This is a genomic window from Acidimicrobiales bacterium, assembly GCA_035546775.1.
GTDB lineage: Bacteria > Actinomycetota > Acidimicrobiia > Acidimicrobiales > JACCXE01 > JACCXE01.
In genome coordinates this window covers 1-47,577 of the sequence record DASZWD010000038.1, presented here as the reverse complement: position 1 = coordinate 47,577, position 47,577 = coordinate 1, and the positions used below count along the sequence as shown (strand labels likewise).

Genomic DNA, 47,577 nt, shown 5'->3' with positions numbered 1-47,577 from the left:
GGCGGCGGCGGCTCCTTGTTCCAACCCGTCGCCGCGAGCAGGTCGCGCACGGGCTGCTTGTCAAAGCTCGGCGGCGTCACGCCCGGCTTCCACTCGTCGACGGGCCAGAAGCGCGAGGAGTCGGGCGTGAGCACCTCGTCGCAGAACGACAGCTTGCCGTCGATCCAGCCAAGCTCGAACTTCGTATCGGCGAGGATGATGCCGCGCTGCGCCGCCTGCTCCGACGCCCGGACGTAGGCCGTCACGGAGAGGTCACGCGCCAGCTCGGCGTTCTCCTTGCCGATGATGTTGACCGCCTGCTCGAAGGAAATGTTCTCGTCGTGGTCACCGATCTCGGCCTTGGTCGAGGGGGTGAACACCGGCTCGGGCAGCTTCTCCGACTCCTGAATGCCCGCGGGCAGCTTCGTGCCGTTCATCGTTCCCGACTTCTTGTACTCGGACCACGCCGAGCCGGTGATGTAGCCCCGGACGATGCACTCGATGCTGAGCATGTCGGCCTTGCGCACCAGCATCGCCTTGCCGGCGTCGCCCTCTTCGATGGGCGCGCCCGCCGCCGCGATCTCGGCGGGGTCACAGGTGATCATGTGGCTCGGCGCCAGGTCGGCCAGCTCGTTGAGCCAGTAGTGCGTCATGCCGGTGAGCACGCGGCCCTTGTCAGGCACGCGCTCGTTAAGCACGACGTCGAACACCGACAACCGATCGGAGGCGATGAAGAGGTACTTGTCGTCGCCCACGGCGTAGATGTCGCGGACCTTGCCGGAGTAGACGGGCGTGCGGGCCACTAAGAGATCTCCTTCAGTGCGTCGAATGTGCGATCGATGTTGCGCAACGAGCGTTCGAGGTCGAACGCCTCGTCGAGGACGTCCGCGGCTATGCCTTGGGCTTCGAGCAGCGCGCGGAACGACGTGCGGGTTTCCCATGCTTCCATGGCGCAGGACTGGACGATGCGGTATGCCTCGTCGCGCAGCATGCCACTGGCGACGAGCGACAGCAGCACGGGCTGGCTGAACACCAAGCCGTAGGACAGGTCGAGGTTCTCGCGCATGCGCTCGACGTTGACCACGAGGTTGGCGACGAGGTCGGTGGCGCGGGCGATGGCGTAGTCACAGACGATGGCGGCGTCGGCGAGCACGATGCGCTCGACCGAGCTGTGGCTGATGTCGCGCTCGTGCCACAGCGCCACGTCTTCGAGGCCGGGGCCGATGTAGCTGCGCATCACGCGGGCGAGCCCGGTGAGGTTCTCGGACTTGATCGGGTTGCGCTTGTGGGGCATGGCGCTCGAACCCTTCTGCCCGGCCCGGAACGCTTCGCGCGCCTCGCCGAGTTCGGTGCGCTGCAGGTGGCGCACTTCGGTGGCGATGAGTTCGAGTGTGGCGCCGATGGTGCCGACCACGTAGAGGAACTCGGCGTGGCGGTCGCGGGCGATCACCTGCGTGGCCGGCACCGGCGTGAGGCCGAGCTTGCCGCACACGTACTCCTCGACCGCCGGGTCGATGTTGCTGTACGTGCCCACCGCGCCCGACAGCTTGCCCACGGCCATCGACGCGCGGGCGGCGCGCAGCCGGGTGCGGTCGCGGTCGGCTTGCAGGGCCCACAGCGCCACCTTGGCGCCGAACGTCATCGGCTCGGCGTGAATGCCGTGCGTGCGCCCGACCATCACCGTGTGCCGGTGCTCGTTCGCCAGTTCGATCAGCGCGGCGACCAAGCCGTCCATGCCGATGAGCAGCGCGTCGATGGCGCCGGTGACCATGGCGCACTGCGCGGTGTCGACGACGTCGGATGACGTGAGGCCGTAGTGCACCCACGGCGCCGCGGTACCGCCGACGCGTTCCTGGACGACGTCGACGAAGGCGGCCACGTCGTGGTCGGTGGTGCGCTCGCGTTCGGCGACGGCGGCGACGAACTCCTCGTCGACCTTGGGCGCCCGCTCGCGCAGGGCGACGGCGTCGGCGTCGGGGATGACGCCGAGGCGCGCCCAGGCTTCGACGGCGAGGATCTCGACTTCGAGCCAGGTCGCAAAGCGCGCCACGTCGTCGAAGCGCGCCGCCATCTGCGGACGGGTGTAACGACCGATCACTTAGCGGGCACCGTTCGCCTTGAACTCATCGATCTTCTTGGCCACGTCGGGATCGCTGACGCCGATGATCTGCGCCGCCAGGATGCCGGCGTTCTTCGACCCGTCGACGGCGACAGTCGCCACCGGAATGCCCGAGGGCATCTGCACGGTGGCGAGCAGGGCGTCGAGGCCGTTGGCGATGCCGCCACTGAGCGGCACGCCGATGACGGGCAGCGAGCTGTGCGCGGCGAGCACGCCCGCGAGGTGGGCGGCGAGGCCGGCGCCGCCGATGAGCACCGAATAGCCGGCGTCGCGGGCGCCGGTGGCGAACTTGCCGACGTCGTGCGGGTTGCGGTGCGCCGACATCACGTGCATGTCGACTTCGACGCCGAAGCGCTCGAGCATTTCCTTCGCGCCCGCCATCTTGCCTTCGTCGTTGGCCGACCCCATCAGGATCGCGACCTTTGCCATGGTTCTACTTCTCGCTTTCTGCGACGGCTTTCGCCGCAATGTCGGTGCGGTGATAACCGCCGGGTAGGGAGATCTCGGCCACGCCGGCGTAGGCGCGCTCGCGCGCGGCGCGCAGCGTCGGGCCGCGGCCGCAGACGCCGAGGATGCGACCGCTGCCGGCGGTCACGAGTTCGCCCGCCGCGTTGCGGGTGGTGCGGGCGTGGAAGACGGTGACGCCGTCGATCGCGTCGGCGGCGGCGACGCCGGTGATGACGCCGCCCGCCGGTTCGTCGCTGGCGATCATCACGATCACCGCCGCGTCGCGCGCCCGGCCGGCGCCGAAGGGGTCGAGGGCGCCGTCGGCGGCCGACGCCAGCAGCGCGGCCACGTCGCCCTGGAGACCCGGCACGATGACCTCGCACTCCGGATCGCCGAAGCGCACGTTGTACTCGACGAGCTTCGGGCCCTCCGGTGTGAGCATGAGCCCGACATACAGCACGCCGCGATAGTCGACGTCGTGGGCGCGGAGGTAGTCGAGCGTCGGCTGCACGAACTTGGGGCCGATCTCCAACGCGTCCACGTCGACGCCGGGCACCGGCGTGTACGCGCCCATGCCGCCGGTGTTGGGACCCTGGTCGTCGTCGAACATGCGCTTGAAGTCCTGCGCCGCGGGCAGCAGCACGTACTTGGAGCCGTCGCACACCGCCAGCACAGAAAGCTCAGGTCCCGTCATGCACTCTTCGATCACGACGGTCGCGCCGGCGCCGCCGAAGGTGGCACCCGAGAGCTTGTCGCGCGCATCGGCGATGGCGACTTCGAGGTCGTCGGTCACGAGGACGCCCTTGCCCGCGGCCAGGCCGTCGGTCTTGATCACGTAGGGGCCCGCCGAATCACGCAGGTACGCCACCGCGGCGTCGGCGTCGTCGAAGGGCGCGTAGCGCGCCGACGGCACACCGGCGGCCTGCACGACCTGCTTCATGTAGGCCTTCGAGCCTTCGAGCAAGGCGCCGTCGGCGCCGGGGCCGAACACGCGCTTGCCCTGCGCCCGCAGGCGATCGGCCAACCCGTCGACCAGTGGTGCTTCCGGACCGACGACGAACAAGTCGGCTTCGAGCTTCTCGGCGTCGTCGTCGACGCAGGTGGCCACCGCTTCGATGCCGGGCGAACCGGGGGTGCAGACCACCTCGGCCGTCCGGGAGAGAGCCACGCACAGCGCGTGCTCACGGGCTCCGGATCCGACGACGACGACTCGCATCACGCTCGACTGTAGCCGCCGGTTGGAAGGGTTGCAACGGCGTTGCAATCCTGGCACGATGTTTGCAATGTCATTGCAGCTGCCCGTCGACCGGCTCGGCGCCGAGGCACTCGAGTTGCCGCCGGCGGAACGCCGCGCCGCCGATGTCCTCCTGGCGCGCTTCGACCAGCTCGACGACGAGACGACCGCGTCAATCGCACGCGAGGCCGGCGTCGACCCTGCCACGGTCGTGCGGACGTCCCGCCGCCTGGGCTTCGAGGGCTTCGAGGCGCTCAAGCTCGCGGCGGCGCGCGCCAGCGGCGCCAAGACGACGCTGGCGGCGGCGAACGACGCTCCTCAACTCACCGGGGAGGCCGCGCTGGTCCGCCGTTCCATGCTGGGCGACGCGCAGCAGATCGCTGCCGCCGCCGAATCCGTCGAAGCAGAGGCGCTGGTCGCGATCGCCCGCGCGTTGGTCAACGCCGAGGTCGCGCTCTTCGCTGCGGTTGGCGGCTCGGGGTCACTGCTCGGCAACGCCGCCCTCCGGTTCTTGGCGCTCGGCGTTCGAGTCGGCTGGTATCCCGACTCCCAAGCGCAACTCGTCGCCGCGACGCTGCTCGATCGCTCGGGTGCCGTCCTCGCTTTGTCGCGCTCGGGTCGCACGCCCGAGGTTCTCGCCGTCGCCCGCGCCGCGAAGGAACGCGGCGCCGACCTCTCGGTCATCACGTCAGCGCGCCGGTCGCCGCTGGCGTCGCTCGCCGATCGCGTGGTCGTGATCACGCCCGATGCGGTGAGCGACAGCGAGCGCTACGTGTCGCGCTCCGTCGACGGCGCCGTCCTCAACGCGCTCGGAGCCCTCGCGTACCGCGAGCTGCGGTCACGCAGCCCGAAACCCGCGCGCCCCCGCCGCTGACCTGTCTCACCGCGCAAACCTGTGTTGTGTGGCACCCGTTTCGGGTGCGACAGAACACAAGTTGGCGAGGAGAGGCGGGGGCTCAGGCCGTGTGGACGAACTGGTCGCGGCCGGGGCCGGTGCCGACGTAGCTGATCGGGATGCCGATCTGGTCGGCGAGGAACTTCAGGTACTCGGCGGTGGCGGCAGGCAACTGATCGGGTTCAGTCACGTTCGTCAGCGACGTGTTCCACCCCTTCAACTCTTCGTAGACGGGCACGGCGTTGTGGAAGTCGCTCTGGTGGTACGGCGCGTACTCGTAGCGCTTGCCGTCGACCTCGTAGGCCACGCACACCTTCACCGTGTCAAGCGGATCGAGCAGGTCGAGCTTCGTCAGCGCGATTTCGGTGAGTGAGTTGAGCCGCACCGCCTGGCGCATCATCACGGCGTCGAACCAGCCGACGCGGCGGCGCCGCCCGGTGTTCGTGCCGTACTCGTGGCCGCGCTCGATCAGGTCGTCCGCGAGTTCGTCGTGGATCTCGGTCGGGAACGGGCCGGCGCCGACGCGGGTGATGTAGGGCTTGGCGATGCCGACGATGCGCGTGATATCCCGCGGGCCAATACCGGCGCCGGTGCAGGCGCCGCCGGCGACGGGGTTCGACGACGTGACGAAGGGATAGGTGCCGTGGTCGAGGTCGAGGAACGTCGCCTGGGCGCCCTCGAGCAGAATGTGCTCGTTGCGCTCGAGCGCTTCGTGGACCAATGACACCGAGTCGCAGATCATCGGCGCGATGCGCGGGGCGTAGTCCTCGATGTAGCGCTTGTACAGCGCGTCCATCGACAGCGGCAACCGGTTGAAGATCTTGGCGAGCACGAGGTTCTTCTCTTTGAGGACGACCTCGAGCTTCTCGCGGAAGATCTTGGGATCGAGGAGGTCCTGCACCCGGAGGCCGATGCGCGACGCCTTATCCGCGTAGGCGGGGCCGATGCCCGACTTGGTCGTGCCGAGCTTGTTCTTGCCGAGGCGACGCTCGGTCAGGGCGTCGATCTCCTGGTGGTACGGCATGATCAGATGGGCGTTGCCCGAGATCCGCAGCCGTGAGCAGTCGATGCCGCGGGCGGTCAGCCGGTCGATCTCGTCGAGCAGCACGGCGGGGTCGACGACCACGCCGTTGCCGATCACCGGTGTCGTGTGCGGGTACAGCACGCCGCTCGGCACGAGCTGGAGGGCGTACTTCTCACCGTCCACCACGATGGTGTGCCCGGCGTTGTGACCGCCCTGGTAGCGCACCACCATCGACATTTCCTTGGCGAGGAGGTCGGTCAGCTTGGCCTTCCCCTCGTCGCCCCATTGCGTCCCCACTACGACAGTCGCTGGCACGTAGGAAAAGCTTAGATGGCGGCGGCCACCGCCCGGAAAGTAAGCGACGTCTGGTGGACTTCGTCGACCGAGATTTCGATGCTGTAGCCGCCCGGCGCCGGCACCACGACATTGTGGAGGTTGATGACGAGCGGAAGGATGACCGATTCGCCCGGCTCGAGCAGCGGGTTGGGTTGGCCGGCTTCGAGATGCCCGTTGGCTTGGACCACGACGTCGCCGTCTTCGGTCTGGATCACCGCGGTGACGTCGTGGGCGAACTGGATCTCGGTGGGCGTGAGCACCACCTGGGCCACGAGCGTCACCTGCATCGGCGCCGGGAACTCGGCGCGGTGTAGCCGCGTGATGCCGCCCCCGAGGATGTGGAGCAGGCCTTCGCGCACGGTGGCGGCGTCGCACAACAACGCCGAGGCAACCCGGGCCATCAGAGGGCGGCGACCGCGTACACCGCGTCGACGAGCGACTGGCCGCGCTCGTTGAGCAGGATGCCGGGGCCCATCCGGTTCATCGTGTAGCCCATCGCCAAGCCGAGCGACGGGTCGCAGAAGCCGATCGAGCCACCCATGCCGACGTGGCCGAAGGCGTGCTCCCCCATCACGACGGAGTCCTTGTCGTACTTGTCGCGGTTGTCCATGGACAGCATGAAGCCGAGGCCGAAGCGGGTGGCGATCTGCAGCGTGGCGTCGACGTTGGTGGCCACCGAGCAGTGGCGTGCCCGCTCGAGGGTTGTGTGGTCGATCACGTTGCCGCCACCGAGCGCCAGCGGCGTGTACATCCCGCACAGACCACGGGCGTTGGTGATGCCGCCACCGCCGCCGATCTCCGCTGCATGCCACGCACGGCCCTGCGTGGTTTGGCTCATCAGATTCGCCATGGCGTGACGCGTCGCCGACTCCGGTTCGGTCATCACGACCTTCATGAAGCGGCTGACGTGGCCGCCGGTCTCGGGCGGCGGCGACTGGATGAGGTTCGAGACGCGCGGCTCGTGCTCTTCGGGCAGACCGATCCAGAAGTCCAACCCGAGCGGCCGGGCGATGGCGTCCTGGAAGAAGGTGCCGAGCGACTTCCCCGACACGCGCCGGATCAGCTCGCCCACCGTCCAGCCGAAGTTGATGAGGTGGTAGCCGTTGCGCGTGCCCGGCTCCCAGAACGGTGCTTCGGCGGCGATGCGCTCGACCACCTGATCCCAGTGGATCATGAAGTCGCCCGGCAGCTCACCGCGAATCGCCGGAACGCCGACCGAGTGGTCGAGCATCATGCGCACCGTCGCGTCTTCCTTGCCGTTGGTGGCGAACTCCGGCCAGTACTCGCGCACCGGCGCCTCGATGTCGAGCAGGCCCTGGCTCGCCAGCACGTGGGCGCACAACGCCACCGCGCCCTTGGTGCAGCTCATCACGATCGAGATGGTGTCGGCGTCCCACGGGGCGCTGAGCTCGCGGTCGACCGCGCCGCCCCAGACATCGATGACCGTCTCGCCTTCGAACGACACGCACAAGGACGCTCCGACCTCGTCACGCGTGTGGAAATTGTCGACGAACTGGTCGACCACCGGCGCGAAACGCCCGTCGTATTCCCCCACCACCATGCCGGTCGGAACCTCGACCTTCACGCTTTCCATGTTCTGACTTTTGCAGACCTACGCTTTTCGTGTGGAGGCGCGCCGCGAGAGCATCTACGACGCGTTCGCCGACCCGGCACAACGGCACGCGACGTTCGACCCCGCGACCAGTCCGCTGTACCAACGCGTGGCGTTCGTGGTCGGCGCCCCCCGCAGTGGTACGACGTGGCTACAGCAACTGCTCTACGTGCATCCGGACCTGGCGACCGGGGGCGAGAGTCACCTCTTCTGCGAGGGGCTGCCGGCCGTGTTCGCGAACTTCGAGCACCCGAATGGCATGTCGCACCTGTCGACGTGGGTGGCGCGCCCCGAGCTGCTGACCGGTGCCCGAGCGTTGTGCGACCACGTGTTCGAGACCCAACGCGCCGCCACGCGTCCGGAGGCTCGCATGGTGTTGGAGAAGACGCCGAACCATCGTTTGCAGGCGGCGCTCCAGGCGGCGCTGTATCCCGACGCCCGCTACGTCCACATCATTCGCGACGGCCGCGACGCCACCGCTTCGCAGCGTGAGCTGTGGGGCGCCACCGACGCCGAGTTCGCCGACGCCGATCGGGCCGCGGCGGCGTGGGCGGCGTCGGTGCGCGACGTCCGCGCCCATTTCGGCTCGCTGGCCTATCTGGAACTGCGTTACGAGGACGTCGTCGCCGATACCGCAGGGATGCTGGCGCGCATCTTCGACCACTTGGGCCTGGCGGCGGATGACGCCCTGTGCACGGCGGCCGCGGAGTTCGGGCGCGCCCCGGTCCACACGTCGCCACAATCGCCCGGCGTCGGCGTGCGCAAGCACGCCGGCGACGCGCTGGCCGAACGCGCGGTGGCCGTCGCCGCCGGCGATCTGCTCGTCGAACTCGGCTACGCGACCGCGGAGGAAGTGCGCGCGGCGGCCGCCCAGCCCCGGCCAAGACCCGGCCGGCGACGCTTAATGCGTCGTCGGGGCGACGACGAACGCGCCGTGCGACGCGTTGCCGATGACGTGGCGGCCGGTCTGGTGGCCGGAACCGATGCCTCCTTCGCCCACTTGGCCGACGCCCGGCTCACGCAGCGGCGGGTGGTAGGCGACGCCGCAACGCTGACGTTCGTGACGACGCAATCCGAGCGGGTGGTCGTGCGCGTCGTCGTCCGCCGCGGCGCGGCGGTGTTAGTCGAAGCGCTCTAGACGAGCGCGTCTTCGCGCCGCGAGCGGCGCACCGCCAGCGACAGCACGAGACCGACGGCGAGCAAGGCGAGACCGACCCCGGCGATGTCGAGGGCGTGGTCGAGACCCGTCTTGCCGAACACGCCGCCCGTCCCCGTCGACGTGCCGCCCGAGCTACCGAGCGCCGACGAGCTGCCCGAGCTGTCGAGTGTCGAACCGAGGACCTGCGACGCCGGCACCACGAGGATCGGGTAGTCGACGGTGCGGGGCTTGCCGTCGGCTCCGATGCCCGTGAGCCGCAGGGTGTGCTGACCCGGCTCGACGTTGGGCACCGGGAACGTGGCGTCGACCGCGCCGCTCGCATCGGCGTTGACGTCACCGAGGTGGATGACCGTCGAGAAGAAGTCGAAGGCGACGGAGCTGCCGGGTTTCCAGCCCGTCGAGTGGATGTGCATCGGATCGCCGACGTGGAGGCCGTGGGTGCCGTCGACGATGTTGCCGTTGACGTCGCGCACGACGATCGCGGAATTGGCCGGGTACGTGCCCGTCTGGGCCAGGGCCGCGCTCGCGGAGGCGAGCATGAGCGCCGTGACCAGAAACAGGAGAGTTTTCTTGAACACAGGTTTGACTTTTCCTCAGCTTTGGGCGCGTGCGCCGAAATTCCGCCCGCACAAGTGTGACACAGGTGAGCAAAAATTGTGGGAACTAGCTGCCCGAATAGGGGATTTCCAGATGAATATCGTGCGACAGCGGACCACTTTCGCGTAGATCGCGGGGAGTGACGCCGCTGAGATGCAGCGAGAATGCGTCGTCGTAGACGAGCGGCTGGCGCACGATGTCGAGCCGGTAACCGTCGCCGTCGCGGATGACGCCACCGAGCCGGAACACGAGGGTGCGGGTCGTTCCGGGCGGCACGTCGACGAACGCCGACTGGGCGAAGCGGCCGAACTCGGGCGCACCCTGCACCTCGAGGGGATTGCCGTCGATCGTCGCGGCCGACGCCACCAGCGGCGAATACACCGTTACGAATAGCCGGTTCTGCCCCGCCTTGAAGCGGCTGTCGAACGGTCCGATCACGTACTTCGGTTCGCCCCCGGCGGGGGCGTCGTTTCGCAGTGCCACCGTCAGCGTGCCGTCGACGCGGCGGCGACCGTCGACAGTGCTCACGTTGACGTCGTAGGTGATCGACCGATGGAGGTAGTAGTCGAGTTTGTTGCCCGCGGCGTTCTGCGTCGTCACCATCAACGCGTCACCCCGCAGCGAACCGATGGCGCCGGCGGCCCCCGTCGCCACGAAGAAGCGCTGCGCGGCCGGGTCGGCCGACCACACCTGCAGGTGACGCGTCGCGGTTGCGTCGTGGATGACGTTGCCGGCGCGCACGAGGTCGACCAGGCCCCCGTTGGTCAGGCGGTCGAACACAGTCTTGGCGACCGTTCCGAGGAAGTCGATGCGATTGTCCAGCTGGTTGTCAAAGGCGATGTACTCGTCGTGCAGCGTGATCTTGACGACGTTGTCCGCCGTGATCGGCACGGGCCAGTCGGCGACGCGCACCGGCCCGGTCAAGCGCAGCAACCCGGCCAGCGCCAGGGGATCGACGGTGACGACGCCGTCGACCTTCGTGCCGCTGAACTGGCGGTACTGGTCGGCGATGATCTTGCCGATCGTCGGGAGGTCGGGCGACATGTTGACGTTCGTCCACTCGCGATCGACGTCGAAACGCGAGTAGCGACGCAGGTAGTCCTTCGGCGCGTTGAGCGTCCGCCGGGGCGCGCCCTTGGCGTCGAACTCCGAGGTACGGCGGAACTGCGGCAGCGTGATACGGCCGTGGTCGGCCACGAGGATGCCGTAGTTGGCGATGTAGCCACCGGTGGCGCGGCTCTCGGCGTTGTTCTGCACGGCGATGAAGTACCGGCGCGGGCGATCAAAGCCGAGGAGGGTGTCGGCGAGGCGGGCGCCCGCGAGTGACGTCGTGACGCGGCGGTCGACGGAGTGCACCTGCGTGCGCAGGTCGGCGACGCCGGTGCGCAGTTCGGGCACGAGCAGTTCGGCGTTCTGGCCCGATCCGAGCTGGCTATCCGCGCGGTGCACGTCCTTCTGCACCGCCGTGAGTCCGTCGATCAGCTGCGCCAGCGCGGCGCGCTCGACCGTTGCTTGGTGCACGCCCGCCGCGTTCACGTTGACGGCGTCGATGAGCCGACGCGCTGAGCCGGCGAGGTTGGCCGCCACCTGTGCGCTCGTCTTGGCTGCGTCGAGATTGGCGCTGAGGAACGGAACGACACGCCCAACGGTGACCGTTGGTTTGTCGAGGCGGGCGGCGCTTGAGGCGAATGTGTGCTGCAAGCCTCCGAGCTGCGCGCTCGTCGTCGTGAGCTGCCCGGCGTCGGCCTTCACCAGACCGCGGCTGACGGCGACCGCGCGGTGAATCGGCCGGTACACGTCGAGCAGCGCAACCGCCGCCGGGACGGCGGCGGCCACGGCGACACCGCCGGCGAGGAGGACCCCGATGAAGGCGCGGCCGCGGTCGGGCGACTCCAGCGTGACGAGGTAGGCGAGGGCGCACACGATGCCGCCGGCGACGACGGCCACCATGCCCACCGGCGAGCCGACCGCGGCGCGAATGGCAAGGCCACCGATCACGAGGCCCGCGAGGCGAGACCCCATACGGCCCAACATCCCCGAGCCGAACGGTGACACCGCGGCGACGGCGAATACCGCGCCGGCCACGAGGACGGCGACGCGTTCGTCCTTCGTGCTGTGCGCCGTGTACGCGACGACCGCGGTGCCGACGGCGGCGGCGACCGCAGCGAACCAGCCAGCGGACCCGAGGATGTCGAGTTCGCGGATCAGGCTGGCGAAGCACGCCAGCAGCAGCCCGGTGAACACGACGTCGACGGCGCGGATCCCGTAGGCCGGCATCTGGGCGTCGAGGCAGAACACCACCACGGCGGCCATCGCCCACAGCAGGACGAACGAGAGGAGCCGCCCGCCGCGGCGCAACAACAAGGTGCCCGACAACGCCGCGAAGGCGGCGGCCGGCAGGACGAACCAGCTCTGGCCGAGCTTGCCGGTCACGAGCGCGGCCAGGCTGAAGCCGACGATGAGGGCGGTAGCGCCCGGTCGTTCGAAACGGCGGAAGCGCAGGCCGCGCCGGGTGGCCTGGTTTTCGTAGAGAGAAAGGGCGCCGGCGGTAATCAGCGTCAGGAAGATCGCGACGCCGAGAAGCCAGGCGTCACCCACCATCTTTGGCAGGAGCGCCCGGGGTCGCCGATGGGTTGGCGGCTCCGTTGCCGGCACCGTTGGCCGAAGCCTCGGGCACCGATGCCGGCTTGGCCGCCGGCTGCCTTTCGCCGCGACGATGCTGCGGCCGGTTGGAGTAGTGGCGGTAGTAGTTGTTCGAGCGCCCGCCGCCTTCGGCGTTCAGCACGACCCCGATGACGTCGGCGCCGACGTTGTCGAGCATCGAGCGCGTCGAACCGGCGGCGTGGAGCGACGTGCGATGCCAGCGACACACGATCACGGTGCCGTCGACGAGCGCGGCGAGCACGGCCGGGTCGGCGACGGGCAGGATCGGCGGGGCGTCGACGATCACGATGTCGGCGAGGCGCTTGGCCTCTTCGAGCACCTTCACCATCACTTGCGAACCGAGCGCTTCGGACGGGTTGAGCGTGTAGTTGCCGACCTGGAGGATCGACAGGCCGCGGCTGAACGGGACAAGCGCGTCTTCGAGCGGCATCTTGCCGAGGAGCACCTCGGTCAACCCGGGGCCCGGCTCGATGTCGAAGATGGAGTTCAGGCGAGTGCGGCGGAGGTCCGCGTCGATGAGAATGGTGCGGGCACCGTCGAGCGACATCGCGATGGCGAGATTCGAGGCGATCGTCGACTTGCCGTCGCCGGCGGCGGCGGACGTGACCAGCACCGTCTTGAGCGCTTGGGCCGACTCGCGGAACCGGATGGCGGTACGCAGGGCGCGGTAGGCCTCACCGGTAGGCGAGCCGCCGGGCTTGAGCGCCACGAGCGGGTCGGCGGCGAGGTTGCGTTGTTTGGGGATCGAACACAGCACCGGCGCACCGAAGATCTCCGACGCGACCTCTTCCTCCCGGATCGTGCGGTCGAGGGCGTCCATCGCCAGCGCCACGGCGAGGCCGAGAGCGAGGCCGAGGAAGGACCCGACGGCGAGGTCGCGCGCCGGCTGGGGCGACACGGGCTTCGACGGGACAGAGGCCCGGCTGATGATCGTCGCCTCGATGCCGCTCGGCTTGCCGAGCTGGTCGATGACCGACCTCAGGGCTTCCGCCGTTTGATTGGTGAGGTCGGCCGCCAGCGACGGGCTGGAGTCGCCGCCCTTCACGTCGATGAGCAGCGTCTGGGGAATCGCGGCTGCCGACACCTTGCCGCGGATCTCCGCTGCAGGAATGCGCCCGCTGAGTCGGTTGGCGACGCGCCCGGTGGTGATGTTGGCGTCGACCATCTTGGCGTAGCTCTGCATCAGGTCAGACGTGAGCTGCACCGCCTGCACCGCCTGGCTCACGTTGATCACGTCGGGGACGCTGACGAACATGCGCGCCGTCGCGCTGTACTGCTTGGTCTGCGAAGCGGAGAGCGCCGCCGAACTGGTGAGACATACGACGAATGCCAGTACCACGATCGGCCAGCGTCGCCGAATCAGGCTGACGAAGGCCTGGAGATCCACGGGGACAAACGGTAGTCGGCGGTCGGGGGTTCTTCGGATTCACCCTCGTCGCCGGCGCGCTGGATCGCCGACGCGATGAGACCGATGCCGATCCAGAAGATGTGCGCAAACTGCGTCAATAGGTTCACCGTCATCAGGTTGATGAACGCGGCGAGGATGGCGGCGGCCCACGCGTGGTCGATCACGGCCAGCCGGTCGAGCAAGGCCGCCTTGCCGACGCGCAGGGCGATCGCCATGAACACCAGCAGCGCCAGCACGCCGTAGCCGATGTAAATGAGCGCGTAGGCGTTGTCGAAGGACTTGAGGCCGACGTCTTGACCGGCGGCGGCGGTGAAGCCCACGCCGTCCTCGTCGACGACCTGCTTGCCGACGAGCGAGAAGTTCGACCGGTCCGACACGACGTGCCAGATCTCGACGCGGTATTCGCCGCTGAGATTGACGCTGCTGCCCTCGCTGAACGTCTGATCGCGCAACTGGAGCACGTTGGCGAACGAACCGACGTTGACCAGTACGGCGAGCCCGACGGCGATAACCACGCCGCGTCCGTGATGGCCGCGACGCGACTCGCTGATAAGGAGGACGACGACGGCGAAGGCGAGCATCACCAGCGGGCCGCGTACGAGGTTTTCGGTAAGCGCGAAGAGGCTGAGCAGGGCGACGCCGTACAGGACGGGCCGGGGCACGGGCGCCTTGCCCTCGCGGCGCCAGGCCAGTCCGAGCACGAGCACGATCGCCAGCACGAGGAACATGCCGAGGGCGATCGCCTGGCCGAACGACGCCTCCGGTCGCGGGTGACCGAGCCGCGTGTCGGCACGGGCAAAGAAGGCGTGAGCATGGCCGCGCGGGAAGAGGGCGAAGAACGGATTCTTCACGCCGCGGTACTCGCGCACGGCGACGATCGCCGACACGACGGCGCCGATGAGCACGCCGATCGCCGCCGACGTCGACATCTCGCGGCGCAGGCTCAACAGGCGGAACGTGGCGTAGGGCAGGAGCGACGAGAACAGGGCCCCAGTGATCGCGCCGATGAAGCCGCCCGACGTGTTGACGAGGTACGCGATGGTGACGAGCACCGAGTAAGCGATCACGAGACGGTCGAGCACACCGATGCGGATTCGATGGCGCAGTTCGAGCGCGGCCGGCAACAGCGTGGCGCACACGAGCACGACCGGCGACGCCGCCACGGTGCTCCCAGGGATGTTCGGCACCCAATAGATGGGGATGATCGCGATGAAGGCGAGGCCGGCGACAACCGCACCGCGCACGTGCCGACGGGCGACGGTCGCGGCGATGCCCCACAACAACACCGCCAGCGCGATCGAAACCGAGTACCGCGCCGCGTACGCGGCCACGAAGAACACGGCGACGACACCGGCAACGGCGAGACGGTTGTCGCTCACCCGGGCAATTGTGCCTTGCGGGAAGCCGCGCGCAACACGCGGTAGTCGGCGGCCGACAGGTTGCGCGTCGCCTTGCGCAGCCACCAGCACAGACCCGCCGCCGCCGCGTAACGCTGCGCCGCCTTCTCGCCGTGCCAGCGCTCGAGATACAGCCGCTGGCTGCGGAACTGGTGATAGAGGCTGAACGCCCGTACCTGGGCGCGGGACTGCTGCGCGGCGTGTGTCGCCGTCGCGTCGAGGCACAGGTCAACGCTCCACCCGGCGTCGCTGAGCCGGTGCGCAAGATCCATTTCCTCGAAGCACAAGAAGTAGCGGCGGTCGAAACCGCCGACGGCGTCGAAGGCGTCGAGGCGCGCCAGCATGCATGCTCCCTCCACGTAGCCCACTGGGCCCGACCGGGCCGTCGCGCCGTCGAGCTGGCGGCGGACGAGGAAGCGGCCGACCGGCGCGGGCAACAGGGGTCGCAACTCGGTCATGGGCGTGGGCAACGTGCCGCCGGGGGTGCGCAATGACCCGTCGGCGTCGCGCAGCGCTGGACCCACGAGCGCGCAGGTGGGGTGGGCGTCGAGGTAGCCGACGAGACGCTCGATGTCGGAGCCTTGGATCACGCAGTCGGGGTTGAGAAACAGGACAAACTCCGCCGTCGCCGGTAGCCGCGCCCGGCCGGCGTCGTTGCCGGCGCCGAAACCGACGTTGTCCTGTTCGACCACCTCGACGTTCGGCAGGTCGAGGGCGCGCACGATCGCGACGGTGTCGTCGGGTGATGCGTTGTCGACCACGACGACGCGCGCCATCGCCGCGGTCGGCAGCGAGCCGAGCGCGTGACCAATGTCGGCGCCCGAGGCGTACGTCACGATGACAACCCCGACGCGCGCGGCCGTTGCGGGGTTCACCGTCGCATCATCGCGTGTGCCAGGGTTGGACATGCCGATCAGCGCGCCCTGGCTGCTGGTGACGCCGGCGCGCAACGAACGCGATCGGCTGCCGCAACTGGCGGCCTCGCTCGCCGCCCAAACAGTCCAAACGATCGGATTGTGGGTGATTGTCGACGACGGCAGCGACGACGGCACCGCCGAGTGCGTCGACCCGCAGTCAATGCCGTTTCCCGTGCACGTGCTGCGGCGCACGAACACCGGCGGCCTGCTGGGCGCGTCCGAACGGGTCGCCTTCGCCGACGGGGTGGCGGCCGGCCTCGAACGGCTACCCGACGCCGAGCGCGTGCTGAAGATCGACGCCGACCTGGTCCTCGCCCCGGATCACTTCGCCGCGCTCACGAAGGTGGCGCCCGACGTCGGCGTGATCGGCGGTGTGATCGCCGACGTTGCGGATCGCTCGCAGCCCCACCACGTCCGCGGCGGCCTGCGCGCCTACAACCGCGCCGCGTGGGATGTCGCGGCGGGCGTGCCGATTGCGCTGGGCTGGGACGTTCTCGACGAGGTCGCCATTCGGGCGGCCGGCCTCGAGATCCGCGTCGTGCCCGAGGCCATCGCGACCAGCGCCCGGCGCACCGGCTCGAGCGAGGGCGTGCTGCGCGGCCGCCGCCGCGGCGGCGTCGTCGCCCGCTGGACGGGTTATCACCCGGCCTACTTCGCCCTGCGACTCGTCCGTTACAGCGCGATGCGTCCCGTCGGCGTCGGGTCGGCGGTGATGCTGTGGGCCTATGTCACCGCCGGGCCCGGCCCGTTCGCCGCCGAACTCAAGCGCGCCAATCGGACCGAGCAAACGGCCCGGCTGCACGCACTGGCGCGCTCGCCCGTTCGTTGGTTCCGGGAGAACATGCGTGGCTGACCGTACGCAGCAGGGTCAGGCGGCGGCGTTCGGCAAGCCGAACGTGCTCGACACGAAGCTGCGCAAGTATTTCCACGCCGGGTTCAAGCGTCTGGCCGTGCCCGAGCACCGGGCGAACATCGACGCGTTGGTCTTCGAACCGGCACCGCGCGACGCCGCCGAACTCGCCGACCTGGTGGCACGCATCAACTGGTACCTGGCGGACGCGACGGTACCGATCTACATCGCCGGCGCCGACCACATGGCGTTCTCGCCCGCCGACGCGCCCCACATGGATCCCGACCTCGTGCAGCGCGACCGCATCGCGTCGGGTCCGTTGCCGACTGGGCGCGGGGTACGCCACGTGCTCCACCGCATCGCCGTCGGCTCGGTAGCGCGCGTGCTGCCCCACATTCGATCAATGAGCATCGCCGATCCGGTCTTCGCGTACACGTCCGAGCTCGGTTATCTCCGTCTCCGCGCCGCGTTGGCGCCCGAACCGCCACCCGATCCACTCTCGACCGTCCCGCGCCTGTTGGCGCGCCGCGTCACCGGCGGGCGCGCCCTGGCGCTCGGCACCGGGCCGTCGGCCAGCGAACTCGATCCCGCGCGAGTCACCGCCGACGTGCGCATCGTGTGCAACTCGGCCGTGCGCGACATCGACCTCATCACGAAGCTGCGCCCCGACGTCATCTGTTTTGCCGACCCGGTCTTCCACTTCGGACCGAGCCGCTACGCCGCGGCGTTCCGCGCCGACCTGCGCGGCGCGCTGGCCGTCTGCGACGCGCTCGTGGTGATACCGGCGCGTTATGCCGGCTTGCTGCTGGCCCACATGCCCGACGTGCGCGATCGGCTCGTGACCCTCGACGACACCGGAACCGAGTGGGCGTGGCCGACGGAGACGAACGCCAAGGTCGTGATGTCGGGCAACGTGCTCACCTACCTCATGCTGCCGGTGGCCTTCGCGCTCGTCGACGAAGTCGACGTCGGCGGCTGCGACGGCCGGGTGCAAACGGAGAACTACTTCTGGAAGCACAACGCGCAGCTGCAATACAGCCAGGAGCTCATGAACGACGTGTTCGCTGCTCACCCTGCGTTCTTCCGCACCACCAGTTACACGAACTACTACGACCGGCATCTGCGCTATCTCGACGAGTTCCTGGCGGTCGGCGAAGCGGCCGGCAAGCACGTGCACGGCGTGACGCGCAGCCACATCCCCGCGCTGATCGCTCGGGGCGCGCCCCGCTTCGACTAACGCTCGCCGTTGACGTGGGCGGAGAAGAGCGCTTCCGCCACCCTGTTCCACCCGAAAGCACGCACCGCGGGATCGGGCGCGTCCAGTCGCCCGTGCGCCAGCGCGTCACGCACGGCTTCGCCGTAGCCGGCAGCGCTCGCCACCACGATCCGATCGGACGCGACCGTCAAGGGAACCGGCGTCGCCGCGACAGGCAAACCCGCCGCCAAGTACTCGAGCACCTTCATCGGACTCATGCTGGTGGTGAGCGCGTTGACGTGATGCGGCAGCAGGCCGACGGCGGCACGCCGCAACAGGGCGGGCACGACGTCAGGGCCGACGGGGCCGAGCCACGTGATGCCAAGGTCACGCAGTTGCCGCGCCGTGGCGTCGTCGGCCGGCCCGGCGACGACGACGGGCAGGACCTGCTGGGCGGCGGCGAGGAGCCCGACGTCGACGCGCTGCTGCACCACGCCCAGGTACACGGCAAAGGACCCCTCGGGTAGTCCGGGCGGTGCGTCGCCCAGCGGCGCGGTGTACGCCTCCACGTCGACGCCGTTGGGCACGGGGCGCCCGTCGATGCCGAAGTCGGCCCGCAGGCGGTCGGCCAGCTCCGGCGACACGGTCGTCACCGCGTCGGCGCGTGCCGCCGCGCGATAGCCACGCAGGACGTGACCGCCGACACGCGCCGCCACCGGGAGTGCCCGCCAATCGTCGACGGCGTCGAACCCGCGACGATCGGCGTCGAGATACCGCAAGACGGGAGCCCACAACGGCGTGGCTGCGACCACCACTCGGCGCGTGCCCTGCGCCGGCAACGCGCCCGTCAGCGCCGCGCCCGTCATCCGCCACGCCAGCGCGTCGAGCGGCGACGGCGCACGGTAGACAGGCACACGCCCGGCGAGGGCGGTGACCCGGTCGTCCCACGAGTCGATGCGCTCGGCGCGGGTGCGAACGAGGTTGCGCAGCGACATCGACGGAAAGTCCACGACGCTGACCGTCGTGAAGCGTGCGTCGCCAGCCCATTGCTGCAAGACGCTGCGCCAGCGGGTGTTCTGCCACGCCAACCGCGACCACGGCGTGCCGAGAAGGACAACGAGGTCGGTCGTGCCCGGCAACGGGCTACTCGGTGCTGAGCCGCGACGTGGCACCGCCGTCGACGACGAGCGTCTGGCCGGTGATGAACCCCGATCGTTCGCTGTCGGCGAGGAACAGCACGGCCTGCGCGATTTCGACGGGGTCGGCGATGCGACGCAGCGGCGTGCGGTCGACGAGCGCCTGGCGCACCGCGGGGTCACCGCGCAGCATCGGCGTGTCGGTCGCCCCGGGGCACACGGCGTTGACCCGCACACCGAACGACGCCAGGTCGAGCGACGTCGCGCGGGTGAAGGCGACGAGTGCGCCTTTGCTCGCCGCGTAGGCCGCTACGCCGCGCGAGGTGGCGATGGCGTGCACCGACGCCACGTTGACGACGCCGCCGATCGCCGCGGCGAGTTGGGGCAGCAGCGCCTGCGTGAGCACGAACGCCGGCCGCACGTTGGTGTTCATGGTGGCGTCCCAGTCCGCCACCGAAAGGTCGGCGAAGTCCTTGTCCATCATGACGGCTGCGTTGTTGACCAGCGCGTCGATGCGGTCTTCCTCGCGCAGCGCGTCGCTCAGCGCCGTGAGACCGTCGGCGTCGGCGATGTCGCTCTGCAGATACCGCGCCGAGTGATCCTCACCGGGCGCCGAGCGGTCGACGCCGATCGTGCGCCACCCCGACGCGTTGAACAGCTCGATGACCGCCGCGCCGATACCACCGCGGGCGCCGGTGACGACGACGGTCTTCACGCGAGGCCGAGGCTGGTCAGCGCGTTGTGGACGGCCTGCCGGCTGGTTCGGGCCACCGCTTCGGCGGTGTTCGATCCGTTGTGGGCCCCGAGGATGACGTTGTCGAAGCGGCGCAGCGGGCTGTCGGCGGGCAACGGTTCGACCTCGAACACGTCGAGCGCCGCGCCGGCGAGGTGCCCCCGCTCGAGCGCGGCGATCAGCGCCGCCTCGTCGACCACTGGACCGCGGGCAACGTTCACCAAGTAGGCGCCGGGCTTCATCCGCGCCAGCATCTGCGCCGAGACGAGGCGTCGGGTCTCGGGCGTCAGGGGGCAGTGCAGCGACACGACATCGGACTCGGAGAAGACGTCATCCACCGATGTGACGCGCACCCCCATGGCTGCCGCCTGCTCCGCGTTGGCCGCGACCGGCTCGCTGCCGATGACCTCGAAGCCGACGGCCTGGCCCCGCACTGCCATCGCGCGGCCGGTGCCACCGAGGCCGACGATGCCGAGGATGTGGCCCCGCGGCGTGTGACCTTCGATCTTGGTCCAGTTGCCGGCGCGCACCGCCCGGTCGATCTGGTGCAGGCCACGGAACAGGCTGAGCACGTAGCCGAAGGCGACGTCGGCGACTTCGTCGTCGAACATCCCCGGTGTGTTCGTCACGGCGATGCCGAGGTCGGCGGCGGCGGCGAGGTCGATGCCGTCGACGCCGATGCCCCACTTGGCCACGGTCTTGAGACGTGGCAGTCCGGCGCGCAGCACCTCGGCGGTGACGTAGTCGTCGCCGGCGATCATGGCGTCGTAGTTGCCGATAATCGGGATGAGTTGCTCGGCGGAGAACTGCTGACCGGGGATCGGCGGGCAATCCCACTCGACGCCGGCGTCTTTCAACCGGTGCTCCACGAGCGGCATCGACACCTGCATCTGCCGGCACGTCACCAGTAGGCGCGGCGCGTCACTCACCGGCGTGTTCCCGCTGCGCGTAGAGCGCTTCAACCACAGTCCAGTCGATCTCCTCGTCGATGTCCCACGCCTCGGCGCGGTCGATCGGGAAAAGCAGCGGCCGGTCGCCGATGCGGTTACCGCGCCGCTCGAGCGTCTCCCGATCGAACAGGTACAGGTTGCTGTTCTCCTCGTAGATCGGTGGCAGGTCCTGCGTGCGCAGCAGCACAGCGGGGTCGTGGTTGACCGCCCGGGCGCCGTCCCACCACAGCCGCGTCTGCAACGCCGTCACGCCGAAGAGTGAGTCGTATTCGGGCCGCTGGTCGACGAGCGTCTTGACGGCGGCGGCGATCGTGGAAGCCCGCAGCAAAGGGTTCGTGCTGTGCGTCTGCAAGTACAGGTCGGCGTCGACCTGCGACACGTCGTGGAGCAGGATGGCGTTCATGGGCGTGTGGCCGCCGAGGAGATGCTCGGGCCGCGGAATCACGCTGACCCGATCGAAGTGCGCGGGTGCATCCTCGGCGATGAAGGGGCTGTCGGTATCGATGAGCACCTGGTCGACGACGCCCGAGTCGAGGAGCGCCGCCACCACGTGGTGATACAGCGGGCGCCCGCCGAGGAGCCGGTAGTTCTTGCCCTTCACCCGTTCGCTGTCGTGCCGCATTGGCACGAGCCCCACCACGGTTGTCACGCGTCGCCTCCGTATTCGATGCGGCGCGCGTCCGGGCCGCCCGGTTCTTCCCGCTTCCCGATGCGGCCCGCGGGGTAATAGAAGCGCCGCTTCAGTTCCGAATGCACCGGCCCGCTCTGGGCGAAGCCTTGGTAGCTGCCCATGAACTGCGCCGTGCGAAAGCCGATGATGCTGGCGACGTTGCGCACCAGCGCGCGGTGCTTGGCCGCGAAGGCCAGGTCGCCGCCGATGTTCGCCAGCGCCAAGCCGATCGCCTCGAAGCGACCCATGCGCTGCTCGTCGTAGATCGCCTTGTGGGCGATCGCCTCGCGGCGATAGCGGTTGCGCACCTTGGCAAAAGTCTCTTCGTGCACGTGAACGATCGGGGCGGTGGCGACGTACGCGATCGTGCCACCGTCCTCGATGCAGCGCCTCGCCAACGCGAGATCTTCGAGACCGGTCAGCGACTCGTCCCAGCGGTAGCGCTGCCACACCTCCCGCCGCACGGCACTGTTGGCGTTGTTGCAGAACGGGTGGCTCTGGCGCTGTTCGCTGACGATGGGAAACCACTGCGTGAAGATCCGCTGTTCGGAGATCGTCGTGCGCTCGTCGCCCTGCTGGCGCCCGTAGGTGAGCGACACGTCGTCGGACGCGAACGGCGCCACGAGCTCGCGCAGCCACGAGTCGTAGATCGGATACACGTGGGCGCTGACCGACACCAAGATGTCGCCCGAAGCAGCCTCGCAGCCCAGATTCAGCGCACGACCGAAGGAGAACTCCTCGGGTTTGATGTGGACGATCTTGGTCGGATAGCGCCCGGCGACCTCCAGCGTGTCGTCGGTCGAACCCGAGTCGACGATGATGATCTCGTCGGGTTGACGCGTCTGCTCCAGCAAGCCGTCGAGGAGCCGGCCGATGTGCGCGCCCTCGTTGAGGCAGCGCACGATGACCGACACGCGCAGTTGCTGCGTGTCCTGCGCCGAATCCATCCGGGAATTGTGGCAGGCACTGTCCCCCGACGGTGGCGTCGTAGGGCAAGCTCTTGGCGTGCCGCCTCCGACGAGCGACGCCGACGAGCCGATCGTCGGTGTGTGCATCCCGGTCTACGACGAAGTAGACGCCATCGGGGCGACGCTGCGTTCGGTGTGGGCGACGGATTATCCGCGCGAACAACTGCGTGTCGTCGTTGCGGTGGACGGGGGCGACGCTCGCGTAGCCGCGGCCGCGCGCGCCGAGGGGGCCATGGTCGTGGAGGTCGTGCCGAACCAAGGCTCGTACGCGGCGCGCAACGCCGCCCTCGCGGCGCTCGACCCGGCCGCCTCATGCGTGTTGTTCACCGATACTGACTGCGAGGTCGCTCCAGGGTGGGTGCGCGCGCACGTCGCCGCGTTGGACACGGCGGCGCTGAGCGGAGGCGGCGTCGACTTCCGCTTCGCGCATCGGCGACCAAACCCGGCCGAATGGGTCGACTCCACCCGCCACCTGCGCCAGCAGACCTACGTCGAGCTCGACGGGTTCGCAGCCACTTGCAACCTCGCGGTGCGCCGGGATGTGTTCGCCCGCGTGCAGTTCGACTCCACGTTGCGCACCGGCGGCGACGCCGACTTCTGCCTGCGCGCCAAAGCAGCGGGCTTCGGCCTCGTGTACACGCCGGACGCCCGGATAACGCATCCGGCGCGCTCGAGCGCCACCGCGCTCTTGGCCAAGGTCCGCCGCATCGCCGGCGGTGCGCCGCGGGTACGCGCGCTGCAAGGCAGCCTTCGCCGGCCCGAGGCGCGCCTGTCGCTCGGCCCGTACCGCAAGGCGCGTGCGGCGGGCTACCGCGTGGGTCCGTGGTGGGCGCTACGAGCGTGTCTGCTCGACTACCGCGCGCAACGGATCCTGGAGCGGGCCTTCGACCCGCCCGTCGCGTAAGTACGATCGGATCGTCATGAGGATTGTCTGCGTTGCCGGCGCGCGGCCGAACTTCATGAAGATCAAACCCGTGGTCGACGCGCTCGACGCCCGGGGCGCCGACACGCTGCTCGTGCACACCGGCCAGCACTTCGACGCGGCGATGAGCGACGTGTTCTTCGACGAGCTCGGTCTGCGCGCCCCCGACCGCTACCTTGGCGTTGGATCGGGCACGCACGCCGAAACGACGGCGCGCGTGCTCGTCGGTATAGAGGGCCTGCTGGAAGAGTGGCCCGCCGACGTCGTCGTGGTCGTCGGCGACGTCAACTCGACCGTCGCCGCCGCGCTCAGCGCCGCAAAAGCGGGCGCGCTGGTGGCGCACGTGGAAGCGGGACTGCGCAGCCGCGACTGGACGATGCCCGAAGAGGTCAACCGCGTCGTCACCGACCGTATTAGCGACTACCTGTTGGCTCCGTCTGCCGACGCCGTGGCCAACCTCAAGGCCGAGGGCTACCGCGACGACCAGATCCACCTCGTAGGCAACGTGATGATCGACACGTTGTTGGCCAACGTCGAACGCGCCAAGCAGCGGTCGATCATCGACGCGGTCGGCGTGGACCCCGGCCGCTTCGGCCTCGTCACGCTGCACCGCCCGGCCAACGTCGACGACCCGCAGATGTTGCGCACACTGGTCGACACCTTGGGCGAGATCTCCGAGGAGTTGCCGCTGGTGTTCCCCGTGCACCCGCGCACACGCGCCCGCCTGGCGGAGATGGCCCTCGCTCCGGGCATCGCCCTCGTCGAGCCGCAGGGCTACCTCGACTTCATCGCCCTCGAGGCTTCAGCGCGCGTCGTGCTCACCGACTCCGGCGGCGTGCAGGAAGAGACGAGCGCGCTGGGTGTGGCCTGCATCACGCTGCGGGACAACACTGAGCGGCCGATCACCGTCGAGCTCGGCACGAACGTGGTTGTGGGACGCGATCCGCAGCGCATTCGCGACGAGGTGCGCCGCGCCATTGGCCACGGCGCCCAACCGGCGTCAGAGATCCCGGGGTGGGACGGGCACGCCGGTGAGCGCATCGCCGAGGTACTGCTCGCCGGCGGCGGCCCCGCGGGTCATCTACGGCCGACGGATCGGTAGACACCCTCGATCACGTCAAGGCTGTGTGCGTGCGAGAAGTTCGCCTCCACGTGCGCCCGCCCGGCTGTCCCGAGCCGCGTGCGCAGGGGAGCGTCACCGGCCAAGCGGACGAGCGCCTCAGCCGCCGCGACCGGATTCTCGGGCTCGACGACGATGCCCGTTTCGCCGTCGACGACGACCTCCGTGAGCCCACCGGCTCGCGCCGCGACGACGGGCAAGCCGCTGGCGGCTGCTTCGAGCGGCGCCACGCCCTGGCCCTCTTTCTGACCTTCGGAGTCGACCCGGCCGGTGATGAGGAACACGTCGGCGTGCGCGAACGCGGCGAGCACCTCGTCGTGCGAGCGGGCGCCGGCAAAGGTGACGATGTCGTCGACACCCAGTTCCTTCGCCAGGCGCTCGAGGTTGTCACGCCGTTCACCTTCGCCGATGATCGTGTAGCGCAGGCCCGGCACGCGCGAGCGCGCCGCGGCGACGGCGCGAATCGAGATGTCGAGGCCTTTGAAGTCCACGAGGCGGGCGACGGACAGCGCCCGGAACGTACCGTCGGCCGGCCGCGGCGGGCGCGGCACGAAGCGCGCCGTGTCGACGCCCTGGGGCCACACGGTGACGTCGCCCGGCGGGAAGCCGAGGTTCTCGACCACGGTGCGCATGAACGCCGTGCCGGCGGTGACGTGGGCGCGACCGATCATCGGTTCGTAAATGCCGGGGACCTGCTGCGCGATCACGTTGGCGTCATAACCGTGAAACGAGCACACGATCGGCGAGTCGAACACCCCGGCGTCGCGCAACGCGACGGCGGCGACACCCGTGGGACCGAAGTGGGCGTGCAGCACGTCGAAGGGAGCGGCGTTGGCCAGCCGCGACGCGATCAACAAACGCAACCCAACGCGTTGGAGCGGGAAGTCGTCGCCCTTCGCCAGCGCGAATCGCCGCGACGGCGCGTCGGCGGTGGCCAGTCGTAGCGCGCCGCCGGCCATCCGGGCGAGCTTGCCCCCACCGAGAGGCGCCGGGGTCGGCGCGGTGGCGGCGATGACGGCGTTGAACTCGTCGGTGGCGAACTCCTCGTCGTCGCTGCGCATGATCGGCACGACGACCACCTCATGGCCCCGCGCCAACAGACCGGCGGCGTGGTTGAGGACGAAGGTCTGCGACACGACAGGGAACTGGCGTGCCATGAGGCAGATGCGCATGCAGCTAGGCGAGGTCGATGTCGCCCACGCGCGGCTTCCACGGCAGGTCGAGTTCCTTGATGACCCGCGCCGGGATGCCGGAGGACAACACGCCCGGCGGCACGTCCTTTGTCACGACCGAGCTCGGCCCGACGATGACGTGTTCGCCGATGGTGACGCCCATGGTGACCGTGCTCTTGGGGCACACCCACACGTCGGGCTTCAACACGATCGGCGCACTCGTGGTGTTGAAGTAGCTCCACTCGTCGGGCGCTGTTTGCACGTGGTTGCTGTCGACGATGGTGGAGTACTCCGCGATCTGGGCGAAGTGGCCGATGGTCACCGACTCGGCGCAGTGGATGGCCACGCCCCAGCCGATGTTGCTCGGCCCGTCGACGACGAGGTCGCCTCCGGTGATGTTGAGCACCGTGTTGGCGCGTACGTCGACGCTTTCGCCGATGCGGATCGATCCGCCGCGCAAGCGGAGGCGCACATCGTCGCCGATCGTCGAGCCTTTGCCGACGTGAAGCGAGTTACGCGTATGGGAGCGGATCTCGAGGTTGACGCGCTTGCCGATGGTGACGTCGGGTGCGATCGACACTTCGATCGGCGCGCTGTGCCACCACGACAGGAAGCGCAGGCGCAGCAGGAGACGGGCGCGCCGGGTGCTCGGCACTTTGCGCAGGGTGACCGGCCAGTTCCGCGGCCGCAGGAGCGTAAGCATGCGGCGGGGCGACGACATCGCCGACAAGGTATCCGCTGTTAGTAGGCGCCACGCCGACGCAACAGCGCCGGCAGCGTTGCAACCAGGACCCACAGGTCGAGCATCAGCGACCAGTTGTCCACGTAGTGCAGGTCGAAACGGGCGTAGTCGTCGAAGCTGAGCTCGTGGCGACCGTTGATCTGCCACAGACCGGTCAGGCCCGGCTTCACCCACAGACGCGCCTTGAGCCGCTCGTCGTACTTGTCGACCTCGACCGGGAGCGCGGGGCGGGGGCCGACGAGGCTCATGTTGCCCTTGAGGACGTTGAGCAACTGCGGCAGCTCGTCGAGACCGAGCGGGCGCAGCACCCGACCCAGACGCGTCACGCGCGGGTCGTCGGCAATCTTGAACAACAGGCCGTCGGCCTCGTTGTGCTCGACGAGCTGGTGACGCAGATCCTCGGCGTCGCGCACCATCGTGCGGAACTTGTACATGGTGAACAAGGCGCCGTCGAGGCCCACGCGCGTCTGCTTGAACAACACGTGCTTGCCACTGGTCACGCGGATGGCGAGCGCGATGCACGCCGCGATCGGCGCGGCGACGACGAGGAGCACCGACGCACCGACGACGTCGATGGCCCGCTTCAGGAAGCGCTTGGTCGCCGAGGCCTCGCGGCGCACGAGAATCTCGGGCGCGGTTGTCGGTGCGGTGGGGTTACTCGTCTTCTCGGCGCGCCGGAGGTCGACGACGACTTTGTCGGGGTCACGGACGTCGAGGGTGCCGAGTTCGAGCGCTTCGCGGTCAAAGGCGATCGACATCAGCTCACCGCCCCACTGCGGGTGATGCGTGTTTGCCACCACGTGCGGGCGACGAGGTAGCAGAACTTCGAGTTGCCGACGAGGTAGCGCTTCCACATCCGGCGCGGTTCTTGCGCCAAGCGGTGCGCCCACTCGAGGCCCCAATTCTGCGCCCACTTCGGCGCCCGCGAGACGAGCCCGCCGAAGACGTCGAACGAACCGCCGACGCCGACAACGAGGGCATTGCCGAACGCCGCCAGGTTGTCGCCCACGAGGTACTCCTTGCGCGGCGTGGGCAGCGCCACCAGGACCAGCTGCGCGCCGGAGGCGGCGACCTCGCCGAACACGTCGGCCTGCTCCTCGTCGGTCCAGTAACCGTTGTGGCTACCCGAGACGATCAGGTCGGGGAAGCGCCCCTGGAAGTGGGCAACACAGGCTTCGAGGGCGGCGTCGGTGGCGCCCAGGAAGTACACGCCCCAGCCGCGCTCCGCGGCGCGGGCGATGAGCGCTTCCATGAAGTCGATGCCGGCGACCCGCTCGGGCACCTTGGCCCGCAGCAGTCGCGACGCCCACACGATCGACTGACCGTCGACGTTGACCATGTCGGCATTGGCGAGCACCTCGGCGAGCCGCTCGTCGTTGCGCATGCCGACGACCTTGGCGGCGTTGATGCAAACGTGGTGGCGAGGGCTGCGGGTTTCGATGAGCGCCTCGGCACGGTCGACGGATTCGGTGAGGCTGAGCGGGTCGACGTCGAGGCCGAACAGGTTCACGGGCTGGCGCGGCGGCACGAGGCGGTGCGTCCGCAGGTCGAGCACCACCCCCTCGTCGTGGTGCTTACGAACGCGGGCGCGACGCGTGTGCTGCGCGACCGGCGCAGAACCCGTGTCGTCAAGCAGCGTCATCAGCGCTCCACCCCAATCCGCTCTTCCTCTGAGGGGAATGCCTGGGCGGAACTCCCAAGCTGCGATCCCCGTACATACGGAATCGGAGAAAGTCCCAATTCCTTACGAAATTTCTTGCCCACGCCTGCCCGCAATCCCAACTAGGACCCAACGGGGCCAAGGATTCTATAAGCGGGGGCAAAAATCCTGCGTATTCGGGCGTATTCACACCCATGTAATTCGGGGTTTACAAAACGAACACCCGGTTCAGGAAGGAGCCACGCACCATCGAGGAGACCTCGACGGTGTCGATGAGGAATGCGTGCGGCAGGTACAGCATGCGCTGCGCGCCGGAGCCGATGGGCCAGCGACGGAGCCGGAAATTGATCCACGGGATGACCCCGAGCAACGGCAACGGATTGCGGGCGATCGCCGCCACGGTTATCCCGCCGATGGCGACGAGCACGAGCTCGTGGGTCTTCTTCCAGAACAGCCGGTGCACCAGCATCGGCCGCGCCTTGACGGGGTGGAGGCGGGTGACGCGGGGGATGTCGAGCCACATCGACGCCTCGCGCAGCGCGGCGCGGTAGCTGCTCTTGCTGATGTCGTGGAGGACAACAGCGTCGTTGGCGAAGGCCACCGTGCCGCCGGATTCGAGGAGGCGCCAGCCAAGGTCGGTGTCCTCACCGCCCTTGAACCGGAAGCCGACGTCGAAGCCGCCGAGGCGTTCGAGGGCGTCACGCCGGTAGAAGATGTTGCAGGTGTGGAAGTAACGAGTTCCCGACGACTCGTTGACGCGCTGCGTGCGGCTGAACACGCCCGTGTTGCCGGCCTGCGCCGGATTGGGGTCGGTGCGGCCCACGACGACGGTGGCGCCCGTCGCCGCCATCGCCTTCAGCCCTTCTTCGAGCCAGCGCGGATCGGGCGCGCAGTCGTCGTCGGTGAAGGCGACGATCGGCGCCTTCGCCGCCCGCCAGCCGGCGTTGCGGCCCTTCGATCGGCCTTGATTCTGCGGGAACGACACGATGCGCACGTGCAGCTTCGATGCGTCGGCGAGCCGCTGCAACACGGCGCCGGTGTCGTCCTTCGATCCGTCGTCGACGATCACGACCTCGAACCGGCCGGCGTCGAGGGTTTGTGCCTCGAGCGCCGCGAAGAACGGCGGCAGTTTGTGCGCCCGCTCGAACGTCGAGCACACCACGGACACTTCAGGTGCGATGTCGGCCACGGCGGTGCAAGGTACTCGCGACGTCGCGATACAGCGCTTCGTGCTGCGGGCCGATGGCCTGTTGCCAGTCCCACGTCATGGCACGACGAACGCAGCGCGGCGCCGTCTCAGGGTCGGCCGCAAGGCTGAGTGCGTCGCCGATCGCAGCCGCGAGCGCGTCGGCGTCGCCGTGGTTCACGATGCGACCGACCTCGTCGGTCACGATGTCGTCGGCGCCGCCACCACGGCAGCCCACAACCGGTGTCCCACTCGCCAGCGATTCCGCCAGCACGAGCCCGAACGCCTCGTTGCGCGACGGCAGCACGGTCACGTGCGACGCGGCGTAACGCGCCGGCAGCTCGTCGGGCGAGCCGGCACCGACCACGTCGACGCGGTCGCGATACGGCGCTACGGCGTCGCCCGCGCTCGTGAACGCCCACTCCGGGTCGCCGGGCCCGCACAACACGAGACGAACATCGGAACGCCGAGAGGCAATCGCGCCGAAGGCTCGCAGCAAGACGTCGACGCCCTTTTCCGGCCGCATCGCCGACGCGAACAGGATCGTCGACACCGCGGTTCGGCCGGAGGGCGCGAATGCGTTCGTGCGCACTCCCGGGGCGATCACCACGGGGCGGCGCCCGAGCGTCGCCTCGACGTCGGCGGCGACGCTCTCCGACAGCGCCGTCACCGCCCCCGCCGTCCGCATGACCGCCCGCAGCACCCGCGCCTTGACCGGTTTGCTGGCCAGCAGTTCCGGCGTCGGGTAGCCGAGCAGGGTGAACACGACGCGCTGGCCCACCGCTCGGGCCGCCAGCGCCGCGTTGGGGTTGAGCGAGTGCACGACGTCGTAGCGGTGCCGCACCAGCGTCGGCACGACGCGGAGCCCAAACGTCTCCACCGACGTGACCTGCACGCGACCCCGTGCCACGCCGCGCAGGTGCGCCAGGCGCACGTCGTCGCCGTGGTCCGTGTGCGTCACCCCCGGCGCGCGCGCCGTGCCGGTGATGACGTCGACGTCGTGGCCCGCGCCGCGCAAATACCACGCGAGATCGTCGAGGTAGCGCTCGCCCCCGCGCCGCACCTCGGGCCAAACGTACGGGCTGAGTAATGCGACCCTCACTTGGAGCCGGTGCGCTCCATGTGCTCCTCGATCTGCGCGCGCCCGGCGGACGGGTCACGGTAGATACGAATGGTCTCGGCGATCGTCTCGTCCAGCGTCCACGCCGGTTCCCACCCGAGTTCCTTGTGGGCCAGCGCCGGGTCGAGCGTGAGCAAGCCGGCTTCCTGGGCGTCGGTCTCGCGCTCGATCACGATGCGGTCCTGCGCCGCGCCCCAGTGCTTCACCGCGGCGCGCGTGACTTCGAGGACGGTCGCCGCCCCGCGGGCGTGGGCGAAGTTGTACGCCGGCGACAGCGGGCGGCCGTCGAGCTGGGCGGCGGCGACGAGCAGGTAACCGTGCACGCAGTCGAGCACGTGCTGCCACGGCCGCACGGCGTCGGGGCGGCGCAGGGTGATGTTCTCTCCCGCTTCCAGCGCGCGCACGATGTCGGGGATCAAGCGATCGGCCGACCAGTCGCCGCCGCCGATGACGTTGCCGGCGCGCACGGAGGTGACCGGGGCGACGTGCAGGCCCATCAGGTCACTGCGGCGATAAGGGCCGACGGCGATCTCTGCTGCGGCCTTCGAGGCGCTGTAGGGGTCGTGGCCGCCGAGACGGTCGCCCTCGGCGAAGGGGCGACCCTCTTCGTTGTTCTCGTAGACCTTGTCGGTCGTGACCACGACGACGCCGCGCACGGACGGCACGGCCAGCGCCGCTTCGAGCACGTTGACCGTGCCCATGACGTTGGTTCCATAGGTGGCGCGCCGGTCGGCCCACGCGGCGCGCACCAGCGGTTGCGCGGCGAGATGGAACACGATGTCGGGTTCGACCGACTTGACCGCCTCGTCGACGGCGTCGGCGTCGCGCACGTCGGCCTCGATCGTGTGGGCATACGACGCCACCCCGAGGTCGACGAACGAGCCGCGCGCCGGTGGGGCGAGCGCGACCCCGTGCACCTCGGCGCCGAGCAGATTCAACCACGCCGCGAGCCACGCGCCCTTGAAACCGGTGTGACCGGTCACGAGTGCCCGCGTCCCGCGCAGCGAACCGAGCACTGCGGGATTCATACGGTCGGTAACCATAAAAGGAAATCCTCGGCGAGTTAGTTTCCTTGGCCATGTCGGTTCGGACCGTCATCCTCTGTGGTGGCAAAGGCACGCGTGCGTACCCGCAGACCGCCACCGTGCCCAAGCCGTTGCTCGAAGTTGCAGGCCAACCCGTGGTTCGGCGCGTGATGGAGATCTACGCCGCCCACGGCTTCACCGACTTCGTGCTGGCGGCCGGTTACAAGAAGGAATTGCTCGACGAGTTCGCCAAGGAACTCGACGAGCCGTGGACCGTCGACGTGATCGACACCGGCGAAGAGACCAATACGGGCGGCCGCGTCCGCGCCATCGCCGACAAGGTGGGCGACACGTTCTTCGTCACCTACGCCGACGGCCTGGGCGACGTGGACCTCCAGGCGTCGCTCGAGTTCCACCACGCGCACCGCGGTTGCGCGACGATGACCGTCGTGCCCCTTCCGTCGCAATACGGCACCGTGGATTTTGGCGACGACGGGCGCGTCGTCGGCTTCAAGGAAAAGCCGCGGTTGCCCGACCACTACATCAACGCCGGGTTCTTCGTGATGGACCGCCACTGTTTCGACAAGTGGCCTACGCCCGGTGAAGACCTCGAGCGCGACGTGCTGCCGGCTCTTGGCCGCGACGGCGAGCTGTTCGCGTACAAACACCCGGGGTTCTGGAAATCGATGGACACCTACAAGGACGCACTCGAGCTGACGTCGCTGTGCGAAGGCGGTTCGCCGCCGTGGATGCGCGTATGAGCCCCAAGGTCGATCCCCGCGGCCAGGTCTCGACGCCCGCCCGGTTAATGGGATGGGTGGGCGTGAAGGGACGCCGCAACCCCGTCGCCAAGCGCATCGTCAACATGGCGCGCTACGTCGTGCGCGGCTACGACGGCGCCAACGCGGTGTTGCAACACATCGCCACGAACGGCGAAAACTGGGTCCTCACCCAGCTCGGCCCTCAACTCGACGTCGTCTTCGACGTCGGAGCCAACGTCGGTGAGTGGACGAAGTACGCGCTCGCCGCCGGTGCCCGCGAGGTGCACGCCTTCGAGATCTCGCCGACGACCGCGGCGCAGTTGCGCGACAACCACGGCAGCGACGCCCGCGTGCACATCAACTCATTCGGACTGTCTGACGAAGCGGGCACGATCACCATTCGGCACTTCCCCGATCTGCCGGTGCTGACGACGATGACGGACTTCCCGTGGGAGATCGAGTCCGAACAGATCGAGGTGCCGGTCCGAACGGGCGACGACTACATCGCGGAGAACGGAGTCGACAAGATCGACTTCTTGAAGATCGACGTGGAAGGCGCCGAGGAGAAGGTGCTGCACGGCTTCGCCAACGCCTTCGAACGCGGGGCCATCGGTGCGGTGCAGTTCGAGTACGGCAAGTTCGTGGTGTTGACCAAGTACATGCTGCGCGACTTCTACGCGGACCTCACCAAATGGGGCTTTCTGATCGGCCGCATCCTGCCCACCGCGTGGGAGGCGGTGCCGTTCAATCTCGCCATGGAAACGCTCACCGACGCGAACTACCTCGCGGTGCACGAGTCCCGCACCGATCTCCTCAACCGGTTGAAGTAGCGCGCTTACGGCGCGATCGTCGTGCCCGCCTCGCGGAAGAACGTGCTCTGATCAGCGAGTTCGTCAGGCGAGCAAAACGCTTCGGTCTTGCCGTCGCGGAGCACGAGCACGCGGTCGCAGTGGCGCAGCGTCGACAGCCGGTGGGCGACGACGATGACGAGGGCGTGCTCACGCAGTCGCTCGATCGTCTCGACGATGACGCCTTCGGCTTTGTGGTCGAGCGCGCTCGTCGGTTCGTCGAGGACGATCAGCCCCGGTGGCACCGCCAGTGCGCGGGCGATGGTAAGGCGCTGGCGCTGGCCACCCGACAAGCCGCGGTTGCCGCGCTCGCCCACCTTCGTGTCGAAGCCTTCTTCGAACTCGAGTACGTCCACCGTCAGGTTCGCCTTGTCGGCCGCGCTCCGAACCGCCTCCTGGGTGACGCCCTCGCGCAGGAACCGGATGTTGTCCTCGACCGACGCCGTGATGAGATGACCCATCTGGGGCACCAGCACGACCTGACGCGTCCAGGACTCGCGGTCGTAGTCGCTCGCCGGACGACCGTTGACCCGGTACGTGCCCGTGGTCGGCTCGTCGAGGCGCACCAGGAGCTCCGACAGCGTCGACTTCCCGCTCCCCGACGGCCCGATGACGCCGATCAACTGCCCACGCTTCGCCTTGAAGCTCACGCCGTCGAGCGCCAACGGTTGACCCGGTTCGCCGTATGAGTAGGTGACGTTGTCGATCTCGATCTCCTCGAGGGGACCGAGCACCGCGTCGCCCACGTGCATGCGACCGGCGGCGTATTTATCGCGGCCTTCCTTGAGCTCGGCGAGCCAGGGCCGCGCCTCGGCGATCACGGGATCGGCCGCTTGCACGCCTTGGGCCTGCTGCATCGCCCGCAGCACGATGAGCAGCGCCGCGCCGATGGCACCGACGTCCTTGATGTCGAGGATGTACACGAGGGCGACGCCACCGAGCAGGATCAGGAACACGAGGCGCTGGTAGAGCACGGGGACGAAGCCCGACGCCACGCGGGTTCGGAATGCCGGACGTTCGAGTTCGTCGATCTCGGTGTTGATCTGCTCCCGGATCGGGTCTTCGACGCCGTAGGCCTTGATCTCACGGCTGGCGGAGATCGCATCGATGATCGTGCGGAAAAGCCGCCGCGTCATCATCTTCGACTCTTCGCCGGCATCGCGGGTGATCCGACGCACGGGCAAGAACCCGAACCACAGCACGGCGCCGAGGGCGATCACGACCAGCGCGATGGCTGGGGCCATGGCGGTGGCGACGACGAGGAACACGGCGAGTGTCGCCACCGAAGTGAGCTGGCTGATGATCGACGTCACCATGCTGCTGGCGCGTGGCACGTGGAAGACGATGAAGTTCACGAACGCGCTCTCGACTTCGGTGCGCTGCGTTCGCCAACTGGCGTGCGAAAACTCCTTGTAGATCGCCCGCCGCATGATCGTGTTGACCTCGGCTGTGATCCGCGACAGCTGCACCGTGATGAAGAACTGCACCAGCATCGTGACAATGGCGAGGGTCGCTCCGAGCTCCAGCAGCTGCGGGATCGACAGGCCCGTGAGACTGAAGCCGGGCAGCTTCACCGCTGACAGATCGGCGCCGTTCCGTCCGGCGATCGCGATGCCGACGGTGGCGAGAATGGCGAGGAAGGCCGATTCGCTGACACCGACGACGGCGCCCATCGCCGCCAGCATCAGGACGCGGAAGCGCCCGACGTGGACAAACTCCTCAACCTCACGCCACGCTTTGATAGAGACCGAGAACGACGGGAGGCGGCGCATGCGGACCTGAAGTTACCGGTCGCCGCCGGTCAGAACACAGACGGCCCTCGTCCGCTACGTTCTGCAGGCTGTGAGTTCCCGAATGCAAGCGTTCATCGAACAGGTCGGGAGCCGGCGTGACAGTCGAGCCGTGAAAGCGGCGGTTCGGGCGTCGCGCGCCCTCTTGCGCGGTTACGAAGGCGCCCCGGTGGTCCTGCGCGACATCGCTCACAACGGCGAGGCACGCGTCTTGCAGCAGTTGCGCGGCGAACTTGGCGTCGTGTTCGACGTCGGGGCGAACGTGGGCGAGTGGACGGCGCAGGCACTGGCGTGCGGAGCGAGCGCGGTGCACGCCTTCGAGATCTCGCCCGCCACTGCCGCGGGTCTCACAAAGCGGTACGAGAACGACGCTCGCGTGCGGGTGAACTCGTTCGGGCTCAGCTCAGCACCGGGCACCATCACCATTCACCACTACCCCGATCATCCGGCGCTGACGACGATCACGGACTACCCGCACGACGCCCAGTCGACGGCGATCGAAGCGGCGGTGTCGACGGGCGACGCCTACATGGCCGAAGCCGGCGTCGACCGCATCGACTTTCTCAAGCTCGACGTCGAGGGCGCCGAGCCGCAGGTCATCGAGGGCTTTGCCAAGGCGTTCGGGAGCGGCAGCATCGGCGCGGTGCAGTTCGAGTACGGACGAGTGTCGATCCTCACGAAGTATCTGCTGCGTGACTTCTTCGAGCAGATGACCGCGTATGGGTTTTCCGTCGGGCGGATCGCACCCAACGCCGTCGAGTTCATGGCCTACGACATGGCATTGGAGACGTTCGCCGACTCAAACTGGGTGGCGGTACACCGCGACCATCCAGAGTGGGTCGCTCGGCTTGCATGAGCAGCGCAAGCTTGCCGCCCGCAGAGGTTCGGCACAGTCCGGCGTGGGGCTCGACTAAGCCTTCGCTCAGCGTCATCGTCTCGACGTATCGGCGCGCCCACTATCTCCCCGGTCTGTTCGACGCCCTCGAACACCAAGACCTGGAGCGGTCGCGCTTCGAAGTCGTCATCGCGGATGACGCGTCGACCGACGACACCTGGGAGGTGCTCCGGCAATTCGCGGAGTCCTCGCCACTTTCGGTCTGCGTCGCGCGCCTCGCCAAGAACTCCGGGCCATCGGCGGGCAGGAACGTCGCCGTGGAGCTCGCACGGGCGCCGTTGCTGGCGTTCACCGACGACGACTGCTTACCGACACCGCGATGGGCTGCCGCGATGCTCGCCGCGCTAGAGGACGACGCGCACCGCATCGTGCAGGGGCGCACGGAGACCGAGGCCGGCGCCCGCGGGCGCTGGGACCACACCCTCGCCATTCGGGCGACGACCGACCTCTTCGAGACGTGCAACATGGGCTACCACCGCGCCGACGTGCGCGCCGTGGGGGGCTTTCGCACGCTGCCGGGTTACCGCGCCGGGCGCGGGGGCAGCCCGATGGGCGGCGAAGACACATTGCTCGGTTGGGACGTGCTGCGGGCGACTCGACAGACCACCACCGCGTTCGCCGACGACGCCCTCGTGTATCACCGCATCGAGCCACGCGACGTTCGCGGCTGGCTGCACGAGCGAAACGGCATGGACATCTTTCCCGGCCTCATCGCGGGCGTGCCCGAGCTGCGGCGCCGGTTCTTTCTCAGGTGGTTCTTCTCGGCGCGATCGGCGGCGTTCGACCTGGCGTTCGTGGGGCTGCTCGGCGCGATCGTCTTGCGTTCGTGGATCCCGTTGCTGGCGCTGCTGCCGTACGTGACCTACCTCGTCCCGCGGCGCCGGCGCGGCCTGCGGTTGTGGGCCCGAACCGTCTTCGTGTTCATCGCGGGCGACGCCGCCGCCGCCTGGAGCCTGCTGCGAGGCTCGGTGCGCTACCGCCGCTTGCTAATTTGAACTCGATGCCTGGAGGCGCGGCGGGATCAGCCGCCGACACCCTGGTGCGGCTTGACCCCCCGCATCCGCGAACCTTCCACCACATTCCGGGGTTGGACGGTGTCCGGGCAGTCGCCGTCGTGCTGGTCATCGCGTTCCACATCGGCACGCTGTGGGGCGATGGGGGCGGTTTGTTCCACGGCGGATTCATCGGCGTCGACATCTTCTTCGTCCTGAGCGGCTTCTTGATCACGTCGCTGCTCGTCGAGGAGCGGGCGAAGGTCGGCTCGGTCGGTTTCCGCAAGTTCTATGCCCGGCGGGCGCTGCGGTTGTTCCCGGCGCTGGCTGGCGTGCTCCTCGCATACCTGCTCTACGTGTGGACCACCGACGCATCGATCAAGACCACGTTGCAAGAGATCCTCTCGGTCGTGTTCTACGTGTCGAACTTCGCGCAGACCTTCTTCTTGAAGGAGATGCAGAAATCGGGATTGACCTTCACGTGGTCACTGGCGATCGAAGAGCAGTTCTACGTCGTGTGGCCCGCGCTACTCATGTTCGGTCTGCTGCGCTACGCCAAGACGCGCCAGACCGTGCTCGTCACCATCGCCCTGGGGGCGGTCGCGTCGATGGTCATCCGCATCATCGTGTGGCATTGGGGCGGGGGCTTCCCGGCCGCGTACATGCGTCCCGACTGCCGCGCCGACGGCTTGCTCATCGGCGCGTTCTGCGCATTCGCGTGGCGCTGGGAACTCGTCCCGCGGCGCTGGTTGAACGAAGTTGCGCTTCTGTGCGCCGGAGCGATCCTGGCGTTGGCCGTGCTCGTGCACCTCACCGGTGTGATGTACGACGCGGGGTTCACTGCCGTCTCCCTGGCAACGGGCGTCATCATCCTCGCGATCGCCGAAAACCGCACCAGCCTCCTGCCCGTATTGGAATGGCAACCGCTGCGCTGGATCGGCAAGGTCTCGTACGGGCTCTACCTCTGGCATCCACTGGCGATCGTGATCGCCCTCCGGGTGTTCCGAGCCGAGGGTCGCGTTTTCGTTGCGTTCGCCGCCGTTGGCCTCACGCTGCTGTCGACCGTCGCGTCGTGGCACCTCATCGAACGACCGTTCCTACGGCTCAAGTCTCGGGTCGCGGCCCCGGTCGCCCACTAACTGGTCGATGACGGACACCCTCGGTCTCGACGAGCTCGACGCGGCTGGCGCCCGTCGGTTCCACCACGTGCCGGGCCTCGACGGCATCCGCGCCGTGGCCGTGCTGCTGGTGATCGGTCTGCACTACGGCACGATGTGGAAGCCCTCGTGGCGGCCCGACGGCCTCGTCCCCGGCGGCTATGCCGGAGTCGACATCTTCTTCGTGCTCTCGGGATTCCTCATCACGACGCTGCTGGTGGGCGAGAAATCGGGGACGGGCGAGGTCAGCTTTCGGAAGTTCTACGCCCGGCGTGCCCTCCGGCTCCTCCCCGCGCTGTACGCGGTACTCGTCGTCTTCGTCGTGTATTCGCTCGCTATCGGCAGTCCGATGCGCGAAGCGACCAAGGAAGTCGCGTCGGTCGTGTTCTACGTGTCGAACTTCGCGCAGGTCTACAAGCTCCCGCACATGATCGGCTCGGGCATCGGCATGACGTGGTCGTTGGCGATCGAGGAGCAGTTCTATCTGGTGTGGCCGGCGCTACTCGTGCTCGGCGTACTCCGCTTCGCCAAGACGCGCCCCGCAGTGCTGTGGACGATCGGTGCGGGCGCGCTGTTGTCCGCTCTGATCCGAGTGGTCATCTGGAACTGGGGCGCCGGCTATCCCGCGGCGTACATGCGCCCCGATGCGCGCGCTGATGGCTTGCTCATCGGTGCACTGTGCGCGTTCCTGTGGCGCTGGGACATGGTCCCGACACGCTGGCTGCGTCAGGCCGCGATCGTCAGCGCCGCGTTCCTGGTCTTCGTCGCGTTGTTCGTGAAGGCCGAAGGTTTCGTGTTCGACGGGGGCTTCACCCTCATCTCCCTCGCCGCCGGCGTCGTGATCCTCGCGGTCGTCCTCGGCGTTCCTCCGCTCGTGGCGCCGATGGAGTGGGGCCCGATGCGGACGATCGGCAAGGTGTCCTACGGCCTGTACTTGTGGCAGACGCTTTCGTTGCGCATGGCCTCGCACGTGCTCGGCACGGGCAACCGCGTTGCGTTGACCGCAACCGGCCTCGTGATCATGGTGGGAGCGGTCACCACGTCGTGGCTTTTGATCGAGCAGCCGTTCCTGCGGTTGAAAAAGAGAGTCGCGTCACCGGTTCCGCATTAGACGCCCGGCGCGCCGGCGCACGAGCTGGAACGTATAGCCCGGGCGCAGCTTCACGGCGCGCACCTCCTGCGGCGTGGCGTAGCCCAGCTCGACCAGCAGCTCACCGCCGTGCCGGTACACGGCGTACGCCTCTGCCGGTGACAGCCCCTCGGAGTGGCGCACCTGGTGCTGACTCACCCGCGTGCCGGCTTGCGCCTCGAGCGCAGCGCGCACGCGATCGTCCACCGGCAAGCCAAGCCACGCCAGCAACTCGACCACGTGCGCCGTCGGATCGCTGAGCAACTCCTCGTACCGCACGACGCGAATTCGGTCGGACCCCGCGGCGAAAGCCTGCAACTTGCGAAACGACCGCACCCACCCTTTCGCCGCCGCAGTCGGGTCGTCGGTGCCGAACTGCACTTGCATCAACGAGTGCACGACGTCGCGCCCGTCCCGGTAGATGCCGATGATCGAAGCTTCAGGAAACAACTCGACGATCGTCTCGAGGTGGTCGACGTTGCTCGGGGTCTTCTCCACGACGCGCAATGCGTCCGGCGCGTTGTGTTCCTGCCAGTACGCAAACAGCGCGCGGGCGAAACGGCGCACGGCGGCGACGACGGCGGCGCGACCGGCGAGGCCCATCAGGGCATCGTTCGCGAGCACGTCGCGCAGACTCGTGAACAGGCAGGTTTCGCCTTCAGGGCCCGCGAGATCGGGATGGGCCTGCAACATGCGCTGCAACCACGTCGTGCCGCTGCGTGGGAACCCGACGACGATCACCGGCGCCGCCGCGTCTGTCCGCGCGTTCTGCGGCGCGGGTACGGGCGGGACCGAGGAAGGCGCCGCCGGATAGAGCGCGCGGATGATCGGTTCCATTTCGGCGTTGCCCGGTGATGCATCGGCGACTGGTCCGTCGCTGATGGCGGCATAGAGATCGTCGGTGAGCTGGCGCAGCAACAGCAGGAACGGCTTTGGCGGTGCAAAGTTGCTGAGGCCGTACTCCGCGTGCATGCCCATCACGTAGTAATCCACGATGCGCTTGACGCCGTGGGCGAACAACTCCGGCGCCAAGCCCTCCGCCGCGCCCTCGAATTGCACGTGACCGGCGCCCGGTAGCCCGGCCACATCGGCCGGTGTAAGGGCGATCTCCATCTCGAGCGAAGATCCCCGGGGCCGGTAGGCGTCGGTCAAGCCACGTAATCTACCGACGATGTCCACCGAACCTGATCGGCTGTCGGCGCGCCGCGAGTCGATCTACGACACGGTCGCCCAGGCGAGGCAACGCACGGCACCCTTCGATCCTTCGGCGAGTCCGTTGTTCGAGCACGTCGGCTTCGTCGTCGGCGCGCCCCGCAGCGGCACCACGTGGCTGCAGCAGCTGCTGTTCACCCACCCGCTGATCGCGACCGGCGGCGAGTCGCACCTGTTCTGCGAAGTGCTGCCGCCGGCATTCGAGAACTTCTTCATCGGCGACTCGGGCAACCAGCTCCACACGTGGGTGTCGCGCGACGAACTGCTCACGATTGCCCGACAATTCGCCGACTCGGTTTTCCTGGCTCAGCGCAACGGCACGCGTCCCGACGCCACCTTGGTCCTGGAGAAGACGCCGAATCACCAAATGCAGTCGGCGCTGCAAGCCGAGCTGTACCCCGACGCGCGTTACGTGCACATCATCCGCGACGGGCGCGACGCCACGTCGTCGCAGCGCGCCAACTGGAAGACCCTGTCGTCCGATTACACGCACCCCGCAGTGATGGCGCGGGCGTGGGCCGCCGAGGTGCGCGACATTCGCGCCCACTTCGGGAACCTGGCCTACCTGGAGCTGCGCTATGAGGACATCGTGCGCGATACGCCGGCGGCCCTCGCGCAGATCTTCGAGCACTTCCGGCTTCCCTACGACGCCACCCTGTGCGAGGAGGCGGCGGAGTTCGGGCGCGCCCCGGTGAACATGTTCGGGTCCTCGAAGGTGGGCGTGCGCAAGCGCGAGGGCGACACGCTGGCCGAGCGCAGCGTGGCGCGCGCCGCCGGCGGTCTGCTCACCGAGCTCGGCTACGCCGACGAAGCCGAAGTGGCACGCCTGGCGCGGCTGCGCACGCCGGCGACGGTCGCCTACGACGCCCGCGATGCGATCGGCGTGGGCGCCGAGCGCGCCCGCAACCTGTGGGCGCGCGCCAAGCGGCGCGTCCGGCGCGAGTTCAACCATCGCAAGGCAACGCCGGTGAAGGCCTACGTAAACGACTTCGCCGCCGCGCTCGAGGCACGCGACGAAACCCGGCTCGCCTCGTTGCTCGACGCCGAGGTCGCCATCGGGGGCAAGCCGCCCGTCGCTGCCGCGGCGGCGGCCACCGATCTCATCGGTCGCTTCGGCGACAGCCGGCTGGTGCACCGCAACGTGTTCGGCGGCCAGGCGCAGCTCACCTTCGTGTCGCCCCAGGGCGACCGCGTCGTGGTCGGCGTCACGCCCCGCGACGGGCGCGCCGGCGCGTTCGAGATCCTCTAGGCGCGCCTCAGCGGCCGGCGACGACCGCGGCGGCGACGGGCAACTCGACGTAGAACACCGAACCGTCACCGGGACGGCTCGTCACCGAGATGCGCCCGCCGTGGCTCTCCACGATGCCCTGGGCGATGTAGAGCCCGAGTCCGGCGCCGGCAACCTCGTGGTCTTCGGCGCGGTGCACGCGGGCGAAGCGGCCGAAGATCAGCGGTTGGTCCTCGGGCGCGATCCCGATGCCGCGATCGCGCACCGCGATGCGCAGCCGGCCCGTTCCGCTCTCGACGGCGGCCGAGACCCCGATCGCCTGATCGTGGGGCGAGAACTTGGCGGCGTTCGAGATCAGCTGACCGAGGACCTGGGTCAAACGTTCGGCGTCACCGCGGATCGGCGGCAACTCGTCGAGGTGCAACTCGATTGGTTGGGTGATCGAGCACCGCGCCGCGTCGACCGCGGCGCGAATGACGGCGCTCGGGTTGTCGATCAGGCGCAGGTCGCACGGGAAGCGACCGTCGACGACAAGCCCCGCAGTCGCTACGTCGCCCACGAGTTGCTCGAGGGACGTCACGCTGGCGTCGAGGTTCGCCAGCAATCGCTGCCGCCAACTCTCGCCAAGCGAGACCTTCTCGTCGCGCAGCACGTCGAGCGCGCCCCGGATGGCGCCGACTTGCCTGCGCATGTCGTTGCGAACGAACTCCGACAAGTCGGCGCGCAACGAGTCGACGTCGGCGCGGCGGCGCGCCGCGGTCTCCTCTTCGTCGTCGAGCATCAGGCTGCGCGCCACCCGCGTCAGCGAGGGGACGAGCACGCGGATGGTCTCGAGGACGGATTCCGACGGCAGTTCGTCGTCGGCCAGCCCGATCAACAGCAGGCCGATCGGTCCGAGCGTCGCGTGGCGGATCGTCACGCCCACGCCGTTGCGCGCGCGGGTGCGGCTCAAGAACCGCTCGACCGGCGCGACGCCGTGGGCGTCGACGCGGGCGCGAAACACCGTGGGCAGGTCGCGCACGACGCTACGGCCGTCATCGCCGAGGTCGCCTTCGTCGGGGAGGTGGATGGCGACGCGCTCGCCCACCGTGAGGACCTCGTGGTAGCCCGCACCGTCGCGCCCGAAAGCAACGAGCCCGACGGCGGTCACGTCGACCACCCGTCCGATGATCGTCTCGACGTTGTGCAGCACCTGGGCGGCGTCGAGCGCACCGGCGGTGGGCGCGACGAGTGCTTCGGACGCGTCGCGGGCGATCGCAACCCAACCCGTCACCTGCCCGTCACGCGCCGTCGCCAACCCGAGGCGCACGTCGACGAGGATCGACACGCCGTCGCCGCGGATCGCCGGCATCACCGCGCTGCGGATGTCGCCCGGCATCATGCTGCGGAACGCCTCCGCCCACGGACCGATGTCCTCGGCGATGTAATCGGCGATGCTGCCGCCGATCGCCGCGTCGGCCGGAACACCGAGCAGCCGCTCGGCGCCGGCGTTCCACGCGGTGACGCGCCCGTCGGCGTCGCCGCCGATGATGGCGTCGGCCGCGCCGGCCACGATGTGGGCGATCTCCTCGCGCGCTCGCGCCAGCGCGGCGGCGCGGCGAGCGGACTGGTCGTGGGCCACTTCGGATTCTTCCGAGAAACGCAGCAGGCGCGCCAGCACGACGATTATCAGCGCCAGGCGCGCCGGCATCTCGAGGTAGTGCACGCGTGGGAAGGCGGCGTCCGAGACGGGCGAGAGCACGAGTGGAATCAGCGCCAAGCCGAAGATGGCGGCGCGCACCGCTTCGAGGCGCGTGCGCCGCTGCGCCGGGTGGTCGGCGACGGCGACCATCGCGGGGTGCAAGGCGGCGGCGCCCAGGAACACCGCGTGGGCCAACCACGTGACTTCGACACCCGCGCCGACGTCGTAGCCATTCGCCCCGAGGTAAGCGAACACCACGTCGCCGACGGTGAGGAACAGCAGCGAGGCGATGAGGAGTTCGGTCGCGGGGTTGCGTATCCCGCGGTGCAGCGCCAGGTACATCGTGGGCACGAGGGCGGCGATGTCGGCGATCGGATACGCCGTGGCGACGAGCACGGCCGCCACCGAGCGATGGCCGCCGGCGTTCGCCGTCACGAGCGGCCCAGCGACGCCGATCGCCGCCGCCAGCGAGATCACAGCGAAGTCGAGGAACGTGTCGATCTTGCGCGACGGCAGCCGCCGTCGGGCCATACCCCACGTTGCCGCCAGCAGGAACGGATAGCTGGCGAGATAGAAGCCGTCGGCCCACGACGGCACCGGCACGGGGTCGACGTGACGAACGAGGTTCAGAACGTCGAAGGCGACGTCGCCGGCCGCGAGGCAGAACAGGCTGACCGCCGCCAGCAACCACAATTGCGGACGCGCCGGTCGGTGGCGGCGTATGCCGCACAGCACCGCCACGCCGCCGCTGGCGACGAGTCCGTCGTACAGGAATGCCTTGGCGACGTCATCGGTGAGCCGGAAGTACACGACGATCCCGACGACGCCCGCGAGCATGTACGTCGGCACATACCGCGCCGGTTCATGCGTCGACCGCCCCAGTTGCATTCTCCCCACCCCGTATTGCGAAACCAGACCGCCCCAAGACGGTAGCGAATCAGGGCGAGTTACGCCGCGGGAAGGGCAAAGCGGAAGGCGCTGCCGCGGCCCTCGTTGGGCTCGACCCACACCCGCCCGTCCATCAGCTCGACGAGTTGACGAACGGCCGAGAGACCCACCCCGTTGCCGTGGGCGACGCGCCGGCCCGACTCGAGGCGCTCGAATTGCTGGAAGACGCGCTGCGCATCCTCCTCGGAGATGCCGGGGCCCTCGTCGATGACGCTGACGACCACGGCGTCGTCCTCGCGTTCGGCGCGCAGGGTGACGCGGGTGGCGGGCGGCGCGTACTTGACGGCGTTCGACAGCAGGTTCTCGACGACGCGGGCGAACGCCGTGCGGTCGGCAACGACGAGCGCGTCCTCGGGCACCTCGAACGCCACCGTGTAGGCCTCGAGCATGATGCCCATGCGGTCGATGGCACCGGCGAGTTCGTCGCCCACATTGCATATCTCGAGTTCGATCTCGTAGCGACCCGTCTCGAGCTTGAGGTGTTCGAGCACCGACGTGATGCGCCGGTCGAGCTCCTCGCCCGAGCGGACGATGTCGCGCACGTATTCGCGCCGGGTCGCTTCTTCCATGTCGTCCCAGTCGCTGTCGAGCAGCCAGCTCAACCCGACGATGCCAGTGAGCGGCGTGCGGAAGTCGTGGGTGACGGCCGCGATGAGCGCGGCGCGCGAAGCGTCGAGCTCGCGCAGCTGCTGGGTGATCGACCGCTCCTGCTCGAGGGCGAGTTCGCGTAACCCGGCGACGATGAGATCCTCGGTCACGTCGCGTGACACGACGACGACCATGTCGCCGGACTTGGTCACCCGCACTTCGCAGGCCCGCCGCTCGGTGACGCCGTCGCCGCGGTCGCGCACGCGCCACAACGACGGATGCACGTACACCTCGCCGGTGTCGATCACGTGACGGAACGCCTCGAACAGCTCGCTCGGCTCCAAGCCGACCGTTGCCGCCGCGGTGTTGGCGTACACCCACTCGAAGTCCACGACGAGACCGTCGTCGGCACGAATGGCGCGAAACGCCGACACCGCGTCGGGGAGGTTGTCGACGACTGCACGGAGCGGAAATGCAGTGGCGAGTGCCTCGTTCACATCAACTACATCGGAGCCGTTGGGATCCAATTGATGGATTGTTGGGATTCCCAACGACTTGGGAGTTGGGATCTAGAAGACTTCCCAACGACTTGGGAATTAGCTGATGACCAGGCCTTCTTCGGGGTTGGCGCTCACCGTGACGTGCACGACGTCGCCGTCGGTGACCTTGCCCTCGAGCAACGCCATCGCCAGCTTGTCGCCCACTTCGCGCTGGATCAGCCGCTTGAGCGGACGGGCGCCGAACACTTCGTCGTAGCCGTGCTCGGCGATCCAGGTGCGGGCTTCGGGCGACACGTCGAGCGCCAGGCGGCGCGCTTCGAGGCGCTCCTCCAAGTAGCCCAACTGGATGTCGACGATGCCGGCCATGTCCTCACGCTGGAGCGAGCGGAACCGGATGATCTCGTCAATGCGGTTGATGAACTCCGGCTTGAAGTACTCCCGCGGATCGCCCGGCAGGTTCGACGTCATGATCAACACCGCGTTGGTGAAGTCGACCGTGCGGCCCTGGCCGTCAGTCAACCGGCCGTCGTCGAGGATCTGGAGCAGCACGTCGAACACGTCGGGGTGCGCCTTCTCGATCTCGTCGAGGAGGATGACGGCGAAGGGCCGGCGCCGCACCGCTTCGGTGAGCTGGCCGCCCTCGTCGTAGCCGACGTAGCCCGGAGGGGCACCGATCAGGCGCGACACGGCGTGACGCTCCATGTACTCCGACATGTCGATGCGGACCATCGCCTTTTCGTCGTCGAAGAGGAAGTCGGCGAGACTGCGCGCCAGCTCCGTTTTGCCGACGCCCGTCGGGCCGAGGAACAGGAACGAGCCGATCGGACGGTTGGGGTCGGACAGGCCGGCCCGCGAACGACGGATGGCGTTGGACACCGCGGTGACGGCGTCGGCTTGGCCCACGACTCGCTGGTGCAGCACGTCTTCCATGCGCACGAGCTTCGACACTTCGCCTTCGAGCAGCTTGCTGACGGGGATGCCCGTGGCCTTCGCGACGACTTGGGCGACGTCTTCGTCGTCGACCTCTTCCTTCAGCATCGGCGAGTCGCCCTGCAACTCGTTGAGGTGCGCCGTGGCCTCGTTGACCGCCGCTTCGAGCGCGGGAATCTGGCCGTAGCGAATCTCGGCCGCCTTCTCGAGGTCGGCCTCGCGCTCGACCGCGAGCTTCGCCGCCTCGAGGGCTTCCTTGCGCTCGCGGATGACCTGAATGGCTTCCTTCTCGGACTGCCACTTGGCCTTCATTGCCTGGCTCTCTTCTTGCAGGTTCGCCAGTTCCTCGTCGAGCTTCGCCAGCCGCTCCTGGGACGCGGCGTCCGTCTCCTTGGCCAGCGCCACACGCTCGATCTCCAGCTGGCGGATGCGGCGCTCGACGACGTCGATCTCGGTCGGCAGCGAGTCGATCTCGATCCGCAACCGCGACGCCGCTTCGTCGATTAGGTCGATCGCCTTGTCGGGGAGGAAGCGGCTGGTGATGTAGCGCTGCGACAGCACAACGGCGGCGACGAGGGCGGAGTCCTGAATGCGCACGCCGTGGTGCACCTCGTAGCGCTCCTTGAGGCCGCGCAGGATGGCGATGGCGTCGGGCGTGGAGGGCTCGCCGACGTAGACCTGCTGGAAGCGGCGTTCCAGCGCCGGGTCCTTCTCGATGTACTTGCGGTACTCGTCGAGCGTGGTCGCCCCGACCATGCGCAGCTCGCCGCGCGCCAGCATCGGCTTGATCATGTTGCCGGCGTCCATCGACCCTTCGGCCGCGCCGGCGCCGACGATGGTGTGCAACTCGTCGACGAAGGTGATGACTTCGCCTTCGGCGTCGGTGATCTCCTTGAGGACGGCCTTGAGCCGCTCCTCGAACTCGCCGCGGTACTTCGAACCCGCCACCATCGAGCCGAGGTCGAGCGCGATGAGGCGCTTGTTCTTGAGCGACTCGGGCACGTCACCTTCGACGATGCGATTGGCGAGGCCTTCGACGATGGCCGTCTTGCCCACGCCGGGCTCGCCGATCAGCACCGGGTTGTTCTTGGTGCGGCGGCTGAGCACCTGGATGACGCGGCGGATCTCCTCGTCGCGTCCGATGACGGGGTCGAGCTTGCCGCTGCGCGCCGCTTCGGTGAGGTCGCGGCCGTACTTCTCGAGGGCCTGGAAGGTCGACTCGGGATCCTGGCTCGTGACGCGGTGGCTGCCGCGCACGTCCTTGAGCGCGTCGAGCAGCTGGTTCTTGTCGAGGTTGAGTTGCTGGGCGAACTGGAGGAGCAGGTGCTCCGTCGACAGGTACTCGTCGCCCAGATTGCGCTGCTCCTCGACCGCACCCTCGATGAGCGCCGACAACGCGCGGCTGAGGGTGGGCTCGCTGCCGCCGTACTGCTTGGGCAGCTTGTCGAGCGCGTTCTCGACGGCGTTGCGGGCCGACAGTGGCGTGACACCGACGCGCTGGAGCACCGGCAACACGACGGTGTCGGCCTGCCCGAGCAGCGCGGCCAACAGGTGGTCGGGCGTGACCTCGGGGTTGTTCGACGCCTTGGCGCGACTGATGGCCTCCTGCAGCGCTTCTTGAGTCTTGAGGGTCCAGCGGTTCGGATCGAGAGGCAACTCTTAGTGTCTTCCTGTCTAGATA

General features: G+C 68.7%; 42 protein-coding genes. 13 read left to right on the top strand and 29 right to left on the bottom strand.

What is annotated here, in order from left to right; all coding sequences use genetic code 11:
* The 4 genes from VHC63_09370 to purD all read right to left on the bottom strand — a co-directional run.
* Positions 1-782: phosphoribosylaminoimidazolesuccinocarboxamide synthase (locus tag VHC63_09370; protein ID HVV36797.1), on the bottom strand; the 782-nt coding region annotated here is incomplete at its 3' end.
* Entirely contained in the window at positions 782-2,077 is a 1,296-nt protein-coding gene (purB, locus tag VHC63_09365) for an adenylosuccinate lyase (GenBank protein ID HVV36796.1), read from the bottom strand. The genes VHC63_09370 and purB, both read right to left, overlap by 1 nt.
* Positions 2,078-2,527 (bottom strand): 5-(carboxyamino)imidazole ribonucleotide mutase, encoded by a 450-nt coding sequence (gene purE, locus VHC63_09360; GenBank protein ID HVV36795.1) that lies wholly within the window; start codon positions 2,525-2,527, stop codon positions 2,078-2,080.
* A 4-nt stretch (positions 2,528-2,531) separates the two neighbouring features.
* Positions 2,532-3,761, bottom strand: a complete 1,230-nt coding sequence (gene purD, locus VHC63_09355) for a phosphoribosylamine--glycine ligase (GenBank protein HVV36794.1) — start codon at positions 3,759-3,761, stop codon at positions 2,532-2,534.
* 67 nt (positions 3,762-3,828) lie between these two features.
* On the opposite strand from purD, the gene VHC63_09350 reads away from it, so the two are divergent.
* Entirely contained in the window at positions 3,829-4,653 is an 825-nt protein-coding gene (locus VHC63_09350; protein ID HVV36793.1) for a MurR/RpiR family transcriptional regulator, read from the top strand.
* An 82-nt stretch (positions 4,654-4,735) separates the two neighbouring features.
* On the opposite strand, the gene VHC63_09345 is transcribed toward VHC63_09350, so the two are convergent.
* Genes VHC63_09345 through VHC63_09335 form a run of 3 tightly spaced genes read right to left on the bottom strand, consistent with a single transcriptional unit; the run spans position 4,736 to position 7,619 of the window.
* Complete coding sequence (locus VHC63_09345; GenBank protein ID HVV36792.1) at positions 4,736-6,013, bottom strand: adenylosuccinate synthase; 1,278 nt, start codon at positions 6,011-6,013, stop codon at positions 4,736-4,738.
* An 11-nt stretch (positions 6,014-6,024) separates the two neighbouring features.
* Positions 6,025-6,435 (bottom strand): hypothetical protein, encoded by a 411-nt coding sequence (locus VHC63_09340; protein HVV36791.1) that lies wholly within the window; start codon positions 6,433-6,435, stop codon positions 6,025-6,027.
* The gene (locus VHC63_09335) at positions 6,435-7,619 is read right to left on the bottom strand and encodes a serine hydrolase domain-containing protein (GenBank protein ID HVV36790.1); all 1,185 of its coding nucleotides are present in this window, start codon (positions 7,617-7,619) and stop codon (positions 6,435-6,437) included. The genes VHC63_09340 and VHC63_09335 overlap by 1 nt, the downstream gene beginning before the upstream one ends.
* A gap of 40 nt (positions 7,620-7,659) precedes the next feature.
* Between VHC63_09335 and VHC63_09330 the strand changes: the two genes are divergently transcribed.
* Positions 7,660-8,784 carry a sulfotransferase gene (locus VHC63_09330; GenBank protein HVV36789.1) on the top strand — a complete coding sequence of 375 codons (1,125 nt, stop codon included), beginning with the start codon at positions 7,660-7,662 and terminating at the stop codon, positions 8,782-8,784.
* Here the strand turns inward: VHC63_09330 and VHC63_09325 are convergent.
* From VHC63_09325 to VHC63_09305, 5 genes are all read right to left on the bottom strand, one after another.
* A complete protein-coding gene (locus tag VHC63_09325; GenBank protein ID HVV36788.1) occupies positions 8,781-9,383 on the bottom strand; it encodes a hypothetical protein in 603 nt (200 codons plus the stop codon). The two genes, VHC63_09330 and VHC63_09325, sit on opposite strands and share 4 nt — an antisense overlap.
* A gap of 85 nt (positions 9,384-9,468) precedes the next feature.
* Positions 9,469-12,000, bottom strand: a complete 2,532-nt coding sequence (locus VHC63_09320) for a DUF4012 domain-containing protein (GenBank protein HVV36787.1) — start codon at positions 11,998-12,000, stop codon at positions 9,469-9,471.
* Positions 11,993-13,453, bottom strand: a complete 1,461-nt coding sequence (locus VHC63_09315; GenBank protein ID HVV36786.1) for a polysaccharide biosynthesis tyrosine autokinase — start codon at positions 13,451-13,453, stop codon at positions 11,993-11,995. Before VHC63_09315 ends, VHC63_09320 begins: the two co-directional genes overlap by 8 nt.
* Positions 13,426-14,853: a hypothetical protein gene (locus tag VHC63_09310; GenBank protein HVV36785.1), complete on the bottom strand. Its 1,428-nt coding sequence runs from the start codon at positions 14,851-14,853 to the stop codon at positions 13,426-13,428. The genes VHC63_09315 and VHC63_09310 overlap by 28 nt, the downstream gene beginning before the upstream one ends.
* Complete coding sequence (locus VHC63_09305) at positions 14,850-15,746, bottom strand: glycosyltransferase family 2 protein (GenBank protein ID HVV36784.1); 897 nt, start codon at positions 15,744-15,746, stop codon at positions 14,850-14,852. The genes VHC63_09310 and VHC63_09305 overlap by 4 nt, the downstream gene beginning before the upstream one ends.
* A gap of 31 nt (positions 15,747-15,777) precedes the next feature.
* On the opposite strand from VHC63_09305, the gene VHC63_09300 reads away from it, so the two are divergent.
* Together VHC63_09300 and VHC63_09295 are read left to right on the top strand one after the other, a co-directional pair.
* Positions 15,778-16,641 carry a glycosyltransferase family A protein gene (locus VHC63_09300; GenBank protein HVV36783.1) on the top strand — a complete coding sequence of 288 codons (864 nt, stop codon included), beginning with the start codon at positions 15,778-15,780 and terminating at the stop codon, positions 16,639-16,641.
* Complete coding sequence (locus tag VHC63_09295) at positions 16,634-17,875, top strand: hypothetical protein (protein HVV36782.1); 1,242 nt, start codon at positions 16,634-16,636, stop codon at positions 17,873-17,875. Before VHC63_09300 ends, VHC63_09295 begins: the two co-directional genes overlap by 8 nt.
* Here the strand turns inward: VHC63_09295 and VHC63_09290 are convergent.
* The 5 genes from VHC63_09290 to VHC63_09270 are packed head-to-tail and all read right to left on the bottom strand — an operon-like array spanning position 17,872 to position 22,269.
* On the bottom strand, positions 17,872-18,972 hold the full coding sequence (locus VHC63_09290) for a glycosyltransferase (GenBank protein HVV36781.1): 1,101 nt from the start codon (positions 18,970-18,972) through the stop codon (positions 17,872-17,874). The genes VHC63_09295 and VHC63_09290 overlap by 4 nt on opposite strands.
* Positions 18,973-18,976: 4 nt before the next feature.
* Positions 18,977-19,684, bottom strand: coding sequence for an SDR family NAD(P)-dependent oxidoreductase (locus tag VHC63_09285; GenBank protein ID HVV36780.1), 708 nt, complete (start codon positions 19,682-19,684; stop codon positions 18,977-18,979).
* Complete coding sequence (locus VHC63_09280) at positions 19,681-20,631, bottom strand: phosphoglycerate dehydrogenase (GenBank protein ID HVV36779.1); 951 nt, start codon at positions 20,629-20,631, stop codon at positions 19,681-19,683. Before VHC63_09280 ends, VHC63_09285 begins: the two co-directional genes overlap by 4 nt.
* Entirely contained in the window at positions 20,624-21,301 is a 678-nt protein-coding gene (locus tag VHC63_09275) for an acylneuraminate cytidylyltransferase family protein (GenBank protein HVV36778.1), read from the bottom strand. Before VHC63_09275 ends, VHC63_09280 begins: the two co-directional genes overlap by 8 nt.
* Positions 21,298-22,269 (bottom strand): glycosyltransferase, encoded by a 972-nt coding sequence (locus VHC63_09270; GenBank protein HVV36777.1) that lies wholly within the window; start codon positions 22,267-22,269, stop codon positions 21,298-21,300. Before VHC63_09270 ends, VHC63_09275 begins: the two co-directional genes overlap by 4 nt.
* 58 nt (positions 22,270-22,327) lie before the next feature.
* Between VHC63_09270 and VHC63_09265 the strand changes: the two genes are divergently transcribed.
* Entirely contained in the window at positions 22,328-23,194 is an 867-nt protein-coding gene (locus VHC63_09265; protein ID HVV36776.1) for a glycosyltransferase, read from the top strand.
* A 16-nt stretch (positions 23,195-23,210) separates the two neighbouring features.
* Positions 23,211-24,314 carry a UDP-N-acetylglucosamine 2-epimerase (non-hydrolyzing) gene (gene wecB / locus VHC63_09260; protein ID HVV36775.1) on the top strand — a complete coding sequence of 368 codons (1,104 nt, stop codon included), beginning with the start codon at positions 23,211-23,213 and terminating at the stop codon, positions 24,312-24,314.
* Here the strand turns inward: wecB and VHC63_09255 are convergent.
* From VHC63_09255 to rfbG, 7 genes are all read right to left on the bottom strand, one after another.
* Complete coding sequence (locus VHC63_09255; protein HVV36774.1) at positions 24,290-25,504, bottom strand: glycosyltransferase; 1,215 nt, start codon at positions 25,502-25,504, stop codon at positions 24,290-24,292. The genes wecB and VHC63_09255 overlap by 25 nt on opposite strands.
* Positions 25,505-25,508: 4 nt before the next feature.
* A complete protein-coding gene (locus tag VHC63_09250; GenBank protein ID HVV36773.1) occupies positions 25,509-26,225 on the bottom strand; it encodes a hypothetical protein in 717 nt (238 codons plus the stop codon).
* Positions 26,226-26,245: 20 nt separating this feature from the next.
* A complete protein-coding gene (locus tag VHC63_09245; GenBank protein HVV36772.1) occupies positions 26,246-27,004 on the bottom strand; it encodes a sugar transferase in 759 nt (252 codons plus the stop codon).
* Positions 27,004-27,888, bottom strand: coding sequence for a WecB/TagA/CpsF family glycosyltransferase (locus tag VHC63_09240; GenBank protein HVV36771.1), 885 nt, complete (start codon positions 27,886-27,888; stop codon positions 27,004-27,006). Before VHC63_09240 ends, VHC63_09245 begins: the two co-directional genes overlap by 1 nt.
* Positions 27,889-28,114: 226 nt before the next feature.
* Positions 28,115-29,095, bottom strand: a complete 981-nt coding sequence (locus VHC63_09235; GenBank protein HVV36770.1) for a glycosyltransferase — start codon at positions 29,093-29,095, stop codon at positions 28,115-28,117.
* Complete coding sequence (locus VHC63_09230) at positions 29,076-30,155, bottom strand: glycosyltransferase family 4 protein (GenBank protein HVV36769.1); 1,080 nt, start codon at positions 30,153-30,155, stop codon at positions 29,076-29,078. Before VHC63_09230 ends, VHC63_09235 begins: the two co-directional genes overlap by 20 nt.
* Positions 30,156-30,190: 35 nt before the next feature.
* Entirely contained in the window at positions 30,191-31,240 is a 1,050-nt protein-coding gene (gene rfbG, locus VHC63_09225; GenBank protein HVV36768.1) for a CDP-glucose 4,6-dehydratase, read from the bottom strand.
* 50 nt (positions 31,241-31,290) lie between these two features.
* Here rfbG and VHC63_09220 point away from each other — a divergent pair, with 50 nt between their 5' ends.
* Both VHC63_09220 and VHC63_09215 read left to right on the top strand, forming a co-directional pair.
* Entirely contained in the window at positions 31,291-31,998 is a 708-nt protein-coding gene (locus VHC63_09220) for a sugar phosphate nucleotidyltransferase (protein HVV36767.1), read from the top strand.
* Entirely contained in the window at positions 31,995-32,828 is an 834-nt protein-coding gene (locus VHC63_09215; protein ID HVV36766.1) for an FkbM family methyltransferase, read from the top strand. The genes VHC63_09220 and VHC63_09215 overlap by 4 nt, the downstream gene beginning before the upstream one ends.
* Positions 32,829-32,833: 5 nt before the next feature.
* On the opposite strand, the gene VHC63_09210 is transcribed toward VHC63_09215, so the two are convergent.
* Positions 32,834-34,618, bottom strand: a complete 1,785-nt coding sequence (locus VHC63_09210) for an ABC transporter ATP-binding protein (protein ID HVV36765.1) — start codon at positions 34,616-34,618, stop codon at positions 32,834-32,836.
* Between the two features lie 130 nt (positions 34,619-34,748).
* On the opposite strand from VHC63_09210, the gene VHC63_09205 reads away from it, so the two are divergent.
* From VHC63_09205 to VHC63_09190, 4 genes are all read left to right on the top strand, one after another.
* Entirely contained in the window at positions 34,749-35,492 is a 744-nt protein-coding gene (locus VHC63_09205) for an FkbM family methyltransferase (GenBank protein ID HVV36764.1), read from the top strand.
* On the top strand, positions 35,489-36,526 hold the full coding sequence (locus VHC63_09200) for a glycosyltransferase (GenBank protein ID HVV36763.1): 1,038 nt from the start codon (positions 35,489-35,491) through the stop codon (positions 36,524-36,526). Before VHC63_09205 ends, VHC63_09200 begins: the two co-directional genes overlap by 4 nt.
* Positions 36,527-36,618: 92 nt before the next feature.
* A complete protein-coding gene (locus tag VHC63_09195) occupies positions 36,619-37,662 on the top strand; it encodes an acyltransferase (GenBank protein HVV36762.1) in 1,044 nt (347 codons plus the stop codon).
* Between the two features lie 7 nt (positions 37,663-37,669).
* A complete protein-coding gene (locus VHC63_09190) occupies positions 37,670-38,791 on the top strand; it encodes an acyltransferase (protein HVV36761.1) in 1,122 nt (373 codons plus the stop codon).
* Here VHC63_09190 and VHC63_09185 read toward each other — a convergent pair.
* Positions 38,774-39,961 carry a sulfotransferase gene (locus VHC63_09185; protein ID HVV36760.1) on the bottom strand — a complete coding sequence of 396 codons (1,188 nt, stop codon included), beginning with the start codon at positions 39,959-39,961 and terminating at the stop codon, positions 38,774-38,776. The two genes, VHC63_09190 and VHC63_09185, sit on opposite strands and share 18 nt — an antisense overlap.
* Positions 39,962-39,980: 19 nt before the next feature.
* Between VHC63_09185 and VHC63_09180 the strand changes: the two genes are divergently transcribed.
* Positions 39,981-41,270, top strand: a complete 1,290-nt coding sequence (locus VHC63_09180; protein ID HVV36759.1) for a sulfotransferase — start codon at positions 39,981-39,983, stop codon at positions 41,268-41,270.
* A 7-nt stretch (positions 41,271-41,277) separates the two neighbouring features.
* On the opposite strand, the gene VHC63_09175 is transcribed toward VHC63_09180, so the two are convergent.
* From VHC63_09175 to VHC63_09165, 3 genes are all read right to left on the bottom strand, one after another.
* A complete protein-coding gene (locus VHC63_09175; GenBank protein HVV36758.1) occupies positions 41,278-43,818 on the bottom strand; it encodes an ATP-binding protein in 2,541 nt (846 codons plus the stop codon).
* Positions 43,819-43,877: 59 nt separating this feature from the next.
* The gene (locus tag VHC63_09170; protein ID HVV36757.1) at positions 43,878-44,963 is read right to left on the bottom strand and encodes an ATP-binding protein; all 1,086 of its coding nucleotides are present in this window, start codon (positions 44,961-44,963) and stop codon (positions 43,878-43,880) included.
* A 99-nt stretch (positions 44,964-45,062) separates the two neighbouring features.
* Positions 45,063-47,552, bottom strand: coding sequence for an AAA family ATPase (locus VHC63_09165; GenBank protein HVV36756.1), 2,490 nt, complete (start codon positions 47,550-47,552; stop codon positions 45,063-45,065).
* Between the last annotated feature and the right edge of the window lie 25 nt (positions 47,553-47,577).

Coding starts and splice junctions, on each gene's coding strand:
- purD (HVV36794.1), bottom strand. CDS start 3,761: ATGCGAGTCGTCGTCGTCGGATCCGGAGCCCGTGAGCACGCGCTGTGC.
- VHC63_09250 (HVV36773.1), bottom strand. CDS start 26,225: ATGTCGTCGCCCCGCCGCATGCTTACGCTCCTGCGGCCGCGGAACTGG.
- rfbG (HVV36768.1), bottom strand. CDS start 31,240: ATGAATCCCGCAGTGCTCGGTTCGCTGCGCGGGACGCGGGCACTCGTG.
- VHC63_09175 (HVV36758.1), bottom strand. CDS start 43,818: ATGCAACTGGGGCGGTCGACGCATGAACCGGCGCGGTATGTGCCGACG.
- VHC63_09350 (HVV36793.1), top strand. CDS start 3,829: ATGTCATTGCAGCTGCCCGTCGACCGGCTCGGCGCCGAGGCACTCGAG.
- wecB (HVV36775.1), top strand. CDS start 23,211: ATGAGGATTGTCTGCGTTGCCGGCGCGCGGCCGAACTTCATGAAGATC.
- VHC63_09270 (HVV36777.1), bottom strand. CDS start 22,269: ATGGATTCGGCGCAGGACACGCAGCAACTGCGCGTGTCGGTCATCGTG.
- VHC63_09190 (HVV36761.1), top strand. CDS start 37,670: ATGACGGACACCCTCGGTCTCGACGAGCTCGACGCGGCTGGCGCCCGT.
- VHC63_09245 (HVV36772.1), bottom strand. CDS start 27,004: ATGTCGATCGCCTTTGACCGCGAAGCGCTCGAACTCGGCACCCTCGAC.
- VHC63_09255 (HVV36774.1), bottom strand. CDS start 25,504: ATGCGCATCTGCCTCATGGCACGCCAGTTCCCTGTCGTGTCGCAGACC.
- VHC63_09215 (HVV36766.1), top strand. CDS start 31,995: ATGAGCCCCAAGGTCGATCCCCGCGGCCAGGTCTCGACGCCCGCCCGG.
- VHC63_09210 (HVV36765.1), bottom strand. CDS start 34,618: ATGCGCCGCCTCCCGTCGTTCTCGGTCTCTATCAAAGCGTGGCGTGAG.
- purE (HVV36795.1), bottom strand. CDS start 2,527: ATGGCAAAGGTCGCGATCCTGATGGGGTCGGCCAACGACGAAGGCAAG.
- VHC63_09240 (HVV36771.1), bottom strand. CDS start 27,888: ATGACGCTGCTTGACGACACGGGTTCTGCGCCGGTCGCGCAGCACACG.
- VHC63_09300 (HVV36783.1), top strand. CDS start 15,778: ATGCCGATCAGCGCGCCCTGGCTGCTGGTGACGCCGGCGCGCAACGAA.
- VHC63_09180 (HVV36759.1), top strand. CDS start 39,981: ATGTCCACCGAACCTGATCGGCTGTCGGCGCGCCGCGAGTCGATCTAC.
- VHC63_09340 (HVV36791.1), bottom strand. CDS start 6,435: ATGGCCCGGGTTGCCTCGGCGTTGTTGTGCGACGCCGCCACCGTGCGC.
- VHC63_09220 (HVV36767.1), top strand. CDS start 31,291: ATGTCGGTTCGGACCGTCATCCTCTGTGGTGGCAAAGGCACGCGTGCG.
- VHC63_09200 (HVV36763.1), top strand. CDS start 35,489: ATGAGCAGCGCAAGCTTGCCGCCCGCAGAGGTTCGGCACAGTCCGGCG.